This is a genomic window from Wolbachia endosymbiont (group A) of Andrena fulva (genome assembly GCF_964026815.1).
GTDB classification, from domain to species: Bacteria; Pseudomonadota; Alphaproteobacteria; order Rickettsiales; family Anaplasmataceae; genus Wolbachia; species Wolbachia pipientis.
In genome coordinates, this window is sequence record NZ_OZ034701.1 from 1,152,642 (window position 1) to 1,207,800 (window position 55,159).

Annotated in this window: 71 protein-coding genes and 4 pseudogenes (2 of these 75 only partly in view); 48 read left to right on the forward strand and 27 right to left on the reverse strand. The window is 34.3% G+C overall.

Annotated elements, in window-relative coordinates; all coding sequences use genetic code 11:
• From rplB to AAGD84_RS05895, 28 genes are all read left to right on the forward strand, one after another.
• Positions 1-123, forward strand: the end of a protein-coding gene (rplB, locus tag AAGD84_RS05760; RefSeq protein ID WP_015589143.1) for a 50S ribosomal protein L2. It extends 702 nt beyond the left edge of the window; the window shows 123 of its 825 coding nt (coding positions 703-825); the start codon falls outside the window, past its left edge; its stop codon occupies positions 121-123.
• Positions 124-126: 3 nt separating this feature from the next.
• Positions 127-411, forward strand: coding sequence for a 30S ribosomal protein S19 (gene rpsS, locus AAGD84_RS05765; RefSeq protein ID WP_006279181.1), 285 nt, complete (start codon positions 127-129; stop codon positions 409-411).
• Positions 412-416: 5 nt separating this feature from the next.
• Positions 417-764 (forward strand): 50S ribosomal protein L22, encoded by a 348-nt coding sequence (rplV, locus tag AAGD84_RS05770; protein WP_007549821.1) that lies wholly within the window; start codon positions 417-419, stop codon positions 762-764.
• 39 nt (positions 765-803) lie between these two features.
• On the forward strand, positions 804-1,418 hold the full coding sequence (gene rpsC, locus AAGD84_RS05775; RefSeq protein WP_341817942.1) for a 30S ribosomal protein S3: 615 nt from the start codon (positions 804-806) through the stop codon (positions 1,416-1,418).
• 14 nt (positions 1,419-1,432) lie between these two features.
• Positions 1,433-1,846, forward strand: a complete 414-nt coding sequence (rplP, locus tag AAGD84_RS05780; RefSeq protein WP_010962752.1) for a 50S ribosomal protein L16 — start codon at positions 1,433-1,435, stop codon at positions 1,844-1,846.
• An 11-nt stretch (positions 1,847-1,857) separates the two neighbouring features.
• The gene (gene rpmC / locus AAGD84_RS05785; RefSeq protein WP_006279350.1) at positions 1,858-2,061 is read left to right on the forward strand and encodes a 50S ribosomal protein L29; all 204 of its coding nucleotides are present in this window, start codon (positions 1,858-1,860) and stop codon (positions 2,059-2,061) included.
• Positions 2,054-2,290, forward strand: coding sequence for a 30S ribosomal protein S17 (rpsQ, locus tag AAGD84_RS05790; RefSeq protein WP_007549925.1), 237 nt, complete (start codon positions 2,054-2,056; stop codon positions 2,288-2,290). The genes rpmC and rpsQ overlap by 8 nt, the downstream gene beginning before the upstream one ends.
• A 13-nt stretch (positions 2,291-2,303) precedes the next feature.
• Positions 2,304-2,663 (forward strand): 50S ribosomal protein L14, encoded by a 360-nt coding sequence (rplN, locus tag AAGD84_RS05795; protein ID WP_006279348.1) that lies wholly within the window; start codon positions 2,304-2,306, stop codon positions 2,661-2,663.
• Complete coding sequence (rplX, locus tag AAGD84_RS05800) at positions 2,663-2,980, forward strand: 50S ribosomal protein L24 (RefSeq protein ID WP_006279347.1); 318 nt, start codon at positions 2,663-2,665, stop codon at positions 2,978-2,980. The genes rplN and rplX overlap by 1 nt, the downstream gene beginning before the upstream one ends.
• Positions 2,981-2,986: 6 nt before the next feature.
• Complete coding sequence (gene rplE, locus AAGD84_RS05805) at positions 2,987-3,520, forward strand: 50S ribosomal protein L5 (RefSeq protein WP_010962750.1); 534 nt, start codon at positions 2,987-2,989, stop codon at positions 3,518-3,520.
• Positions 3,521-3,536: 16 nt separating this feature from the next.
• Positions 3,537-3,845, forward strand: a complete 309-nt coding sequence (gene rpsN, locus AAGD84_RS05810) for a 30S ribosomal protein S14 (protein ID WP_006279345.1) — start codon at positions 3,537-3,539, stop codon at positions 3,843-3,845.
• A 21-nt stretch (positions 3,846-3,866) separates the two neighbouring features.
• Complete coding sequence (gene rpsH / locus AAGD84_RS05815) at positions 3,867-4,262, forward strand: 30S ribosomal protein S8 (protein WP_007551150.1); 396 nt, start codon at positions 3,867-3,869, stop codon at positions 4,260-4,262.
• 16 nt (positions 4,263-4,278) lie between these two features.
• Positions 4,279-4,824, forward strand: coding sequence for a 50S ribosomal protein L6 (rplF, locus tag AAGD84_RS05820; protein WP_007551152.1), 546 nt, complete (start codon positions 4,279-4,281; stop codon positions 4,822-4,824).
• A gap of 5 nt (positions 4,825-4,829) precedes the next feature.
• Complete coding sequence (gene rplR / locus AAGD84_RS05825) at positions 4,830-5,201, forward strand: 50S ribosomal protein L18 (RefSeq protein ID WP_006279867.1); 372 nt, start codon at positions 4,830-4,832, stop codon at positions 5,199-5,201.
• Positions 5,202-5,213: 12 nt separating this feature from the next.
• Complete coding sequence (rpsE, locus tag AAGD84_RS05830; protein ID WP_010962748.1) at positions 5,214-5,726, forward strand: 30S ribosomal protein S5; 513 nt, start codon at positions 5,214-5,216, stop codon at positions 5,724-5,726.
• A 3-nt stretch (positions 5,727-5,729) separates the two neighbouring features.
• Entirely contained in the window at positions 5,730-6,200 is a 471-nt protein-coding gene (rplO, locus tag AAGD84_RS05835; RefSeq protein WP_006279863.1) for a 50S ribosomal protein L15, read from the forward strand.
• Positions 6,201-6,203: 3 nt separating this feature from the next.
• Positions 6,204-7,532 (forward strand): preprotein translocase subunit SecY, encoded by a 1,329-nt coding sequence (secY, locus tag AAGD84_RS05840; RefSeq protein WP_010962747.1) that lies wholly within the window; start codon positions 6,204-6,206, stop codon positions 7,530-7,532.
• Positions 7,529-8,170, forward strand: a complete 642-nt coding sequence (locus AAGD84_RS05845) for an adenylate kinase family protein (protein ID WP_077188177.1) — start codon at positions 7,529-7,531, stop codon at positions 8,168-8,170. Before secY ends, AAGD84_RS05845 begins: the two co-directional genes overlap by 4 nt.
• A gap of 59 nt (positions 8,171-8,229) precedes the next feature.
• Entirely contained in the window at positions 8,230-8,598 is a 369-nt protein-coding gene (gene rpsM / locus AAGD84_RS05850; RefSeq protein ID WP_010962745.1) for a 30S ribosomal protein S13, read from the forward strand.
• A gap of 24 nt (positions 8,599-8,622) precedes the next feature.
• On the forward strand, positions 8,623-9,009 hold the full coding sequence (gene rpsK / locus AAGD84_RS05855) for a 30S ribosomal protein S11 (RefSeq protein ID WP_015589137.1): 387 nt from the start codon (positions 8,623-8,625) through the stop codon (positions 9,007-9,009).
• A 21-nt stretch (positions 9,010-9,030) separates the two neighbouring features.
• Positions 9,031-10,098 (forward strand): DNA-directed RNA polymerase subunit alpha, encoded by a 1,068-nt coding sequence (locus tag AAGD84_RS05860; RefSeq protein WP_341817943.1) that lies wholly within the window; start codon positions 9,031-9,033, stop codon positions 10,096-10,098.
• Between the two features lie 7 nt (positions 10,099-10,105).
• The gene (rplQ, locus tag AAGD84_RS05865) at positions 10,106-10,534 is read left to right on the forward strand and encodes a 50S ribosomal protein L17 (RefSeq protein WP_007550873.1); all 429 of its coding nucleotides are present in this window, start codon (positions 10,106-10,108) and stop codon (positions 10,532-10,534) included.
• Positions 10,535-10,557: 23 nt separating this feature from the next.
• Positions 10,558-10,908, forward strand: a complete 351-nt coding sequence (locus tag AAGD84_RS05870; RefSeq protein WP_012673177.1) for a YraN family protein — start codon at positions 10,558-10,560, stop codon at positions 10,906-10,908.
• A gap of 41 nt (positions 10,909-10,949) precedes the next feature.
• A complete protein-coding gene (atpH, locus tag AAGD84_RS05875; protein ID WP_010962742.1) occupies positions 10,950-11,510 on the forward strand; it encodes an ATP synthase F1 subunit delta in 561 nt (186 codons plus the stop codon).
• On the forward strand, positions 11,507-13,048 hold the full coding sequence (gene atpA / locus AAGD84_RS05880; protein WP_012673176.1) for a F0F1 ATP synthase subunit alpha: 1,542 nt from the start codon (positions 11,507-11,509) through the stop codon (positions 13,046-13,048). The genes atpH and atpA overlap by 4 nt, the downstream gene beginning before the upstream one ends.
• Positions 13,049-13,057: 9 nt before the next feature.
• The gene (gene greA / locus AAGD84_RS05885) at positions 13,058-13,552 is read left to right on the forward strand and encodes a transcription elongation factor GreA (RefSeq protein WP_007549342.1); all 495 of its coding nucleotides are present in this window, start codon (positions 13,058-13,060) and stop codon (positions 13,550-13,552) included.
• Between the two features lie 6 nt (positions 13,553-13,558).
• A complete protein-coding gene (ribB, locus tag AAGD84_RS05890) occupies positions 13,559-14,203 on the forward strand; it encodes a 3,4-dihydroxy-2-butanone-4-phosphate synthase (protein WP_007549343.1) in 645 nt (214 codons plus the stop codon).
• Positions 14,204-14,274: 71 nt separating this feature from the next.
• Positions 14,275-15,555, forward strand: a complete 1,281-nt coding sequence (locus tag AAGD84_RS05895; RefSeq protein WP_265038423.1) for a M48 family metalloprotease — start codon at positions 14,275-14,277, stop codon at positions 15,553-15,555.
• A gap of 27 nt (positions 15,556-15,582) precedes the next feature.
• Here the strand turns inward: AAGD84_RS05895 and AAGD84_RS05900 are convergent, their stop codons facing one another.
• Complete coding sequence (locus AAGD84_RS05900) at positions 15,583-15,912, reverse strand: TrbC/VirB2 family protein (protein ID WP_155968336.1); 330 nt, start codon at positions 15,910-15,912, stop codon at positions 15,583-15,585.
• Between the two features lie 94 nt (positions 15,913-16,006).
• Positions 16,007-16,741 (reverse strand): 3-oxoacyl-[acyl-carrier-protein] reductase, encoded by a 735-nt coding sequence (gene fabG, locus AAGD84_RS05905; RefSeq protein ID WP_265038424.1) that lies wholly within the window; start codon positions 16,739-16,741, stop codon positions 16,007-16,009.
• A gap of 266 nt (positions 16,742-17,007) precedes the next feature.
• Between fabG and AAGD84_RS05910 the strand changes: the two genes are divergently transcribed.
• The 5 genes from AAGD84_RS05910 (at position 17,008) to AAGD84_RS07570 (ending at position 19,722) form a co-directional block, all read left to right on the forward strand.
• Positions 17,008-18,528: an HlyD family type I secretion periplasmic adaptor subunit gene (locus tag AAGD84_RS05910; protein ID WP_341817944.1), complete on the forward strand. Its 1,521-nt coding sequence runs from the start codon at positions 17,008-17,010 to the stop codon at positions 18,526-18,528.
• A 142-nt stretch (positions 18,529-18,670) separates the two neighbouring features.
• A complete protein-coding gene (locus tag AAGD84_RS05915; RefSeq protein WP_264722809.1) occupies positions 18,671-18,973 on the forward strand; it encodes a transposase in 303 nt (100 codons plus the stop codon).
• A 122-nt stretch (positions 18,974-19,095) separates the two neighbouring features.
• Positions 19,096-19,404: an IS3 family transposase gene (locus AAGD84_RS05920; protein WP_264723462.1), complete on the forward strand. Its 309-nt coding sequence runs from the start codon at positions 19,096-19,098 to the stop codon at positions 19,402-19,404.
• Positions 19,404-19,565: a DDE-type integrase/transposase/recombinase gene (locus tag AAGD84_RS05925; RefSeq protein WP_341817945.1), complete on the forward strand. Its 162-nt coding sequence runs from the start codon at positions 19,404-19,406 to the stop codon at positions 19,563-19,565. The genes AAGD84_RS05920 and AAGD84_RS05925 overlap by 1 nt, the downstream gene beginning before the upstream one ends.
• Entirely contained in the window at positions 19,558-19,722 is a 165-nt protein-coding gene (locus tag AAGD84_RS07570; protein ID WP_010082072.1) for an IS3 family transposase, read from the forward strand. Before AAGD84_RS05925 ends, AAGD84_RS07570 begins: the two co-directional genes overlap by 8 nt.
• Before the next feature lie 432 nt (positions 19,723-20,154).
• Here the strand turns inward: AAGD84_RS07570 and AAGD84_RS05930 are convergent, their stop codons facing one another.
• From AAGD84_RS05930 to AAGD84_RS05950, 5 genes and pseudogenes are all read right to left on the reverse strand, one after another.
• Positions 20,155-20,466: an HNH endonuclease signature motif containing protein gene (locus tag AAGD84_RS05930; RefSeq protein WP_341817946.1), complete on the reverse strand. Its 312-nt coding sequence runs from the start codon at positions 20,464-20,466 to the stop codon at positions 20,155-20,157.
• A complete protein-coding gene (gene ltrA / locus AAGD84_RS05935) occupies positions 20,456-21,913 on the reverse strand; it encodes a group II intron reverse transcriptase/maturase (RefSeq protein WP_341817947.1) in 1,458 nt (485 codons plus the stop codon). The genes AAGD84_RS05930 and ltrA (AAGD84_RS05935) overlap by 11 nt, the downstream gene beginning before the upstream one ends.
• Positions 21,914-22,335: 422 nt before the next feature.
• Positions 22,336-22,659 (reverse strand): hypothetical protein, encoded by a 324-nt coding sequence (locus tag AAGD84_RS05940; protein WP_341817948.1) that lies wholly within the window; start codon positions 22,657-22,659, stop codon positions 22,336-22,338.
• Positions 22,656-23,514: pseudogene (locus tag AAGD84_RS05945) on the reverse strand (IS630 family transposase). The gene AAGD84_RS05940 and the pseudogene AAGD84_RS05945 overlap by 4 nt, the downstream one beginning before the upstream one ends.
• Positions 23,515-23,547: 33 nt before the next feature.
• Positions 23,548-25,035 carry an ankyrin repeat domain-containing protein gene (locus AAGD84_RS05950; RefSeq protein ID WP_341817949.1) on the reverse strand — a complete coding sequence of 496 codons (1,488 nt, stop codon included), beginning with the start codon at positions 25,033-25,035 and terminating at the stop codon, positions 23,548-23,550.
• Between the two features lie 52 nt (positions 25,036-25,087).
• On the opposite strand from AAGD84_RS05950, the gene AAGD84_RS05955 reads away from it, so the two are divergent.
• The 5 genes from AAGD84_RS05955 (at position 25,088) to AAGD84_RS05975 (ending at position 29,007) form a co-directional block, all read left to right on the forward strand.
• Entirely contained in the window at positions 25,088-25,600 is a 513-nt protein-coding gene (locus AAGD84_RS05955) for a hypothetical protein (RefSeq protein ID WP_245611107.1), read from the forward strand.
• On the forward strand, positions 25,585-26,886 hold the full coding sequence (gene ltrA, locus AAGD84_RS05960; protein ID WP_338476458.1) for a group II intron reverse transcriptase/maturase: 1,302 nt from the start codon (positions 25,585-25,587) through the stop codon (positions 26,884-26,886). Before AAGD84_RS05955 ends, ltrA (AAGD84_RS05960) begins: the two co-directional genes overlap by 16 nt.
• Positions 26,887-26,897: 11 nt before the next feature.
• Positions 26,898-27,863 (forward strand): ankyrin repeat domain-containing protein, encoded by a 966-nt coding sequence (locus tag AAGD84_RS05965; protein WP_341817950.1) that lies wholly within the window; start codon positions 26,898-26,900, stop codon positions 27,861-27,863.
• Positions 27,860-28,450: an ankyrin repeat domain-containing protein gene (locus tag AAGD84_RS05970; RefSeq protein ID WP_338481799.1), complete on the forward strand. Its 591-nt coding sequence runs from the start codon at positions 27,860-27,862 to the stop codon at positions 28,448-28,450. Before AAGD84_RS05965 ends, AAGD84_RS05970 begins: the two co-directional genes overlap by 4 nt.
• A gap of 89 nt (positions 28,451-28,539) precedes the next feature.
• Entirely contained in the window at positions 28,540-29,007 is a 468-nt protein-coding gene (locus AAGD84_RS05975) for a helix-turn-helix transcriptional regulator (protein WP_341817951.1), read from the forward strand.
• On the opposite strand, the gene AAGD84_RS05980 is transcribed toward AAGD84_RS05975, so the two are convergent.
• Positions 28,984-30,309: an IS4 family transposase gene (locus AAGD84_RS05980; RefSeq protein ID WP_341817859.1), complete on the reverse strand. Its 1,326-nt coding sequence runs from the start codon at positions 30,307-30,309 to the stop codon at positions 28,984-28,986. The genes AAGD84_RS05975 and AAGD84_RS05980 overlap by 24 nt on opposite strands.
• Before the next feature lie 87 nt (positions 30,310-30,396).
• Here AAGD84_RS05980 and AAGD84_RS05985 point away from each other — a divergent pair, with 87 nt between their 5' ends.
• Complete coding sequence (locus AAGD84_RS05985; protein WP_341817952.1) at positions 30,397-30,972, forward strand: helix-turn-helix transcriptional regulator; 576 nt, start codon at positions 30,397-30,399, stop codon at positions 30,970-30,972.
• A 60-nt stretch (positions 30,973-31,032) separates the two neighbouring features.
• Here the strand turns inward: AAGD84_RS05985 and AAGD84_RS05990 are convergent, their stop codons facing one another.
• The 3 genes from AAGD84_RS05990 to AAGD84_RS06000 all read right to left on the reverse strand — a co-directional run bounded on the left by AAGD84_RS05990 (position 31,033) and on the right by AAGD84_RS06000 (position 37,288).
• Positions 31,033-32,973: an ankyrin repeat domain-containing protein gene (locus AAGD84_RS05990; RefSeq protein ID WP_341817953.1), complete on the reverse strand. Its 1,941-nt coding sequence runs from the start codon at positions 32,971-32,973 to the stop codon at positions 31,033-31,035.
• 809 nt (positions 32,974-33,782) lie between these two features.
• Positions 33,783-35,876 (reverse strand): hypothetical protein, encoded by a 2,094-nt coding sequence (locus AAGD84_RS05995; protein WP_264328547.1) that lies wholly within the window; start codon positions 35,874-35,876, stop codon positions 33,783-33,785.
• Positions 35,877-35,884: 8 nt separating this feature from the next.
• Positions 35,885-37,288 (reverse strand): hypothetical protein, encoded by a 1,404-nt coding sequence (locus AAGD84_RS06000; protein ID WP_265017731.1) that lies wholly within the window; start codon positions 37,286-37,288, stop codon positions 35,885-35,887.
• A gap of 326 nt (positions 37,289-37,614) precedes the next feature.
• On the opposite strand from AAGD84_RS06000, the pseudogene AAGD84_RS06005 reads away from it, so the two are divergent.
• Positions 37,615-38,399 (forward strand): annotated as a pseudogene (locus AAGD84_RS06005) (IS5 family transposase).
• Between the two features lie 8 nt (positions 38,400-38,407).
• On the opposite strand, the pseudogene AAGD84_RS06010 reads toward AAGD84_RS06005, so the two are convergent.
• From AAGD84_RS06010 to AAGD84_RS06020, 3 genes and pseudogenes are all read right to left on the reverse strand, one after another.
• A pseudogene (locus AAGD84_RS06010) lies at positions 38,408-38,596 on the reverse strand (transposase); the annotation flags it as partial.
• 20 nt (positions 38,597-38,616) lie between these two features.
• Positions 38,617-39,138: a pyrimidine dimer DNA glycosylase/endonuclease V gene (locus tag AAGD84_RS06015; RefSeq protein WP_065095448.1), complete on the reverse strand. Its 522-nt coding sequence runs from the start codon at positions 39,136-39,138 to the stop codon at positions 38,617-38,619.
• A 20-nt stretch (positions 39,139-39,158) separates the two neighbouring features.
• Complete coding sequence (locus AAGD84_RS06020) at positions 39,159-40,055, reverse strand: Rpn family recombination-promoting nuclease/putative transposase (RefSeq protein WP_264328549.1); 897 nt, start codon at positions 40,053-40,055, stop codon at positions 39,159-39,161.
• A gap of 97 nt (positions 40,056-40,152) precedes the next feature.
• Between AAGD84_RS06020 and AAGD84_RS06025 the strand changes: the two genes are divergently transcribed.
• On the forward strand, positions 40,153-41,082 hold the full coding sequence (locus AAGD84_RS06025) for a helix-turn-helix domain-containing protein (RefSeq protein ID WP_065095428.1): 930 nt from the start codon (positions 40,153-40,155) through the stop codon (positions 41,080-41,082).
• Between the two features lie 49 nt (positions 41,083-41,131).
• Complete coding sequence (locus AAGD84_RS06030) at positions 41,132-42,043, forward strand: helix-turn-helix domain-containing protein (RefSeq protein WP_065095427.1); 912 nt, start codon at positions 41,132-41,134, stop codon at positions 42,041-42,043.
• A gap of 92 nt (positions 42,044-42,135) precedes the next feature.
• Here the strand turns inward: AAGD84_RS06030 and AAGD84_RS06035 are convergent, their stop codons facing one another.
• The 12 genes and pseudogenes from AAGD84_RS06035 to AAGD84_RS06090 all read right to left on the reverse strand — a co-directional run bounded on the left by AAGD84_RS06035 (position 42,136) and on the right by AAGD84_RS06090 (position 49,950).
• Positions 42,136-42,720, reverse strand: coding sequence for a hypothetical protein (locus AAGD84_RS06035; RefSeq protein WP_065095426.1), 585 nt, complete (start codon positions 42,718-42,720; stop codon positions 42,136-42,138).
• An 11-nt stretch (positions 42,721-42,731) separates the two neighbouring features.
• Complete coding sequence (locus AAGD84_RS06040) at positions 42,732-43,649, reverse strand: patatin-like phospholipase family protein (RefSeq protein ID WP_065095425.1); 918 nt, start codon at positions 43,647-43,649, stop codon at positions 42,732-42,734.
• 27 nt (positions 43,650-43,676) lie between these two features.
• Positions 43,677-43,910 carry a hypothetical protein gene (locus tag AAGD84_RS06045; RefSeq protein WP_065095424.1) on the reverse strand — a complete coding sequence of 78 codons (234 nt, stop codon included), beginning with the start codon at positions 43,908-43,910 and terminating at the stop codon, positions 43,677-43,679.
• Between the two features lie 60 nt (positions 43,911-43,970).
• Positions 43,971-44,436: pseudogene (locus AAGD84_RS06050) on the reverse strand (ankyrin repeat domain-containing protein).
• Between the two features lie 81 nt (positions 44,437-44,517).
• Entirely contained in the window at positions 44,518-45,462 is a 945-nt protein-coding gene (locus AAGD84_RS06055; protein WP_065095423.1) for a contractile injection system protein, VgrG/Pvc8 family, read from the reverse strand.
• Positions 45,463-45,672 (reverse strand): tail protein X, encoded by a 210-nt coding sequence (locus AAGD84_RS06060; RefSeq protein ID WP_065095422.1) that lies wholly within the window; start codon positions 45,670-45,672, stop codon positions 45,463-45,465.
• Positions 45,669-46,016 (reverse strand): phage tail protein, encoded by a 348-nt coding sequence (locus tag AAGD84_RS06065; RefSeq protein ID WP_065095495.1) that lies wholly within the window; start codon positions 46,014-46,016, stop codon positions 45,669-45,671. Before AAGD84_RS06065 ends, AAGD84_RS06060 begins: the two co-directional genes overlap by 4 nt.
• Complete coding sequence (locus tag AAGD84_RS06070) at positions 46,016-48,316, reverse strand: phage tail tape measure protein (RefSeq protein ID WP_065095402.1); 2,301 nt, start codon at positions 48,314-48,316, stop codon at positions 46,016-46,018. The genes AAGD84_RS06065 and AAGD84_RS06070 overlap by 1 nt, the downstream gene beginning before the upstream one ends.
• A gap of 100 nt (positions 48,317-48,416) precedes the next feature.
• Complete coding sequence (locus tag AAGD84_RS06075) at positions 48,417-48,674, reverse strand: phage tail assembly protein (RefSeq protein ID WP_065095401.1); 258 nt, start codon at positions 48,672-48,674, stop codon at positions 48,417-48,419.
• 144 nt (positions 48,675-48,818) lie between these two features.
• Positions 48,819-49,109: a type II toxin-antitoxin system RelE family toxin gene (locus AAGD84_RS06080; RefSeq protein WP_065095400.1), complete on the reverse strand. Its 291-nt coding sequence runs from the start codon at positions 49,107-49,109 to the stop codon at positions 48,819-48,821.
• Positions 49,085-49,321, reverse strand: a complete 237-nt coding sequence (locus tag AAGD84_RS06085) for a hypothetical protein (RefSeq protein ID WP_065095399.1) — start codon at positions 49,319-49,321, stop codon at positions 49,085-49,087. Before AAGD84_RS06085 ends, AAGD84_RS06080 begins: the two co-directional genes overlap by 25 nt.
• Before the next feature lie 122 nt (positions 49,322-49,443).
• On the reverse strand, positions 49,444-49,950 hold the full coding sequence (locus AAGD84_RS06090; RefSeq protein WP_065095398.1) for a phage major tail tube protein: 507 nt from the start codon (positions 49,948-49,950) through the stop codon (positions 49,444-49,446).
• A gap of 117 nt (positions 49,951-50,067) precedes the next feature.
• Between AAGD84_RS06090 and AAGD84_RS06095 the strand changes: the two genes are divergently transcribed.
• Together AAGD84_RS06095 and AAGD84_RS06100 are read left to right on the forward strand one after the other, a co-directional pair.
• A protein-coding gene (locus tag AAGD84_RS06095) for an IS630 family transposase (RefSeq protein WP_264705388.1) occupies positions 50,068-50,927 on the forward strand; the annotation gives its coding sequence in 2 pieces (ribosomal slippage) (positions 50,068-50,392 and positions 50,392-50,927; 861 coding nt in all).
• A 140-nt stretch (positions 50,928-51,067) separates the two neighbouring features.
• Entirely contained in the window at positions 51,068-52,015 is a 948-nt protein-coding gene (locus AAGD84_RS06100) for a hypothetical protein (protein ID WP_264722914.1), read from the forward strand.
• Here the strand turns inward: AAGD84_RS06100 and miaA are convergent.
• Positions 52,012-52,896 carry a tRNA (adenosine(37)-N6)-dimethylallyltransferase MiaA gene (gene miaA, locus AAGD84_RS06105; protein WP_264722915.1) on the reverse strand — a complete coding sequence of 295 codons (885 nt, stop codon included), beginning with the start codon at positions 52,894-52,896 and terminating at the stop codon, positions 52,012-52,014. The genes AAGD84_RS06100 and miaA overlap by 4 nt on opposite strands.
• Before the next feature lie 75 nt (positions 52,897-52,971).
• On the opposite strand from miaA, the gene AAGD84_RS06110 reads away from it, so the two are divergent.
• From AAGD84_RS06110 to AAGD84_RS06125, 4 genes are all read left to right on the forward strand, one after another.
• Entirely contained in the window at positions 52,972-53,442 is a 471-nt protein-coding gene (locus AAGD84_RS06110; RefSeq protein WP_010082479.1) for a hypothetical protein, read from the forward strand.
• Positions 53,443-53,560: 118 nt separating this feature from the next.
• On the forward strand, positions 53,561-54,148 hold the full coding sequence (locus AAGD84_RS06115; RefSeq protein ID WP_264722916.1) for an L-threonylcarbamoyladenylate synthase: 588 nt from the start codon (positions 53,561-53,563) through the stop codon (positions 54,146-54,148).
• Positions 54,149-54,165: 17 nt separating this feature from the next.
• Positions 54,166-54,987 (forward strand): AAA family ATPase, encoded by an 822-nt coding sequence (locus AAGD84_RS06120; protein ID WP_264722917.1) that lies wholly within the window; start codon positions 54,166-54,168, stop codon positions 54,985-54,987.
• A 73-nt stretch (positions 54,988-55,060) separates the two neighbouring features.
• Positions 55,061-55,159, forward strand: the beginning of a protein-coding gene (locus tag AAGD84_RS06125) for a hypothetical protein (RefSeq protein WP_022626354.1). It continues 696 nt past the right edge of the window; 99 of the gene's 795 nt are visible here — the first part of the coding sequence; its start codon is at positions 55,061-55,063; the stop codon falls past the right edge of the window.

Below are 55,159 nucleotides of genomic sequence, written 5' to 3' on the forward strand. Positions count from 1 at the left end.
GGGGAAGGAAAAACCTCTGGTGGTCGTCATCCTGTTACTCCTTGGGGTGTTGCAACAAAAGGAAAGAAAACTCGAAGGAGAAATAAATCTAGTGATAAGTATATAAAACAATTGAAAGGTTAGTTTATGAGTAGATCTGCATGGAAGCCTCCTTTTTGTCATCCTTCTATATTAAAGTCGGTGAATAATGCTTTAAACAAGGGGTTTGTTAACATGGCTATAAAAGTTCATTCCAGGGCTTCTGTAATTCTTCCTAATTGTTTAGGTTTAAAGTTTGCTGTTTATAATGGTAAGGATTACATTCCTGTGAATGTTAATGATCAGAATATGATAGGTCATAAGTTTGGTGAGTTTTCACCCACTCGTAAATTTACTGGGCATAGTGGTGATAAAAAGGCGACAAGAAGGTAATTGATATGAAAAACAGAGATGTAATAGTTAAAGCTGGTTCTAGGGTTTTAAAATCAACTCCTCGTAAATTGAATTTGGTTGCTGGTTTAGTACGTAATAAAAAAGTTTCTTTTGCCACTGTGCAATTAAGATTTTGTGAAAAGAAAGCTGCAGGTCTTATAAGGAAGGTATTAAATTCTGCGATTGCTAATGCTCAAAATTATGGATTGGATATCGATAATTTATATATAAAAGAAATTTTAATAGGTAAGTCTCTTACTTTGCGTAGGGTATGTCCAAAAGCTATGGGTAGAGCTAATAGAGTTAGTAAACGTTATAGTAATATAACTGTAAAATTGGGGGAAATTATATGATTCATAAAAATAGAAAATTAATAAGGAAAGTGCAAAAATATGGGAAACGTTAATCCTAAAGGATTTAGGTTAAAAATAATTAATACTTGGTCATCTATTTGGTATGCTGAGAAGGGTTATAAACAAGGGTTGCATCAAGATTTATCTATTCGCAGTTATATAAATGAATCTTTTAAGCATGCTGGTGTTTCTAAAGTAATTATAGAGCGTACGATCGATTTGGTATCTGTAATAATACATTCTTCTAGACCTGGAGTGATAATAGGTAAGAAAGGCTCGGATATTGAGAAGATAAAGCAAAAGATAGCTGAAAAAGTAAAAAATAATGTGGAAGTGAATGTAGTAGGGGTTAAAAGGTCTGAAATAGATGCAGTTTTAATATCAAACAGCATTGCACAGCAGTTAGAAAAAAGGGTTTCATTTAGAAGAGTGATGAAAAAAGCTATTCAAAGTTGTTTGAGGATGGGTGCTAGAGGTATTAAAGTAAATTGTTCTGGGCGCCTTGGCGGAGCTGAGATAGCTCGTACTGAGTGGTATAAAGAAGGCCGTTTGCCTTTGCATACTTTACGTGCTAATATAGATTATGCTTTTGCTGAAGCAAAAACTATATATGGCATCATAGGAGTTAAGGTCTGGGTTTATATTGGTAACTAATTAGGTATATTGAAATGTTTATTCCTAAAAAAAGTAAATATAAAAAAGTATTTAAAGGACGAATTAAGGGTAACACGAAAGGTGGTAGCACATTATCTTTTGGAGATTATGGTCTAAAGGCTATGGAAGCAGGTAGGATTCAATCTAAGCATATTGAAACTGCAAGGCGTGTAATATCTAGAACATTAAAACGCTCTGGTAAAGTGTGGATAAGAATTTTTCCTGATACCCCTGTTAGTAAAAAGCCGGCGGATGTGCGTATGGGTAAAGGGAAAGGTAGTGTTGAGTTTTGGGTATTTAAAGCTAAGCCCGGTAGAATGTTGTTTGAAATTAGCAGTGATGTTCCCATGCATTTAGCAAGATTGGCGCTTGAAAAGGCAACTGCTAAGCTTCCTATGAAGTGTAAATTTGTATCTAATCATAATTAAATGGAGTTGCAATGGATATAGCTGACATTGAATCGAGGTCCTCGCAAGAATTGCATGAAATTCTTGTGAATTTGAGAAAAGAGTTTGTTAATTTGGTTTTTCAAAAGAAGCTGGGCCAGTGCAACAATATTTCGCGTTTTAGCTTAATAAGAAAGAGCATAGCTCGTATTTTAACTACATTAAATAAAAGAAGAAGAGAGGAAAAGAATGCCTAAAAAGGTTTTTTGTGGTACTGTAACTAAGGCTAAGTGTGATAAGACTGTAAAGGTTTCGGTATTACAAGTGTATAAGGATGAGCTGTATAAAAAGGTTATAAAAAAATACAAGAAGTATACAGCACATGATGAGAATAATAGTTGTAAAGAAGGGGACAAGGTTTTAATACAAGAACACAAGCCTATTTCTACTACTAAAAAATGGGTTATTGTTAATAGCTCACATTGAATAGGATATTTATATGATTCAAAAAAATACATTGTTGGAAGTAGCTGATAATTCTGGCGCGCGTGCAGTGCTTTGTATTGGTTTATTGGGTGGTAGAAAGTCTGCATCTATAGGTGACACAGTTATTGTATCTACTAAATCTATTACTCCAAGAGGGAAAGTTGAGAAGGGAAAAGTATATAGAGCAGTTGTGGTGAGGGTGAAAAGCCCTATTAGAAAATCTGATGGTTCTGTAATTCGTTTTTCTAGCAATGCTGTAGTTTTGATTAACGATCAAGGTGAACCACTTGGCACTCGGGTGTTTGGTCCGGTAAAAAAGTTATCATCTGGTTCTTTTATGAAGATAATGTCATTAGCTGTTGAGGTTTTATAATGAGTGCTAAAATAAAAAGTGGTGACGACGTTATAGTTTTAACTGGTAAAGATAAGGGAAAAATTGGTAAGGTAATCAAAGTTATAGCACGTGATGCTAAAAAGAAAGTAATTGTTTCTGGAGTGAATGTGCATAAGAGACATACTAAACCAAAAGCTGGTAGTAGTGGTGGTATATTAAATAAAGAGTTAGCTATTGATATATCCAACGTTGCAACATTGGACCCTAAATATAAAACTCCAACTAGAGTGGGGTTTAAGGTTATAGACGGTAGAAAAGTGCGTTTTGCAAAAGTTTCTGGAGAAGTGATAGATTAGGTTGATATGTTTAAAGAATTGTATAAAGATAGCATAGTAAAGTCCTTGAAGGATAAGTTTAATTACGGCAATATAATGCAAGTGCCTAAACTTGTCAAGGTGTGTATCAATATGGGCGTTGGAGATGCTGCTACAGATAGTAAAGCAATAAATGAACCACTTGATAGCCTATATTTGATTGCTGGGCAGAAGCCTTTATCAACTTTTGCAAAAAAATCTATTTCTGGCTTCAAGATCAGAAAAGGTGCTACAGTAGGTTGCAAAGTAACTTTGCGTAGAGATAAAATGTATGAGTTTTTAGAAAGATTGATATATATTGCTTTGCCAAGGGAAAAAGATTTTAGAGGATTTAGTGTGAAGCAATTTGACGGTAATGGTAATTTTTCCTTTGGTATAAAGGAACATATCTCGTTTTTAGAAATAGACTATGATAAAATAAGTAAAATTAGAGGTATGGATATTAATATTATAACAAGTGCAGTTAGTGATAAGGAAGCAAAGGAATTATTACTGGCTCTTAAATTTCCTTTTTTTGATTAATTGAGAGGAGAAATATATGGCAAAAAAATCTATGATAGAAAGAAATCTTCGCAGAATAAAGTTGTGCGATCAATATAAAGAAAAAAGAGAAAAATTGAAATCTATAATAAATAATAAGAATTTGTCTATTGTAGAAAGGTTTACAGCTCAAAATAAATTAATTAAAAAATTGCCTAGAAATTCTTCTAAAACCAAAATTAGAAATAGGTGTGCTTTAACTGGGAGACCAAGAGGAGTATATAGAAAATTTGGTTTATGTAGAATTGTTTTGCGTGATTTATGTTCTTTTGGGCAAATTCCAGGAGTTACAAAGTCTAGTTGGTAAATATAATATAAGGAGTATATTGTGGCGTTATCTGATAGTATTGGTGATTTTTTAACAAGGATACGTAATGCTCAATTGGCAATGCATAGGGCAACAAGGGTACTATTTTCTAAGATGAATTCTTCTATATTGGAGATTTTAAAAGAGGAAGGGTATATCCTTGATTATGAAAAGCAAGTTGTAGATAATTTACCTTCTTTCATTGTAAAATTGAAGTATTATGAGAAGTCACCTGTAATTAGTGACATAGTTAGGGTGTCAAAGCCTGGTTGTCGTCGTTATTCTAAGTATAAGGACATTTCTAAAGCATATAATGGTCTTGGTATTTTTATTATATCGACACCCAAAGGAGTGATGACTGATTATAATGCACATAAGTTAAAGGTTGGTGGAGAAGTTTTGTGTCGTGTGTTTTAAATAATAGGAGAAATTCATGTCTCGTATAGGTGCTGCTCCTATCAATATTCCTGCTGGTGTTTCAGTTGAATATAATAATGGTAGTATGTTAATAAAGAGTGCTAAGGCTGAAAAGGAAGTTAGCTTGATCAGGGATGTTGTGTGTCAGATTATTGATAATCAGCTATTGCTTTCTGTTGATCAAGATAAAGATAATTATGATAAAATAAAGCCTATGTGGGGCACTTATAGGAGTAATATTAATAATATCATTAACGGCATGGTTGATGGTTTTTCTGTTAATCTTGAGATTAACGGTGTGGGATATAAGGCAGAGTGTGATGGTAAGTATTTGACTTTATATCTTGGTTATAGCCATAATGTTAAATATAAAGTGCCTAAAGATGTTGAGATTAAGTGCATAAAGCCAACTCACTTAGTAGTTAGTGGTATGGATAAGCAGAAGGTCTATATGGTGGCGTCTGATATATGCAAAATTAGAAAATATGATCCTTATAAAGGTAAGGGTGTTGTAATAAAAGGCAAATTTATGCTGCGTAAGGTTGTAAGTAAAAAGAAGTAATAAAAATGAAAAGATCGTATAATTTTTTAAGTAATTCTGAAAAAAGGAAGTTACGTAATAGAGCGAAGCTTGACAAGAGCGCTGAACGTTTACGTATATCCATATTTAAATCTAATAGGCATTTTTATGTCCAGTTAATTAATGATGTAAAAGGAATAACTCTCACTTCAGCTTCTACTTTGGATGCTAAAATTAAGGATGTATGTAAAGGGAAAGTCAACGCTGAAACTATAAAACAGGTTTCTTCTTTAATGGTTGAGCGTCTGTCTGGCATGAAATTAGAGCAGCAGCTTACGTTTGATCGTGGAGCGTATAAATACACAGGATTAGTTTCTCAATTTGCTGAGGCTTTAAGAAGTTCTGGATTTGAATTTTAGAAGGTTTTGAATATGGCTATAAAGAATTTACAAAATAATAATGATTTATCAGAGCTTTTAGTTTCGGTACGAAGAGTGACAACGGTTACCAAAGGTGGTAGAAGATTTTCATTTTCAATTTTGGTTGTTGTTGGCGATGAGAAGGGTAGGGTAGGGTGTGGAATAGGTAAGCACGCAGAAGTTGCTGAAGCAAGAGTCAAAGCTGTAAATGCTGCAAAGAAATCAATGATTAGAGTGTACTTGCGTGAAGGTAGAACTTTGCATCATGATATTAAAGCTAAATTTTGTTCTGGTGAGATAGTTTTAAGAACCGCAAGAGCCGGAACAGGTATTATTGCTGGTGGAGCGATTAGATCAGTTTTTGAGGTGTTAGGTATAAAGGATGTGGTAGCTAAATCCACTAGATCAAATAATCCTCATAACGTTATATGTGCGGTGTTTAAGGCTTTTGATAGTATGTTATCTCCTCGTCAGGTAGCAAGCAAAAGAGGCAAAAAGATTAGCGAGATAGTTGGAAACAGGTAAAGTATGAATAATGCTGTAAAATTAAACTCTATATTTACTAAATTATCTAAGAAAAAGAAGCCTAAGTTGCTGGGTAGAGGTATCGGTTGTGGTAAAGGTAAAACATCCGGTAGAGGGCATAAAGGGCAGAAGGCTAGAAGTGGAGTTTCTATAAATGGTTTTGAGGGTGGACAACAGTCTATATATACTCGTTTGCCTAAAAGAGGTTTTAAGCCTATACGTAGGAGCATATACTCTATAATTAATGTTGGCGATATACAGCGCTTAATGGAAGCTAAAAAAATAGTGAAAGACTCTGTTATAGATAAGGAGAGGCTGTATAAATTAGGTTTTATAAAGTCTATTAAGGATAAAATTAAACTTCTTAATAAAGGTAAGTTGAGCGAAAAATTTGTGTTTCATGTTGATTTTGCGTCAGAAGCTGCAAAAAAATCTGTAGCTTCAGTTGGTGGTAGTGTGGAAATACTATCGTAAGTCATGGGCAATAAATCAGCATTTAATAGCTTGGATCCTACGTTGTTATATAAAGGCGATTTATTAAAGCGTATATTTTTTACGCTAATAGCTTTAATTTGCTATCGCTTGGGTACTTATGTGCCTATTCCTGGAATTAATCTTGATGTAATTAATGATATATTTCCCAAAGATGGCTCAGGCGTTTTTGGAGTATTTAATTTATTTTCTGGTGGTGCATTGGCTAGAATGACAATTCTAGCATTGAACGTTATGCCATATATAATGGCTTCTATCATTATTCAGTTACTTTCTTCTGCGATTAAAGGAATGAAGGAAGTTAAGAATGATGGAGAGTCAGGCCGTAGAAAGATGAATTCTTATATACGCTATCTGACCATAGTAATTTGTGTATTTCAATCAATTCCAATTTTGGTTGGATTGGAAGGGATGAATAGGGAAGGGGTATTGGTTGTAATCGAACCTGGTGTTATGTTTCGTACAATAGGTGTTTTCAGCCTTTTAGGTGGAACTATGCTTTTAATATGGCTTGGTGAACGAATCAGCGCTAGCGGTATAGGCAATGGTATCTCATTAATCATTTTCACGGGTATAATATCAGAGTTACACAGCGCTTTGTCATCTTTGTTAACGTTAAATAAAAACGGTAGCGTATCGTTATTTATTATCCTTTTTGTTTTGGTATTGTTTTTTTTGCTGCTACTCTTAGTCATTTTTGTAGAGTCTTCTTATAGAAAGGTTATTGTTCAACATCCTAAAAAGCAATTTAAAAGATTACATAATGACGATTTTACTTATATTCCATTGAAGATTAATTTATCTGGTGTAGTACCAACCATTTTTGCTAATGCAATTTTATTGACACCTATTTCAATTGCAAATTTCTATAAGGGGCACGCTTTTTCTGATTTTATTTTGAATTACTTTATGGCAAATAAAGTAGTATATATTGTAGCCTATTTGGTGCTGATAGTATTTTTTAATTTTTTCTATACCAATTTTATATTTAATCCAGAGGAAAACGCAGATTTTCTTAAAAAAAATGGTGGTTTTATACCTGGTAGAAGGCCTGGGAAACATACTTCTGATTACCTTCAAGATATAGTTTTTAAGTTGACATTCATTGGCTCTGCGTATTTGGTAGTCATATGTACTGTACCTGAAGTTATGAGATATTATTATGATATACCATTTATTTTTGGTGGGACGAGCTTACTGATTATAGTGAACGTTATTACTGATACTATTATGCAAATACAATCTTATATTTTTTCAAATAGGTACGACAACTGGATAAAGAAATATGAGTCTAAAACGAGGAAAGTAAGATGATCATTACGATTTTTGGTCCTCCAGGTTCTGGTAAAGGTACTCAGTCAAGCTTGTTAATAGCAAAATATAATTTAAAATTAATTTCAGTAGGGGATTTATTAAGGAATATTATATCTAGCAGTAGTGAGTTAGGTAAAAAAATAAAGGGTACCGTGGAATCTGGTAATTTAATTCAAGATGAAATTATATGTGGATTATTACGTGACCAGATTGCATTAGTGGATGATAATTGCTTATTAGATGGTTTTCCGAGAAATTTAAACCAGGCTCATTTTTTGACTCAAGTTTTGCAAGAAAAATATAATAGGGATGTTGACATTGTAGTTGAGCTGCAGCTTGACGATAATATTGCAATCGATAGGTTAAAAAATCGTCTCGCGTGTTTGGACTGTAAAAGCATATATAGTGTATCTTCTTTTAAGAGTACTACTTGTGCTAAATGTAAAAGTACGAGGTTAGAGAAAAGAATTGATGATGCTGATATGTCTGCAATTAATAAGAGAATAAGTGAATATCACCTTCAAATGAAAGGTTTACGCGAGTATTATAAAGGCAAATTATTAACAATTGACGCTAATTTGAGTGTTGATGAGGTAACGCAAGAGATTGAAAGTAAAATTTCTTGTAATTTGGTTTGACTCTGAGTTGTTTTATGGTATAAATTAAGAGTTGTTATTAATAAAGTATCGAGGTACCAGTGGCACGTATTGCAGGCATAAATATTCCAGTGAGGAAATGTGTTCCTTTTGCATTAACTTATATATATGGTATAGGTATTGCTACTGCGAATGTAATTTGTCACGCTTGCGAAGTTGATAAGCGCAAACGTGTTTCAGAATTACGAGATGAAGATATAGAAAAGATCAGCGGTTTCATTAGACAAAATTATGTTATAGAAGGTGAGCTCAGAAAAGAAGTGGCTATGAACATAAAATCTTTAGTGGAAATGGGATGCTATAGAGGGGTGAGACATAGAAAAGGTTTACCTGTGAGAGGGCAAAGGACTCATACTAATGCTAAGACTCGTAAAGGTAGATCTCGGTTGCCTATTGCTGGGAAAAAATAAAATTTATTATTATTGTGAGTTTTAATGAAAAAAGTCAAAACGGTTAGTAAGAGTAAGAAGGAGTTTATTACTGGTGTTGTCCATATTCGTGCAACTTTTAATAATACTTTTGTAAATGTAACTGATGTTCATGGTAATACGCTATGTCAAACTTCTGTGGGTGCATGTGGTTTTTCAGGTTCGAGAAAATCCACACCTTATGCTGCAGGTAAGGCTGCGGAGTCTGCTGCGAAGAACGCAATGGAGAGATTTGGTATGAAGGTTGTCTCTGTAATAATTCGCGGTCCTGGCTTTGGTACCGAAGCTGCGGTTAAAGCACTTCAGAGCTGTGGGTTGACTGTGACTTCAATTGCAGATAAAACCGCAATTCCTCATAATGGGTGCAGGTTAAGAAAAAAAAGAAGAGTATAGGATATTTGAAAAGGTTGTTTTATGTATTATAATAATGATGTTTCTCTCTGTAGCAATTTAGATAAATTGATTAAACCTAGTTCAGTTAAGGTAATATCAGATGATTCAAGTGAAAAAAGTGATATAGTGCTAGAACCGTTGGAAAGTGGTTTTGCTTTAACATTAGGTAATGCATTAAGACGTGTAATGTTATCTTCTCTTAAAGGTAGTGCTGTTTATGGAATAAAAATTGAAGGTGTAACTCATGAGTTCACTTCAATTCAAGGGGTGAGAGAAGACGTAACTGATATAGTATTAAATATGGGTATGTTGAGGTGTAAATTAAATGGTGCTTCTAATAAATACTTAAATTTAAACGCTAAAGGGCCTTGCCAGGTATTAGCTGGGATGATAGAAACTGATGATCAATGCTCTATTGTTAATAAGGATTTATTAATATGTACGCTGGGGCAAAATGTAGAGCTTAACATGACCATATATGTGGCTAGCGGAAAAGGTTATCTTCCTGTAATTAAGTATAAAGAAAACGAACTTTTGAAGCTTATGAGTGAACAGGATTTAATTGGTTTTATTCCAGTTAATGCTTTGTATAGCCCTGTCAACAGGGTTTCGTACAGGGTAGAGAACAGTCGTGTTGGCCAAGTGACTGATAAGGATAAGCTGATATTGTCAATTGAAACTGATGGTACAATTTCTCCGAGTCAAGCTGTTGACTCTGCTGCAAGAATATTACAGGAGCAACTTCAGCCCTTTATTAGTTCTGATGTAAGTTATAAAAAATCGCAGGTTTCTTCGTCTAGTGGTGCTAAAGATTTGGGTTATGACCCTGTCTTATTGCGTAAGGTAGATGAAATGGAATTATCTGTCAGGTCTCATAACTGTCTGAAAAACGAAAACATCACTTATATAGGTGATCTTGTGCAAAAGACAGAAGGTGAAATGTTAAGAACTGCTAATTTTGGCAGAAAGTCTTTGAATGAGATTAAGGCAATTTTGACTAATTTTGGCTTGTCTTTGGGTATGAATGTGCTAAACTGGCCACCTAAGGATATAGATGAGTTGGCTAAACAATATACTGATGAAGATTAGGTGATATATGAAACATGGAATAAAAAAACGTAAACTATCTCGTTGTACTGAACATAGATTATCGACGTTAAAGAATCTATCTATCTCATTAATTAACCATGAGCAGATTGTAACTACTTTACCAAAAGCTAAGGAACTTCGTCCATATGTCGAAAAGTTTATTACAATTGCTAAGAATAAGAATACTTTACATGGTAGAAGACTTTTGCTTTCACGCCTTCATAATAGTAAGTTAGCAGTTGATAAGTTATTAAACGTCTTAGCCAGCCGTTATCAAGATCGTAAAGGTGGGTATTCTAGAATAATAAAATTTAGCACTCGAAAGGGTGATTGCGCTTCAATGGCAGTGATAGAACTGGTTGATAGGGATATTGCAGCAAGAGGTAAGGTTTATAGTAAAAATAAAGAAGGAGGCAAAGTAGTTACACAAAGTTAATTGTTATCATAGTTGTTCTTCTTGTGGTAAGTAGGTTACGCTACTTTGTAGGTTACTTTGGCGAGTTATTAGTTTTAGTATATTTAAAACTGAAATGGTATAATGTTATAAAACGCCGTTACCGTTGTAAGTTCGGTGAAATTGACTTAATTGTATCTAAAAAAAAGGAGCTGATTTTTATAGAAGTTAAAACAAGTTTACTTGGAAAAGAAATACCGATATCTCATCTTCAATGTCAGTCTATTATAAATTCTTCTAAGTATTTCTTAAGTAAAAACCTTAGTTTTTTAGATTATTCAGTCAGATATGATTTATATTTTCTTTCCTTAAAGAGAAGACCTGTTTATATAAAAAATGCTTGGATTGAAGAATGAAAGATTTGTAGCTGAATTAATTTAGATTTACTGGATTTAATATGAAAAAGACCCAATACAATAATTTAGTTTCATCTTACGCTAGAGTGCTATTTCATGTCTCAGGAAGCAGGTTAGGTATTATAAGGAAAGAAGTAGAATTTTTGTTGGCTTTTTTTAAGGATCAACGTGATGTTTTTGTGTACCTATCTCATCCTATGATTTCTTTTGCACACAAAAAAGAAGTGATGCTTTCTATAAATGAGCACTTGAGTGAGAATTTAGTAAAATTTATTATGGTTATATTTGCAAATAAACGCTCTAGTTTATTGATCCTTATATTAGAAAAATTCTTAAGTCTTGCAAGAGAAAATGAAAATGAATTCGAAATTACTATAAAGTCAGCAGAAACTTTAAAGGAATCTGATATAAAAATAATTACTGAATCTTTGAGCTTTCTTGGTAAAATAATAAAAGTAAGCAATGTGGTTGACCCTTCTATACTAGGTGGCTTCGTAGTTAGGTATGGTTTTAATTTGATCGATGCTTCGCTAAAAAGTTACTTGGATAGGTTAGTTGACTTAAGTAAAATGGAAATATTAAAAGTAAGGAATTTTGTATGAAGAACAGTATGAATGTTTCTGAGATAGCAAGTATAATAAGAGAAAAGGTTGAGACGTTTGATAATCCTATAAAGCGGGAAAATATAGGTGAAGTAATTTCAGTAACAGATGGTATCGCATTGGTTTATGGGCTGGAAAAAGCAAAATTCGGTGAAAAGGTATTTTTTGCAAGTGGTGTAGAAGGAATAGTTCTCGATTTAGATCATGATACGGCTGGAATAGTTGTGCTTGGTAATGACCGTGATGTGAAAGAAGGGGACGTTGTAAAATGTAGTGGTGATGTTGTGCAGGTGCCTGTAGGGCATGAATTGTTAGGGAGAGTTGTAAATGCGTTGGGCCATCCTATGGACGACGGTGGGGAAATTAGAGCCAAAAACAGAATGGATATAGAATCTAAAGCGCCAGGCATTATTGATCGTAAGTCTGTGCATGAGCCACTGCAAACAGGAATTAAAATTATAGATTTGCTAATTCCAATAGGTAGAGGGCAGCGTGAATTAATTATTGGTGATAGACAAATTGGTAAAACTACTATTGCGCTTGATACTATTATCAATCAGAAGAAGATTAACGATGAGGTAAACGAAAATCAAAAAGTTTACTGTGTTTATGTTGCTATTGGGCAAAAAATTTCAACAGTAGCAAAAGTGGTAAATAAGCTGAAAGAAAGCGGAGCATTAGAGTATACAACTGTAGTTGTGGCTAGTGCATCTGACTGCGCGCCTATGCAATTTTTAGCACCTTATGCTGGTTGCACTATTGGGGAATTTTTCCGTGACAATGGAATGCATTGTTTGATTATATATGATGATTTATCTAAGCATGCTGTGGCATATAGGCAGATGTCTTTATTGCTCAGACGTCCTCCTGGTCGTGAAGCTTACCCTGGAGATATATTCTATGTACATTCTCGCTTGCTTGAAAGAGCTGCTAAAATGTCTGATAAAAAAGGGCAGGGTTCTTTAACTGCTTTGCCAATTGTCGAAACTCAAGCTGGTGATGTATCTGCATATGTGCCAACAAATGTTATTTCAATTACCGATGGGCAGATCTTTCTTGAGTCTGAATTATTTTATAAAGGATTTCGACCTGCAGTAAATATAGGTTTGTCAGTTTCACGGGTTGGTTCTGCTGCACAACTAAAGTCTGTGAAGAAAGTTGCTGGTTCTATAAAGCTAAGCTTAGCTCAGTATAGAGAATTAGAAGATTTTGCAAAATTTGGTTCTGATCTTGATGCTAGTGTTCAATTATCCTTGAATAAGGGTAAATATCTTGTCGAGTTATTAAAGCAAAAACAACATTTACCTATGTCAATAGAAGAGCAAGTAGTGCTGATGTATATTTTTTCTAACCTATATAATCAGTTAAGTAAAATACAAATAAGTTACATTAATAAATTTGAACATGATCTTATTAATTATTTTCATACTGTACACCCTGGGGTTTTAAAAAAGTTGTCAAATGACATGAGTGATGATATAAAAGGTGATATTTTTAACATTGTGAGTAATTTCGTTACTCAATTTAATTGCGTTTAGGTGGTGATTATGGCTTCATCCATTATTAATAAATTTCCTATGACGAGGGAAGGTTTTGAGAATATGCAAGCCGAACTTGAAAAATTAAAGGAAGAAAAACCTTCTGTGATACAGGCTATTTCTGATGCTCGTGATCAAGGTGATTTGTCTGAAAACGCAGAGTATCATGCAGCACGGGAAAGGTTAGGTTTTATTGAAGGCCGTATAATGGAGATAGAAAGTAAGCTCTCACATGCGGAAGTAATAGAAGTAAAAAATTTGTCTGGTGATTCAGTAATGTTTGGTGCAACTGTGACATTAAGCATGTTAAGTGATAATAACGGTGAAGTGGAATATGTTTATAAGGTTGTAGGCGAATATGAAGCTGATGTTTCAAAGCAGTTAATATCTACTAGTTCACCACTTGGGAGTGCCTTAATCGGCAAAAAAGTCGGTGAATATGTGGAAGTGACAGTGCCAAATGGAGAGAAATTGTATAAAATAGTTAAGATTGAATTTAAGTAAATTATTATGGTACAGGCCACTTATGCTTCAATGAGTCTACCAGGTATTTCTTCTGTGGAAGATGTATTAGAGGATGCTCGTTCCGGTAAATTATTCATTTTAGTTGATGATGAAAATAGAGAAAATGAAGGCGATTTGATTGTCTTAGCTGAGAAAATAAAGCCGGAACATATGGCTTTTATGGTTAGGTACGGTACAGGGGTTGTTTGCTTAGCAATGACTAAATTTCACATGAAAAGGTTGGGCCTTAATTTCATGGAAAAGAAAAATATTGGTGAAAATCATACCGCATTTACTACATCAATTGATGCACGTTATGGCATTACAACCGGTGTTTCAGCAGAGGATAGAACGAAAACTATACATGCTGCTATCAACAAGGATGGTACTCAGGATGACATCATAACTCCAGGTCATGTTTTTCCTGTAATTGCACATAAAGGTGGGGTGGCACAACGTGCTGGTCATACTGAAGCGAGTGTTGAAATGGCGAAGTTAGTAGGGTTTGATCATTCAGCAGTTATTTGTGAATTAGTGAATGATGATGGCTCTATGATGCGCTTACCTCAGTTACTTAAATTTGCTGAACAACATAAAATTAAGTTAACTACCATCGACAAACTTATCAGTTACGTTAAAAATTTAAACTAGCGTTTATAAATTTGTATAATTTAAGTGTTAAAATATAGAATTTCTATAAATTATACAAGCACAGAATTTTCATGTTTAGAGTTGCTAAGTTTTTGACCTTATTGTTCTTTTTTGCATATTGTAATAATGCTTACTCTATTAACATTATTAGAGATAGTGAAGTGGAAGCAATAGTGAAAGAGCTAGCGCAACCTTTATTTTCTGCTGCGGATATTGATCATGAGCAAATAAAAGTTTTTATAATTAATGACAATTCGATTAATGCTTTTGTAATTAACAATAACAGTATTTTCATTCATTTAGGACTTTTACAATATTCGGCTAAACCTTATGTCCTGCTTGGTATATTAGCACATGAGATTGCTCACATATCTGCTGGTCATATATTGCAAATGAGTAGTGCTATGGGTTATTTTCAATCGATAGCAATGATTAGTTATATGGTAGGATTAGTTTCTAGTATTATCATTAACCCTCAGGTTGCTGGTGCAATTTTGCTTAGTGGTGTAGCGTTTAGTTCAAGGCTATTTTTTAACTATTCTCAAGAGCAAGAAAGTGTAGCAGATAGCTATGCTTTAAGGTATCTTGATGAATCTGGCTATGATAATTCAGGTATGAAAGAGATTTTTGATTATTTTAAAAGTATTGAGCATGAGAACACCGAGGAATATTTCCGCACTCACCCACTTAGTGAGAAACGTATATTTGCTGTACAAAATTATAAGGTTAAAAACAACGTAAAACCAATTTTTGCGGATAAGTTACTAAAGTTTGAGCGTGTGGTTGCCAAGCTAGACTCTTTCTTTGCTCCTATTCATGTGTTATCTAATAAATATGAAAATAATTCTGAGTATGTAAATGCTATAGTTTGCTATAGGCAAGGAAAGATAGAAGAGGCTATTGCTAAAATGAATTCATTGATTCAAGAGTCACGCAATGACCCATACCTATATGAATTAAAAGCAGAAATGCTATACAAAGCTGGAAACTTAAGTGAAGCAATAAAAATGTATGAAGAATTGCTTAGGTATTTATCTGAGAAAAACAGTTATTTAGTGAAACTTGCATTATCTCATACTTTATTATTACACGGTGATGCAAAAAAGGCGATTTTTTACCTGGAGCAGATTTTGAATGTAGAACCAAATAACGCTTTTGTCTGGAAATATTTAAGCATTGCATATAAATGTGACGCTGATACGGCAATGCATTATTTTGCTTTGACAAAAAAGGCTTGTATTGAAGGTAATTCAAAGCAATTTATGAAATACGCTGAGTTAGCTGTTAAAACTCTACCAAAGAATAGCCCTTACTTGTTGCAAATTGAAGATATGAAGCGGTTTAATGGATAACAAAAAAGCATTTCTGCACTTTTTGGATTATTTTTGTCCACACTTTTCCAACATAGTTTTTGCTTCATCGCTTACGTTGGGCATAATTTTCGTTATGATAGTTTTAGCGCCAAAAAATACACCACAGAACATGCCAAGAGCAAAGAGGGCTGGCCACGGCATCCTGCCAAATATTGCAAGCAAAGCTGCACCAATTATTACTACCGTCATAAGTGGACCGCCTATCCCCCAAACATAACCAATAATATTGCATATTACTTTAGTTGTGTCATCCATATCAGGGTCAGCTGCATAACCTGAGAAAGAGAAAAGCAATACTACGCAAAAAACACTAAAAAATTCCATTATAGAGCTCATTTTTTTGCCTCTAAGTAATAAATTAACGTAAACCTAAACCTACACATTTTTTATTTTAAAGTAAAAATTATAATTTGTCCATACATAAGTGTTGCTACATAAATAACCCACCATTAATATTGAGCACATGCCCTGTTATATATTTTGCTTCATCACTTGCTAAAAACAAGACCCCTGCTGCTATTTCTTCCCCTGTTCCCATTCTTTTCATTGGAATATTATCTAATATTTTTCCCTTTTGTCCTTCATTTAAAACTTCAGTCATTTTAGTATCTATAAATCCAGGAGCAATACAATTTACTGTTATATTACGACTTGCAACTTCTTTTGCTATAGATTTGCTCATAGCTATTATTCCAGCTTTAGACGCTGCATAATTTGCTTGCCCGGCGTTTCCTGTCAGCCCTATTATTGAGGAAATATTTATAATTCTTCCCCAATTATTCTTAATTAGTTTCCTGCATGCTTCTCTACTCAGCTTAAATGTAGAACTCAAGTTAATATCAATTACTTTTTGCCATGTTTCATCTGTCATTCTCAATAATAAACTGTCTTGCGTAATGCCCGCGTTGCATACAAGCCCGTCAAAGCCTTCCATCAACTCACTTGCTCTGTTTACTAGTTGATTTACTTCCTCAGCATTTGATAAATCACAAGGGAGTACATGCATGTTTTTTTCATATTGTTTAGCAACTTCTCCGAGCACTTCTTTTTTTGTGCCAGAAATACATAAAGTTGCTCCGGCTTTGTGCATAATTTTTACAATTGCTTGCCCTATTCCGCCTGATGCGCCAGTGATCAGGAACTTTCTGCTTTCCAATCCAAACATAATAACTTTATATTATCTTAATTCCTAACAGAATATTGACTGGTTGGCAATAGATTTCTTACATAATATAAGTAACTCAGATATTCACAAAATAAAGAAAAAGTTATAATAAGGTTAAACGTCAAAAAATTTTAAAAACATAGTTGATGCAGGAATTGTTACTAAATAGTTTATTCTGGTGCTCTACAGTCTAAATGGAATGCTTAAATTATAGATTCTTTGTTTTTGTGTGTTATCTTGAGTTAACACAAATTCACAGTAGTATTATGATCAGTAAGTTAAAAAAGCTTAGCACTGGATTTTCTTTGACAGGCTTGATTGGCCATAGTGATAATATAAATATGCAAGGAGCAAAAAATAAAAAGAAGAAGTACCCAAAGTTTTTGGATAAGACGTTCGCATTGATTGATGCAGTGATAAATTTTATTTTAAAACGCGAAAGTAATAACGTAAATGAAGTTCTGAGAGTAACATGGGGACCACTATTTTTTGGTCTGGTAGTAATACTTATCTTTTTTGGGATAGGTGGTATTTGGTCGGCTATAGCTCCAATTGACGGTGCGGTGCATGCAAGTGGAGAAGTTATTGTATCTTCAAATAGAAAAATAGTTCAACACTTGGGCGGAGGAATAATAAGCAAAATTTTAGTAAAAGAGGGTCAAGCAGTTAAAAAAGATGAGCCTCTAGTTTTGTTGAGTGATGTTAACGAGAAGGCGAATTTAAGTATCATCAAAGAGAAGCTCTTATCATTTTTAGCAACAGAAGCAAGGCTTCTTGCAATCAGAGTAGATTTGGACACGCTCGAGTTTCCTGATGAGGTTAAAAAATTATCTCACGATGAACTTGTAAATAAAGCGATAAAGAATCAAGTAAAGTTGTTCAACTCTCAGAGAAAGAGCATATTGGGAAAAATAGACATACTGCAACAACGTATAAAGCAGTTAAATGATGAATTAGCGGGGCTAAACTTTCAACTAAATGCAGCTCATAAGCAATATGACTTGATAACTGAGGAGTTGGAAACAAAAAGACAATTACTTGATAGTGGCCATATAAGCAAACCACACATTTTAGCTTTAGAAAAGCAGTTTGCTGAAATTGAAGGCAGAGTTGGACATTACCGTTCTGCAATATCTCAAGTGCAGCAAAAAATTGGAGAGAACGAATTAGAAATTATAAACGTGAGAAATGATTCTCAAGAAAGAGCAAACGCTGAACTTAAGGAAGTTAGTACGTCTATTGCAGACTTGAAAGAGAGACTGATGGTTGCTGAAGATTCATTAGCACGTACAATAATTAAATCGCCTCAAGATGGGATAGTCACAGATATAAGATACCATACTGAAGGTGGTGTTATACAATCTGGAGTTCCGATCATGAGCGTAGTGCCATCGGATGATGACCTAATAATAGATGCTAAAATTCAGACCAGAAACATAGAAGAGATACTGTCAGCACAAAAGAAAGATAGCAACATAGTCTCTATTGATGGGCTAGAAGGGCTAAAGGTTAAAGTTCGTTTAAGTGCTTACAGTGCACGTCGTTTAAGTTTAATTAATGGTATAGTAAGCAATATTTCTCCCGATGCCCTTGATGATCCAAGGCTAGGGCGTTATTATTCAGTACGTGTAGTGATACCAAAACCAGAGCTTGCTCAGTTTAAAAACGTATACCTATACCCTGGTATGCCAGCAGAAGTGTACATAGTTACTCAATCTCGTACTCTTTTATCATTCTTGTTTACGCCTATAATTGCAACAGTCGATAGGTCTTTTATAGAAAGGTAGCTCACTCGTTAAAGTAGTAGTGAAAGTGCCGTAATAAAATTTAGGTACATAATTAGACAATAGGCTTCTTGACCTTACCCAGAAAAAGTGGAGAGAAAGAAAGGAGTTTTTTCGGGTAAAATAAAATTTTGGAGGATTAGAAATGGCAAGAGAATATACGGCAGAATTCAAATTGGAAGCTGTTAAGCTGGCAAATGAACAAAGAAAGGCAGGTCAAACAATTACAAAAATAGCAAAGGATTTAGGAATAAAGGGTGGTTTATTAGGAAAATGGATAAAGAAACACAACGAAAAAAAGTCGGCAGCAGATGCATTTCCAGGTAGAGGTAACATGGCTCCTTACGACAAAGAGAGGTTTGATTTACAAAACAAGAGTAACAAGGGAAAGAGACATTTTAAAAAAAGCCCTGGCCAGTCAAAAAGAGTAAAATATTTTTTTATATAGTAACTGCTATAAAGTACAGGAATTATGTAGGATTTTCTGCTAGTGGCTACTATAAGTGGACCACAAGAAAAATAAGCAGTAGAGAATCAGCAAATAAAGAGCTACTCGAAGCTATTCAAAAAATATATCAAGTTTCTAAATGTAGATATGGAGCTCCTAAAATTCATGCTGAATTGAAGGCTTTGGGTAAAAGTTGCAATTTGAAAACGGTGCAAAGTATTATGCAGAAAAATGACATCAGGGCTATACTGAAAAGAAAGTTTAAAATTAAAAAACAACAAACAGATAATAGAGCTGTAGCTCCCAATATACTAGATCAAAACTTTATTGTTGATCAACCAAATAAAGTATGGGATTACTTACATCAAAACCAAGGAGGGATGGCTATATTTGGCAACAATAATCGATCTATATTCACGCATGGTAGTTAATGAGCAGTTCAATAAATAAACAATTGGTTATGGACTCTTTATTAATGGCCGTTAACAAGCGTAAACCTGCCAAAAATCTACTATTACATAGTGATCAAGGTTCACAATATACTGCGCAAGGGTATCAATATCTCTTAGCTGTAAAGAATATAGATGAGTAATAAAGGCTGTTGTTACGACAATTCTGTTGCAGAAAGCTTCTTTAGCTCATTGAAAAGAGAAATACTTATTGATACTTCACAACACTCTGCTCAACAAACTAGAACTGCAATATTTGAATACATAGAAATTTTTTATAACAAACAACGTCACTATTAACTATTGCATTCCAGAACAATTTGATGCATCATTCTTTTTGTAAAAAACATTCCAAACTTTCTCTCCACTTTTTCTGGGTAAGGTCAATACCTTTAAGCCCAACACCAAGCTCGAGAAAGTAGAAAGTGTGGAGCAGCCTATTCAGTCTTCTTTGAATCTAACATGAAAGGCTATGCTCAAAAAACTATAAGCGTCCAAGTAATTTTTTAAATAAGATAACTCCTTTAGAATATCTCTTAAGCTATTAACTTAACATCACCATAGGATTTAAAACATTCCCCAAAAAATGTTAAAGCTATTTTAGTAAAATACTCAAAACTTGACCCTAAGCAACTTTGAGTTCATGCTCCTGGTACTCTTGCTTTACCTTCCTGCATAATCGCTTTTGGAGGAAATATATTACTGGATGAAGAGTTATCTAAGTGAGGAAAGTCACCTCTCCCCACTCGACTTCGAAACCGGACTTGTGACTTTCACCACATCCGGCTTCTCTCTAACTTGGTGTTTGTCATACACACTCCTATGTAAATAATCATGGCAATGCCCGTGCAATAAAGACAAATTTCCTATGGTATTATTGTTCCTATTTTTGTCTTGATGATGCACTTCAATTATGTCCTCTGACCTAAAATATAGCTGACAATAATTACATTTACCCTGTTGCATCTTCAGTAATTTTATCACTCTTAGTGACTTATCTGGTACTCTACGACTGCTCCAATATATCCAGTCTCTATTTTCCATTACTTGTCATAAACCTCCAATTATCATTCTTATACCTTTTAAAGTATTTCCTCTTTATCCAGTATTTGCCTTTATTTGTATGTTTACGTACTGCCCATTTCCATAGTTTTCTAAACATAACGCTATCTAGTAACTCGAAGACTTTCCTTGAAATCACTGAAGTATAATATTGACACCATCCTCTAATAAGTGGATTTAGGTTTTTTATAATAGCTTCTTGTGGTGCTCCACACATTTCTTTAAGTTTGTACTTAGCGGTTAATGTATATCGTTTTATAGAGTTGCGGCTCGGTTTTATTAGTAACTTGTATGTTTTCTTACCTTGTTTTACTGTATGCTGTCGTATTGTAAATCCAAGAAAATCAAAGCCTGGTTTTTTTTCCTTTAGAGGATTCAATGAATGAGAAATTTTTGTCTTTGATGACTTTAATTCTAATCCAATGGTTTTTAACCATTCTTTAATTAAAATCTCTGCCTTAAGCACAATTTGCTTACTTTCATGAAATACCACAAAGTCATCGGCATAAGTAATTATGCTGAGTGATCTTTTTGCCTTTTCTCTACATGATCTACCAAGTTTTTCTTTTCTATAGCTTCTTATCTGATCTGCCATTGTTTCTTTTAAATAGCTTTCTAAACCATTTAGAGCGATACAGGCGAGCAATGGAGAAATTGTTCCTCCTTGGATAGTACCACTTTCAGTTGGTTTATATATTCTATTTTCCATAACATCTGCTTTCAACCATCCTCTTAATATTTTCTTTAACGTTGGTGTGGTATTGAGCTTTTCAAGTAGTTTATTATGGTTAATATTGTCAAAGCACCCAGATATATCAGCATCTAAGATGAATGCTGTCTTTCGACTCAACGCTTGAAATATTGCTTCAATGGCGTCATGACATGATCTACCAGGTCTAAAACCATAAGTGTTTGGCTCAAATTTTGCCTCCCACTCAGGTTCTAAAGCCATTTTTACAAGTGTTTGTTTTGCTCGACACGATATAGTGGGTATCCCCAATGGGCGTTTCTCATTCTTTCCAGGTTTTGAAATCCAAATGCGTCTTGATGGCTTTGCTTTCTCCCTTATATCTAAGGAGTTTGCCAATTGCAATCTTTCTTTTTGACTAAGGTTAGCTTTTCCATCAATACCTGCAGTTTTTTTCCCTCTGTTGTCCTGAGTTACCCTTCTAACTGCTATCGTTCTTGCACTTGTTGATTTGAGTAATAATCTCTGAAGATTGTGCATCTTTTTGATATCATTACATTGTGAAGCTCGGTAAATTCGTTTTTGTAGCTTAAACGAAAATTTCTCTAGCTTGCGCCAAGGAATTTCATTCCATTCATACCTAACATTTTGTTGGCTCATAACATATTCACTACTATTTACAACTTTACCTTCCAAATTACAGTGTCCACGTCTGCATATCCTAGACATTACCCTAGGCATTAGCTTCTTAAACAATCCCTCCACACAGAGACTTGCGGTTGGCTACCTGCTTGTTACTCTTATAAAGATTAACAAGAGCTTCCATGTGGTTACTCCGTTCCATGAAACCATTTCGTGTTGGATTTAGGTTCTTACTTTTTGCCGAGAGATCGGAAACATCTTGATTAAACGTGAGCATTTTAATCATCCATTCTCTGTACCTTTTGGTTTATGCGTATCAACCTTTTTTTTCGCATATTTGCAATGACGACAATTCAAACATAAGTTTCTTTCGTAACCATATCTAACTCTTCTCGAGAGGATTTATTATAAGGTTTAATATTACTCCCTTTTAGTTCATGCTTGCACCCTAGAAAATTGCCAATTTCCTAAAATGTGAACTATGATTTCAACCAGATGTTATGGTGGATGGAATTTAACCATCATGATTTCATGACATCGGATCGCACACTCACTATATCACCACACTTTAAACCTTTTACCGCTGCTTTGACTCCTTCTGAGACTTTTTTAGATAGACTAATTGTTTCAAAAGATTGACAAAGTTTTCCAGACCTTTCAAAATATCCCTGTTTAATAGCATCGTAGACCCAATATCCACCAAGCGAGCAATTCTCACCTAATTCTTCTTTACAATTTTTGAACTTTTCCAGTATTTCCTTTTTGTTACTAACTTCTACTATTATTTTATCTTGCTTGTCAGGGTACAAATTATAGCATTTCTCATAATAGTCCGAACAGGTCATAGGAAGGCAGAATCAACAGCACGACGAAAGGATTCGAATAGAGGAATTTTTTCCTGGCTCTGTTTTTTATAGCAAACCAATGATGCTCAATTTTGTTGAAATCTGGAGAATAAGGCGGCAGATACAAAATTTCTGCACCAACCCCTTTAGCAAGCTCGATAATCTTATCAGACTTATGAAAAGTAGCATTGTCAAGAATGACAGTCTGTCCAGGTTCCAAGATCGGTGTCAAAAATTGCTCAAACCATCCATTAAAAACATCCATATTACAGTGGCCTTCAAAGGTTAACGGAACAACTATCTTTCTTCCACTTAAGGCTGCAACCATACTGATTCGTTGAGTTTTCTTTCCAGATTTTAAGGCATAAAACCGCTGTCCTTTCTGGCAATATCCGTAGGGGTAGTCTTCGGTGTTATCAATGCCAGACTCATCTATATACACTAAGTTTTTAGGTTCTTTTGTCGCTATAATTTTCAAAAATTCAGCACGTTTTTCTTCGTTTCTTTCCTTGTATCCATATGTCTTTTTTTGCGCGTAAATCCAATTTTTTTAAGGGCTCGATAGATCGTTTGGATACTAACGTTGTTCCAAAGTTTAGCCATTTCCGATAGAGTCTTTCCTCCGTGTTCTCTGGCAAATTTGGCAAAGGTATCCCAGTCGGTAATTTTGTGATTGTAACCCCCATTTCCAAGTTTTTTTGATTGAAAGTCTCCTGTTTCTTTTCTTCTTTGCTGCCACTCCCATAAAGTAGTTCGTCCAATCTTAAATCTTGCTGCCACTGTTTCTCTGCTTTCTCCTTCGTCTAGCGCTTCCATTGCTTTTTTTCTTAAATCATAACTATATGCTGCTGGCATTCAACCTCCTTATCATCATCTACCCTTATCCTATCACATCCGGACTTTTATGGAAAGAGCTATAACTTCTAATTCTCCTAAACTAGTAGAGAAAGTTAACACTATATTACTATTGTCTGCAAGATTAGTGTAATGCCTTATGCCATTTTCCGTTATAATTTCTACCTCACTTTTACCGATCTTTACTATATCTCTTCCGTATTCTATTTTTCCTTGAGTTAACCCTAAGCTCCTTGCCCCATCTGTTATCTTTGCGACATCTATTATGCTATCCTCTGAATACTCTAAGTAGAAAGTAGAGTTGTCCATTTTTGCATCTTTTAACTTACCATTAGTTGCACCTCTAACAACTTCCATAAACTTGAGAGTAAGATTTGCACAACTTCCATGAGCTTTTATCATATTAGTTTCATGATCTTCAAATTCTAATTCCAGTGTATTGAGCACATACATACTATCTACAACATACCACACCGCTCCTTTTGATACTAATTTACATATTATATCACTAGCAACCTTGGAGTTCTTTTCTAATTCACTAATCTCTTTTATTCTTTTCATCACACAATCCATAAAGTTATACTTATCTTCATACATCTTTCCATATAGCTTTCCTTGATGAGGAAAATTAAACCTTATTCCAGACTTTATAGCTTCGTTTACAACTTGTTCTAATTGATTCATGTTTTGCGCTTTACCTACTTCATCTAAAAACACTTCTAACTTTGCCTGCTGGCCTAGTATTAAATTATCCCATAGAGTCCTAGGTTTAAGCAGATGCTTTTCACTATCTAACCCTTTGAAATCTTTTATTCCTGCTGCCAGCAACAATCTTTCTGCTTCTTTACAACAAGTTTCATCACTATGAAAAACATCTCTGATATATTGAAAGATTCGTAACTTCCCTTTATTGTTATGAAGGCTTAAAACCCTCTTTAAGTCTTGAGTACCCTTGCGTTCATTCAAAAACTTTTCTAATACAGTAAGACCTTTACTTAGAGAAGAAGGGTTATCTTTGTCAACACCACCAAGAATACAGTCTAATTCTTGCTGCAACCTTTCGTGATCCTCAGTTAAAAGATAACCTTCAGCATAGTAGTTACAATTATCAATTGCTATGTCTAGTGGGGTCTTTCCTTGTTTATCACATATATCAGATCTAGCTCCACTGTCCAGAAGTGAAGAGATGAGATCATTGTAATCAGTGCTTGCAATACAATGTAAGGGTGTTTTTCCTTCATTATCCTGCTCATTAAGATTAGTTCCTTTTTCCATAAGAGAAGCTATACTATTAGGTCCAGTAGCATAATGCAAGGGTGTCTTTCCTCTATCATCCTTTACATTAGGGTTAGCTCCTGCCTTCAAAAGTAAAGCTACAGAATCGTCATATTCTTTTTCTACCCCAGCTATACTTGATATTATGTGTAATACTGTTAATTTAGATTCTCCTCTTCTAAGATTAAGGACTTTTTCTAGATCTTGATTATCTCCATTGTCTTGTAAAAAATTTCTAAGTCTCACAATATAACCATGTTCATTATCATCACCTTCATCACTAAAAGACAGGTATGCTTTGGTGCGCCAAGAAGTGCTTGGAGAACAGTTGGTGAAAATCCAACACAAACAAAGTCTAGCCAACAGTTTGGAACAGACCACTATGTTGCATGAGGTAACGAGTGTAATAGAGCTAGTGGGATGGACAATGCAGGGCACAACGGAAGTGAAGGAGTGGAGTCCCGAAATACCTGAAGACATAGAGGTCGACATGTTCATGGCCATGGAAGACAGCATGAAGGATAACGTAAAGGCAAGTTATCACTCACTCTATCGGGATCTGAGACCGTGCCATGTATTGAAATGGACTTCAAGTGAACTTGGGAGATCCCATGCATTCCTATTAAGGTACGTTGGAACAAGTCAACAAAGGCAAGAACTAGCGGAAGATGCAGGGGAAGTCGGACTGATTGATAGTACTCAGAATGTGGGAAAGCCACGTACAAGGGGAAGCGATCAGCAATATAGTAACTGGAATAGGGATTGCTATGCCAATACAACGGAGGTAGGAATAACATGCGATATAAACTAAACCAGATAGCAGTAAGAGCAAAGCAAGATAAGCGACTAAAATTCACATCGTTAGTCCATCTGATAAATACAGAGAATCTTGCGAGATGTTATAAAGAACTGAAGCGTAACAAGGCTTGTGGAGTAGACCAGATAACAGTGGAATCATACGGAGAAAATCTGAATGAGAAACTCGAAGTGCTAGTAGAAAGTATGAAGAGGAAGCAATATCAACCACAACCAGTAAAGAGGGTATATATACCGAAAGCTGGAAGTAAAGAGAAACGCGGACTCGGAATACCATCGACCGAGGATAAATTAGTACAGATTATGCTGAAGAAGATATTAGAAAATATTTACGAGGCAAACTTTCTGGACAGCTCATATGGATTTCGACCAGGAAGAAACTGTCATCAAGCGGTAAATGCACTAGATAAAGCAGTTATGTACAAGCCAATAAACTACATTGTAGAAGTGGATATCAAGAAGTTCTACGATAATATACAGCATAAATGGCTAATGAGGTGTCTAAGGGAACGAATAACTGACCCAAATTTGCTGTGGTTAGTAAAGCGGTTTCTCAAGGCAGGGATAGTCGAAGCTGGAAATTATGAAGCAACAAAACAAGGTACACCACAAGGCGGTATAGTAAGTCCTGTATTAGCAAATATATACTTACATTATGTGTTGGATTTATGGATAGAAAAGAAATTTAAACCAAGATCCAGAGGATATATACAAGTAATAAGGTTTTGCGATGATTTTGTGGTTTGTTGCGAAAGTAAGGTAGACGCGGAAGAATTTCTGGAATTACTGAAACAAAGGCTAAATAAATTTGGGTTGGAAGTATCTGAAAACAAGACCAGAGTAGTAAAGTTTGGCAAGAGGGAGTGGCAACGAGCGATAAGAGAGAAACGAAGGACGGAAAGTTTCAATTTTCTGGGGTTTACGCACTATGGTGCAAAAAGTCGTCGTGGTAGATTAATGATGGGACATAAAACCTCTAAGTTAAATCTAGCCAGAAAACTAAAAGAAATCAAGGAGTGGTTGAAAATAGTCCGCGGAAGTATTCGACTTAAAGATTGGTGGCAAGTACTGAAGGCTAAATTAACAGGACACTATAACTACTTTGGTATTAGCGGAAATTATTGGTGTTTGAAACAATTTTACACATCAGTAAGAAAGCTAGCATTTAAATGGATAAATCGGCGTAGTCAGAAAAAGAGTATGACCTGGGAACAGTTTGTACACTACGTAGAAGTAAATCCATTACCAAAGCCAAAAATACATTTTTCTTTATATGCATAAGAGGGACGACTGTGAAAACTAATATTGATGAGCCGTGTGCGGGAAATCTGCAAGCACGGTTCTTTAGGGGGAGTTGTAGTAATAAAACTCAAACGAGAGGAGTAAAGCTACAGCTTCTACCGAACACAAAAAAATATGTTGAAAAAAAGGATAATGTTAAAGAAACGTCTGATCAAAGTACAAAATATCTAAATGGCAAACCCATAGATACTAGTATTGCAGGCAAAACACCTTTACATTTAGCTGCTGAAAAAGGTAATTTGTATCTAACCGCACGTCTTCTTCTAAGTGAAGGAGCTGACTTAAATGCTCAAGATGAAGAGGGTTGGACTCCTTTGCATTATGCTGCCTATTCAGGAAACATTGGTGTAGTAAAACTTCTAGTAGATAAAGGTGCTGATCTTAGTATTACTGATTATCACCACAAAGAAGGTACACCTATGTTTTATGCGTTTCAAAATGGTCATACTGATATGTGTAATATCATAGAAAAGTACTTAGTAGATAAGGATGCTAATTTTAGGGATGATACACCTTTGCATTTAGCTGTGGAAGAAGGTAATCTTGAGACAGTTAAATATCTTATAGAAAAAGGTGCTGGTATTAATGCTGTTAATAGGTATGGATATACTCCTTTGCGTATTGCTGCTTATAAAGGTAGCACAGATATAGCTGTATATCTTGTAGAGAAAGGGGCTAATGTTAGTGATAACATTCTACATAAAGCAAGTAACTTAGATATAGTAAGACATTTTATAGCAAAAGGAGCTAATATTAATGCTACTAAAGAAAATGGTGAAACATTTCTGCATATAGCTGCTATAGACGGTAAGTTAGAAATAGTTCAATATCTAGTGGAAGAGAAAAACTTCAACATAAATGCAGCAAACATAAAGGGTAATACTGTTCTGCATCACGCTGCTCATGGTGATTGTGAGAAAACAGCTAGATATCTAGTAGAAAAGGAGCAAATATGAAAGCAACTAATAGACATGGGATAACACCCTTGCATATAGCTGCTTTTTGTGGGTACTCATATGTGGTAGAAAATCTTATAGAAGATGGTGCCGACAAGAATGCCATTAGTAGCAATGGTTGTACGCTAGCACATTATGCAGCTATAGGCGATGAGTCTGGTATGTCATGTGTCCTTGAATATCTAGTAGAAGAAGAAGGAGTAAATTTTAATGTCACTGATAATCTAGGTAGTACACCACTACATTGGGCAGCTTATTGGCGTAATAGTGAAGTAGTAGAGTATCTTGTGGAGAAGCAAAACGTGGATATAAATGTAACTGACAATGAGGGCAGAACACCTCTACATTGGGCTGCTTACCACGCCAAAATTGATTTAGTAAAATACTTCATAGAGAGAGGAGCTGAAATCAAGGCCACTAAGAAATATGGGAATACACCATTACATTATGCCCTTAATGGTCGATGGAATAAGGATTATTTAGAGGTAGTTAAATACATATCAGGAACAAGAAAATTAACTATTCCCAAAAATGTTGAAAACGTTGAAAAGGACAGCTTGGACATCATCAAATATGATTTTTACTGAAGTCTTACTCTCTTACGGTAGTGCAAGGTAGCTTTAATAAAATCTTAGATTAAAGAGTATATATGTGTCTCAAGGTATATTAAAGAGACATGACTACTGACACAAAGTTAACAGACTACGAAGTAGGGAAAAAATTAAAATATGAGAGGGAAAAGCAAAGACGTACTCAGGCAGGTCTAGGAAGTAAAGTCGGAGTATTAGAGAAGCAAATGTCCAGATATGAGCGAGGGGAAAATCCGATTTCAATCATTATATTCTGTATGATAGTAGTGGAACTAATGATTGATATGGCAAAACTACTGCCTGAATCGACGGCGGCAGAGAAAGGTGAGGTAGAAAAAACATTAAATCTAGTTAGAGAATGTAAAAAATTTAGGAATCAGGAATTATGTAAGATAGCCTCTGCATTAAATAAATCTATCCAGATGGGAGAAGAAGAGGGTAGAGAAGCAGGAAAGATTAAAGTAGCAAAGAATCTACTTAAAGCGGGTATTTCTGTTGATGTCATCCTCCAAACAACCATACGCGTCAAGTTAAGAGATTGTGAGCAAATTTAGAGAGGTTAAAGTGGATACTCTAGCCCTTCTACGTTTGTCTTTTAATGAAAATCGCGACCAAGTTATAGTGAGTTTTTTAAGAAATACTTTTAAACTATTAATCTTGGTTAATACTAAAAATAACTCTCTAACCCGTCTTTTTAGCTCAATAAATGCCTTTGTTAAGCTAAGTTCTGTATTCTTTTTCACTTCTGTGCAACCAACTATGCCGTGAAATATAAGAATTGCGCACAATTTAGCATATAGTTCACATAATACTCTGCATGGCTTTCCTTTTAGCTTATCAAGTCTGATATGGCTTTTATACAATTTAAATAATAACTCAATTTGCCACCTTACTCTGTAAATCGTTAATACTTGCTCAGCACTAATTTTATTTTCTGGAACATTAGTTATAAATATTGACCAGTTCAACAATTTTTGATTTCTTTTAGAGGATGTATATCCCTGCGATCTTGCTAATCTATTAGCTTTCCTTCTTCTGGCTATAGACTGTTCTTCAGTTAGTTTCTGACATATAATTCTTACTCTAATTTTTGCTTCTTTTCCTAACAATACCTCGTTTTCTAAAAATAACTTATCCTCTAAACATTCTAATAACTCCATTTTTTGATTTGTTTCTACATCATATACGTTGGTATCGGATTTATAACGACTTATGAAATAAGCTCCTATTTCATTGATTTGTTTAAAAGAACTTGGCACAAAATAACCGAGATCAGATATTAGCAAATCATTGCTTGATATATTACTTAAATGTTTCCTATATCCCTGGTCTGATCTTATTCCCTCCGTTAAATTAAGTTGGTCTATTATCTGATTCATGTAATCGAAAACTAATTGTAACTTTATTCCAGACTTAGTATTGCTTTCATAGCCACTGTAGCTAGTACCATAACCTTTATACATCTCTTCCATACTGTTAGGTAGAGTAATATAGCTACTGTCCAATAATTTAACACTATTAAATTGCTGTAAGATTTTGCAATCAACTTGCAAGATATTTTTAAAGAGAACCACAGATTCATTATACATCCTTTTCATAAATTCCACTGCTTCTTCAGTAAATCTAAAATCCAAACCTTGTTTTGTTATATCTATCGAGTCCTCGTTTAGTAATTGACACATTGTTTCTACGCTACAATTATCAACTCCTATATTACCCAAGACCATGGCTTTTACGAATGATGAACCTTTTAGCTTTCTCTTTCTTTTTATAAACCTTGTTGTAATTGAGATTTTCTCTGCTTTTTCATTAAAAAATTCTTTGAGCTTTTTTGATAAGCAAGTTATTTTATTCATTGGTTCTCTCACTAAAAGTATATCTGGGAGAACTTATACCTTATTATTCTATCTCTTTCATACCTTTATTTCCTTAACTTGACGCGTATGCTCCAAACAACAGGCTTGTCTAAAGATGAACTTGAGAAACATAATAAAACAGAGATAGTTAATTTTATAGCCTATAAAACAGGGGAAAATATGAAAGACTGGAGGCTAGCAAGAGGACGTTCTCAGGAGGATTTAGGAAATGAAGTCGGTTTAACAGGTGGTCAAATACGACGCTATGAGCAAGGAACCCATATCATGACAATAAGAAAACTACTTAACATGGCAGGTAAATTGTCAACGCACGCTAAAACTCTACTACCGAAAATTAGTGAACTAATAGAAAAAGGCAATGTTGAAATTGAAAGAAGTAATGAGGATAGAGAAGGAGAAAATGGAGTATTAGATTTAGTGAGAGAGTATAATAAAATTGAAGATGAAGAAATACGTGATAAATTTTATTCATTAATTATGTCAGTATCTAAAAGAATACAGATTGATAAAGAAAAGGGTAAAAAAATAGGAGAAACAGAAGTGGCAAAGAATCTACTTGAAGTAGGTGTTTCTACCAATGTAATATGCCAAGCGACTGGCCTACACAATCTTGAAGCTAGTGGAATGCTTGAAGGACCATAAGCGTCAAGATAATTTCTTTAGAACATCTCTTAAGCCATTAACCTGATAGCACCACCCATTTTACCCCATAGCACGGCTTGTTGTTTGTTCTGAGTTTGAGGCTCTGCTTATTCTTTCACACCAACTCCCTTTTTTCTGTCCATTAGATTGACTCATTGCTTCAGAACGCATCAATTTTCCAGACCTGACAAAAAACCCTTGTTCTATGGCTTGATTAACTGGTAACCCGCCAAGTAAGCAATTCTTGCCTATTTTTTCGTTACAATTTTTTAATCGCTCCAGCAGACCTTGATTGTTCACCTCTACCCTTATTAGGTCTTTATTTCGCATATCAGGATATAATCTAACCTCTAATTCTCCCTCACTAATATAGAAAGTTAATACTATATCACTATTATCCGCAAGGTCTGTGTAATTCCTTATACCATTTTCCGTTATAATTTCTACTTCACTTTTACCGATCTTTATTATATCTCTTCCGTATTCTATTTCTCCTTGAACTAACCCTAAATCCCTTGTCTTATCTGTTATCTTTGCAATGTCTATTTTACTACCTTGAAAATATTCTAAGTAAAAAACAGAGTTGTCTATTCTTGCATCTTTCAACTCGCTACTGGTTGCACTTTTTGCGGCTTCAATAAACTTGTGAGCATTTCTAATATAATCTGCATATGCCTTTTTCATGTTAGTTCTATGCTCTGTAAATTCTGATATCACCGTGTTAATCATATTAACATCAACTGTATTACCAAAAACTGCTCCTTTTGATACTAATTGACATATTATACTACTAGCAACTTTAGGATTCTTTTCTAACTCACTGATCTTTTTTATCACATAATCGGTAAAAGTGTACTCATTACCTAAAAAGAAATCTTGTGAAGAAGAATAATTTAAACGTATACCAGACTTTATAGCATCATTTACAATCTCTTCAAGCTCAACCATGTTTTTAGCTTGAAATACCTTATCAGAAAACTCACGTAACTTTTCCTTTTGACTTGAAGTTAATTTAACAAGTAAGGTACTGGCTTGTCCTTTCTTTTGCTTAGGGCGATTGATATTTATACTAGAACCTAATGCTCCTGCTTCTAGAACCATCTTTTTTAACTGTTTCACAGAATTTTCATCTTCAGGGTCCCAAGAAAGATCTTCAATATGTAAAAGTACTTTCATTCCTTGCCAAATATTTAGCACCACTTTTAGGTCTGAATCTCCTTCATACTTACTTAAAAAGTCCTTTAAATTTTTAATGCAGTCTGAATTGAGCACAAGTAAGTCATACAATTCTTTGGTCAACTTTTTCTGTTTATCAGTTAGAAATAATTCTTCCATATGATAGCAGGGCCTATTATTATTAGTTGCTATTTGTTGTGGCGTTTTGCCCTTTCTATTTGTTATGTTAGGGTTAGCTCCTTTCAAGAGGAGAGAGTTTGCATTATCATAATGACCCCTGGCAGTAGCAAGGTATAATGGAGTTTTGCCCTTATTATTTTGCATGTTAGGATCTGCACCTGCATCTAAAAGTAGATCTATAGCTCGATTTCCTAGGGAGCGGTATTCATCAATCTTTCCCCCTGCAACTGCATGTAGTACTATTGACTTAGATTCTCCTCTTTTGAGGTTAAGAATTACTTTTAAATCTTTATTATTTTTATTGTCATGTAAAAACTTTTCAAGAGGTTCAGTATTATCAAATGAGCTATAGTAAGAAGTTAAACATTTTAGGGTATTAAGTAACTCTTTATTTAATTTTTTTTGACTTGGAGTAAGATCATACTCAGAAGCAAACCAAGTACAAATCTGTTCTCTCATTCCAACTTTACTATCCATTAAAGATGGTAGCTCATTATAATTCCTAACTAATGGTAAATCCCCTGAGTACAACATATCATTCATCAGTTCATTTAATAAATGCTCTTTAGATGATAGATATTCTATAATGGATTCATATTCAATATCATATAGTTCTGATTCTACCATCCCAGTAAATCTACCCATACTCACCCCCTTTAAACATGATATATTATATACGATACATAACGTTAAGTCAATAACTTTTTTAAAAAATATTTTAGTGAAAGTACCATGCTAGTTAGTGTTATAAAGAATTGAATTATTGACTTTCTCAAAAAACATAAAAAACATCGTATATTTTTGAGAACACGTTACGTAAAAATAGGATTGCAAAAATAGAAGTTTGAAGTCTTTGCAACAAAATTAGGCAAAACAGTTCATATGTGGATTTAGCGAAAGCAAGCTAATATAGCTAATTTTAGCGTATAGTAAAGTTACTATATTAAAAAGTTCACACGTATCATTTGGTAGTCCAACTCATCCCAAAAAAACTTCTTCTCACGTTCCTTGATTTTAACCACTGGAAATAGTTGTTTTATTTAAATTTTTAGTAAAATATATTACTAGATTAATATTAATTCATTTGATATGAGAAAGAAAAATTGAGGCAAGTCTATAGTAAAAATAGATACCTGTTCAATTTTTCATCTTTTTGCATAAAGTACTAAAAACTAGACAAATTATATTATATTTAACCTATCTTAGCCTTACAACTTTGCCTATGTGACCACTTTCTACCAAGTTGCTAATAGATACTAAATTAGGCAAATCTTTTTTGTCAGTAAATTTATTTGACCTGATAAGGCTGGCTTTAGCTTAAGAAGATATAAAATAAGCCCTATTCTTCAAGAATCTTATTTTTCTCCCTTCAACCTTACCTACACTCTCTGGACTTAATATGTATGTTTCACTATAAGCACATCCAAACCCTGAGCACTTCCATTGGTAAAAGATCATCTATAAAACTGTCCTAAGTTATCTCTTACGTTAAGAACATCCCTAACCGATATTAGAGTATCTGGTCCTCGCGCACCGTTATTGAATACAGCATATGATAAAACCATTTGATCTCCATCAGTAATACGTTCGCATCCTCCACATTGTGTATATCGTTGTAATTGTCGATTCGCTTCTGCACTTTTTTGTCGTATCTGCCCTGCAGTTCTAGCAAATTTTAGCTCTATCCCAATTGGATGAGTATCATCTCTTTCCACAAATCTTGACAACACTAGATCTATTCTTCCCCCTCTTTCTAATTGAAACTCAATAATTACTCTAGCAGGATTGCCAAGAGTATAAAATAACCCATGTAATACAGCTTGAAATTCAGCTTCACTCGTTACCAATGCTTGCCTTAACGGAAACAACACATTAGAAATTTCCTGAAATAATTCCGTATGCCTATTGACATCTTGCCAGCCGGTATTCATCATTACACTTGCAGCTCTGTGTACTTGTCCAACACCACCTATTCGTAAAAGATCACCTTGGAAATGCCCAAGATAATTTCTTGAATAATCATCAGGTGACTGAAATGGTGTTAAAATAACGTTTACTTGAGGATTATCATCAATCATTTCACACAATACTTCACGCACTCTAGCACCTTGCCAATGTGGACGTAATAGATCTAAGGCCATTACTGGAAATTGGTGACGCAATATTTGACGGATGTTAAGCACAACTAGTGAGTTAATACTTAGTGCAAACAGAACCATGGTCAAAGCTCTCTCTCGAACATTTATTCTTGCAATTCTTTGTCCTTGCTGGCCTAGCATTCTATCATCATTATGGTAATTGAATAGATATTTTGTTACTCTTACCAAATCTCTCCCTATCCGAGCAGTACCTTTTTCAAATGCAATACTTGCAAACGCAAACCTAGATGTGTAGGAAAATGGGCTAGAACCAGGTACTGCACGTGTGCAAGAGGCTGGATATAATAAATAGTTTTCTACATCTCTTGCAACCTCTCTCTCAGTAGGATTAAGTAATCTTTTTATCAAAGAAGGTTCTTGCTCTAAAAAGTGTTCTGCATCAAGCTGCAGACGTTGAGCATTATGGTTAAAGTTTAGCCCTACACAAACAGCATTTCTTGACGAAGTATGAGCAGATACAGATGAAATGGGACAGTTTCTAACATAACCCCTAGCTTGTTCCAACGCTTGTCCAGCGTGTTCTTGACCTGCTTTGAGCTCAATTATAATGGGAACTGAATTATTTAATTTTTCCTGACCACGCACAAGCAAAGTAATATCTGCATATCCTCTTCCTATAAGTAATTCTAGGTAGATATCAGCCATAGCGCGGTACCTAAAATTTACTAAAAATCCGGATAAAAAACCATGATCGTCAGACTCACTATCAAAATTCAATTCTTGGCGATATGCATCGTAGACATTGACGATGTATTGTAAAATTCTTCTAATGTCTCTTCTTACTTCTTGACTGTTATTATTTGCTAACCCATTTGCTCGATCTAATAAGTTGCCTTGCTGCATGATTGGAGCAATTTCTCTAAAATTATCGATGGGAGATGCATGATTTCCATTAAAATCTCTTCCTTGAGGAAAAAATACACACTCTTCTCCCCGCTGAAATATTTTATATTCTTCCCAAGCCAGATCTTCCTGTAAGTGCTGTAGCTGATTTTCTTCTATCCATAGCCTTTCTTCTTCACTGAATCTTGATCCAGGACTGTTCTCATTATCAGCAATAGTGTAGCATCTTACTATTCTCATGCCATCTTCATCTACGTCATTAGTTAGAACAGCAATTTTTAGATTTCCTTTCCCATTATCATAATTATCAAAACGAAAGTAAATTCTTTCACCATTTGCAATATCAGGGTCAAAATCTATAATACCAGAATCAAATGCAGTAGCAAACATACCGAAGAAGAATGCAGGAAAAAAACGACTCCTACCAACCGAGTGTAAAAAAGATGGACACTGGTCTAAAAAAAGTCCAACTTTTCTATTTAGCTCATCACAATCTCCATTTAACAAATCTTGAATTAATTCAGTATCTTCATCATTATTTCGCATAAACACTCCTAATTATAACTACGACTAGCCACACCACTAACACCAGCACTTTCTAACACGGTCTGTGGATCACTGAAACCACTACCTTCAGGAGACAAATGCACAGACTTCCCTAGCTGAGAAAATAACCCCTCTGCTAACTTGCTATAGTCGATGCCATCTTTCATACCTGACACATAAACCGTTTTTAGATCATTAGTGATACCATCTTTAAATAATTTAAAATCCTTATCTGAACAAAAATCTTTGACAAATTGCAAAATTTCCAGTATTTCACGCTTCTTTACAACGTTACTACTGCTATTATCACGTTGCCAATCAACAATTAACCCTGCAAGCACATCTGTTATCGGATCTATGTTCTTGGAAAATTTAACCACAGCTTTTTTATGCTCATCAAAAAGATCGCATTTCCAAAGATTCACAATAATCATTCTTGCCTTAATTTGAATATCTATTTCAGGATCTTCTAACATCAAATTTGAAAGCGAGGAAAGGAGAAACGCGTAACCACAATGTGAAAGTATTTTCTTCTCCTCAGACACTAAAACTTTTTCCTGAGACAAGTGCTTTACTACATATTGAACTGTATCAACGAACCCGCACTGTATTAATGTGTTAAGAGGTTGATACATAACTCCTTTGCCTTTATTTGATAACTCAAGTAATAATTTATGCTTTATTGGATCAGTGATTATTTCATGCAGAAGAAAATCTAAAACGGTAGCAACATTATGGTTAGCTTGAATAGCAGATAAATTAGCAACAGCTTTAACCATCAGGTTATCAATCTTTTCCTTTCCTTCCTGATTTATACGACGATAGAAGTATTCTACTCCTTCACTCCACTTGAATTCCACAGCTTTATTAAAACCCTCTACTGCATTATCATGCTTTTTAAATTCTCCAGATTTTTTATCAATCCAAAAGCTAAGTACAGGATCTTCACTATTCATAGCATTTAACAATTCATTTCTGACATATTTGCGGTTGTTAGTTGCAGGCCTGCCATTATCATCTACTTCTTCGGAAGAGAAGCCACTTTTGTAAGACTCAAGTTGCTTCTGAAATAGTGGATGAATTTTATCTGTCATACAGTACCTACAAGCCATATTGTATCTGCAAAGTGGATTCTTTACTTCATCTATTTCTTCTTCAGTTAACATTCTTCCTAGAGTAGCAGTGTTTAACCTTGCACTTGACCAACAATTCTCATCACGAAATACGTTATATAAGAACTGTAATTCATCATCTTTTAGATATTCTACCTCTCTAGTGTAGGTTTTTACCCATTTTTCAATAGCTAAACGCCTTCCGGCAGCAATATTAGAATCTGGATGTTTAATGATATTCTGCAATTTCTTAAGTATTGTAGCATGGCGATCTGTCCATCTTGGCATTGTATCCTCCATATAGAAATATTTACTGCATTATGCAAAAGTTAGAATCAAATAGCAACACTAAAATTATCAAGGACAAGAAAAATTTTATGAAAAATATTTTTTATATTTAAATATCATCTATTTTGCGCTTAACTGATGCGTAGAATTAGTGAGAAAATCAAATAGGCCATAGCGAGAATAGCGGAAGAGTTAGATGTAGGCTTTAATATATTAGACTAATGGATAAAGAAGTATAATAAGTTGAAAAGAGCTCTAAGGGAGTTACAGTACTTAGAACCTGTACATGATCTCAAGAAAGGAATAAACTAAGAGATAATGTATATAAGTTAGGATATATGAGGAGTTTATACCCAAGTGATATAAGTCGGGAAAGATTTGAGATTATGTTACCAGATCTAGAGTCCTGTAGAAAAAAAACAAAACCAAGAAAACTTGATTTGTATGATGTATTTTGTGGAGTGTTATACGTTCTGAAAAGTGGTTGTCAGTGGAGAATGCTACCAAAAGAGTTTCCAAAATGGCGCAATTGTTACGACTATTTTAAGAAGTGGAGTGAAAAACCAGATGCAGATAAAGAAAGTGTTCTGGAGCTGGTGTTAAAAAAAAATAGTTGGCGTGGTCCGACAAAACAATGGTCGGAAAGAAAAAACCAGCTTCTGCATAATTGATGCACAGAGTGTAAAAAATGCAGATACTGCTGAAGAAAAAGGCTATGATGCAGGCAAAAAGATTTCAGGAATAAAACGCCATATTGAAGTAGATACGCAAGCATGCAATTTATATAACAACAGCAGAGATAACTGACCGTAGCAGTGCTGTGAGAATGGTCGAAAATGCAAAAGAAAACCTCTCGGGAGTTAAAAATGTACTGGTTGATGCAGGCTATACTGGAGAGAATTTTGCAACTCAAATAAAAACGATTATTGGTGCAACCGTTGAAGTGATAAAAAGAAATGAATTACATTCCTTTGTTGTATTGCCCAAAAGATGGGTTGTGGAGCGATCTTTTGCTTGGTTAGAAAAATGTAGAAGATTGTGGAAAAATTGTGAGCGAAAACTCAATACTAGCCTACAAATGGTCGTTCTGGCTTTCACTGCCTTACTTCTGAAAAGATTATGAACAGGCTCTTAGGCTTTTTCCTTAGGTTTTGAAATTTCAGCTTTAGGAAGACCGGTAGACTCAGCTATTAATTCAACAGATACACCTGCTTTAAGTAGGTTTTTTGCAACTTCAATTTCTCTTTCTTTTCTACCTTGCTCTTCCCCAATTTGGATGCCTTCCTCCCTGCCTTTTTCATGGCCGATTTGGATAGCTTCTCTATTTATGACTGATCAGACTATAGCATTCTGTCTAGCAACCAATCTGGTGCTTCTCTGCCTTTTTCCCACTTGGCAAACTTCATCTTTTCTTTTAAGTAATACTCTCTATAGGCTTCTATTGGATTACTACATTTATATCGATCAGGTAACGCTTGTGTAAAAGCTTGTATATCAGCTGATTGAAAAATTAGCAAATCCTTATTATTATCACACCAATCTATAACTTCTTCAGATTTATGCGTTCTTTTATATCGCCAGGTGTACTCTTTACATAATTCTTTTCCATATCCTATCAACCAATTAAAGTTTCCTTTTGAGTGTCTAGCCCATAGAGAACAAGGGTGGTTTTTGTGAGTAAGTTTATATGGAACTTCTATATTTTGGTTTGTGATACTGACAAAAGGATTTGGCGCTTTTAATGCGATTGAAAAAACACTACTAAGTAATTGAGCAGTTTCTAATGGCATTTTCACTATGTGCTTATCGCATAACATTCGTGCTGCAATTACTGGGTTTTCATCTAGTACAAAGATGTTCATCTAGGTGTCAAAAGATAAAATCAGATTAAGTCTTTGACTTCGTTAACTGTAAGACCAGTAGTTTGAGCTATAATATCAATAGAAACACCTGCTTTTAGTAGATTCTTTGCGACCTCAATTTTCTCTGCTTTTCTGCCTTTTTCATGTCCGATAAGGATGCCTTCTTCTCTACCTTTTTCAGTAGCATCATCAAGTTTTTGAGCGAGGACAGCCTGTTCATCACGAATACGCTTGATTTCTTGTTCATAGGCAATGAATTCTTTTTCTGACCAGTTAAATCTATTTAATTCTTCATACGCTCTTTTAATTATTAGATCACTTCCTATTATTCTCTCTAGCTCTTCTTCACTAGTTTCATCTGCATATCTAAAGAAGTAGACCCATTTTTCAACTATACTTGAAAGCTGATCTTCTTTGGTTTTTGGAAATTTAGGCAACTCAATAAATATAAAATAAAAATCTTTAAGATCGTGTTCATTAGTGTCTTCATCGCGAATAGTGTGCTTTGATTTATACTCAGACTTATCAGGAAATAAAATACAATCTGCTATAGCAATAAAGATAATTTCCTTAAGGTCATGATATTGATCGCCTTTGTCAGCCTGTCTTGAATAGGCTTTAGCAGCATAGTATTGAGCACGTTTTTCAAAGCCCTTAGTTTTAGCGACCTGCATTTCGACTATGACTTGCAGCCCATTTTCATCCCTACAAAGAACATCAACAATGCTTTGTTTTTTAGAAGCAATATCAGGGTCTTGAATAGTACTTAAAAACTCTATATCCTGTATTGCACTTTTGCCAGTGAAGCCAAGAATATCATTAAGAAAGTGAATAAGGATATCTTTATTTTTTTCAGTGCCAAAGATGCGCTTGAACGATATATCATTTTTTGGATCGAGAAACTTCGAAAGAGCCATGACGGGTTAACCTAGAAAACATTAATAATTATACACAATTTTGAAGAAATGTTCAACAATTTTGATTTATGTTAACCTGTATAATATTTATTTCTGTATGGCAAAGCATACTACTACTATCTCTCTAAGATACCAAATAGCACAAAAAGTAAGAAACTGGAGGTTAAAGCGAGGATATACTCAAAGAGATTTAGCGGGAAAAATCGGAGTAACGTATCAAATAGTACTACAATATGAAAAAGGAACACGAAAAATTTCAATTGGGAAGTTATACGCTATGGCAGAGGTATTATCAATTAATATTAAGGATCTTATTCCTGTATCAAATGAAAAAATCTGTTTTGAAGATGAGGGAGAGGAAATATTAGATTTAGTAAGGAAATATAAAAAGATTAATGATCAAGAGTTACGTAGGATGTTTTGTTTATTAACCAAATTTGTTCAAGTTAGTGAGAAAAGTAGTAGAAAATCGGAAAAAATAAAAATTGCAAATGGTCTGGTTAAAGCAGGAATTTCTGTTGATATTGTTTCACAAGCAATTGGCCTCTCTGCTGATGAATGTATTGAAGAAAAAACAGGTTCTATCTACTACAAAATAGGAAAGAAGATAAAAGAATGGAGGCTAGTGAGAGAGTATACTCAAAAAGATTTAGCAGAGAAAATGAATACAACACGTCATGAAATAAGCAACTATGAACAAGGAAGGACTGCTGTTCCACTTGATAAATTATATGAAATGGCAGAAGCGTTATCGATTAATATTACAGATCTACTAATAGAGAAAGATGAAGGTAGTACAGTGGAAAATGAGCTGCTTGATTTGATTAAAGAATACAAAGAAATTGAGAGCCAAGAACTACGTAATGCACTAATAAAATCTCTGTTTGAGGGAATACGTATTTGTGAGGAGAAAGTGAGAGAGATAGAAAGGATTAAAGTTGCAAAGGATCTAGTAAAAGGGGGAATTTCTATTGATATTATTTTGCAAGCGGTAGGTTTATCTATTGATATGGTTTTAGATGGATAGCTCGTAAAAAAATTATAGCAATAAAGTTTTTTCTTAAATGGAGGTATATATGTTTATTTCTGCAAGTAATGTTAGTCCTATAAGCTACAAAATAGGGCAAAAAATAGAAGAGTGTAGATTAATGCAAAGGTGTACTCAAGCAGAGTTGGCAAGTAAGATCGGGCTAGCATATCAAGAAGTAAACAGCTATGAACAGGGATATATCGTTATTCCAATTGAAGTACTATATATAATAGCAAGAGTATTATCAGTTGATGCTGTAGATCTATTACCTAAACCAATAACAGTAAGAGAGCATGAAGATGAAGACGAAGAAATACTCTATCTAACAAAAATATACGAGAGTCAAAAGTTAGGCAAAATAGTACCTTCATTAGTCAGGTTTGTTCATATTAGCGAAAAAATTAATCAGGAAGAAGCAAAGTTGGAAATAGCAAAAAATCTAGTAAAAGAAGGAGTTTCAGTTGACATAATTTCCCAAGCAACCGGCTTATCTATTTACGAGTATAATGATACAGAACAAGAAATTTACACTGATTCTATATATTACAGAATAGGGCAAAGAATAAGAGAATGGAGATTGATAAGAAGATATACTCAAAAAGATTTGGCGGATAAAATTGATTTAACGCTCAAGGAAATACACGAATATGAAAAAGGATATACTGCCATCTCATTTGATAAATTATATGAAATAGCAAGAGCATTATCAGTGAATATTAAAGTTCTACTGCCTAAAACAAGAGAAAGCAAAAAGCTATTGAGTTTAATGGATGAGTACAGAGAACAAGAATCATTAGATGCATTAGTCAAATCTCTATCTGAAGATATGAAAAGCGGCAAGGAAAAAGTTAAAAAAGCAGAGAAAATCAAGATTGCAAAAGATCTAGTTAAGGCAGGTATTGCGATTGAGATTATTGTGCGAGCAAGTGGTCTAACTGTTGATGAGTTGAGTGAGTGATGAAGTAACAACTTGAATTCTGGATTAAAAACAGAGGTACTCAGAAATAATATATTAAGATATAAGCAAAAGTAATTGTTTATTTAATAAATCTATTTACCATCTCTGAAAATTTGCTTAGATTTCGCTTGTTCAACAGATACCTCTTCTAGTTTTTCTGGCTCATCTTCGGATCTTACTGCTAATTTGCGTTGTTTGATAACTTTCTTTAACGTCTTCACAGCTATAAAATTAATACTGAAAACACATGCAGAAGTTACCGCTAATGCTGGCAAGGGAGCTAAACTGAATGTTGGTAAAATTGCCACGATTGTAGCAGATGTTAGTAAAAATGCTAGTCTTTTGCTCCCGATTATCTTGTTTTTCTTGGACTTTATGGGGTTTAGGCTTTTTATTTTCCCTTTTAGCTTTTTGAAGCCTTTTTTGAATATGTTACCCTTTTTCAGCTCTTTTTCTACGGGTTTTATTTTAAAGCTTTTTATTTTTTCTTTTATTCCTTTTTTATCTTTTTTTACTTTAGAGGTCTTCTCCATCAACTTTAGAGGTTGCTCATGTAGCGGTTTTGGCTTATCGTTTGAAGTTTTAGCTTCTTGGCCCTTAGTATGTTTTTCGGACGAAACTATGTTTTTTAAACCTTTCTTTGCTTTGTGGTATAATTTTTTTAGTTTGCTTGGCATTTTTATGTAAATTAAGATACGATATCGCAAAATTTATCGATTACTTTTTGATTACCTTCTATCATTGCATTTGCCTCCTGCTGAAGAGATTTGATATTTTTTGATGTAATATTATCCATGTCAGGTGATGCTATTTTTAGTTGCGATTGTATGCGTATATATTTATCAGCTATAACTTGATTAAGTTGATAGTTTACTGCATCTAAACTTGAAGAAAACATCACATTCAGTAGTGGCTTGATCCATCCTATTTTTCCAAATCTCCTTGAATTAGCTATGCTTCTATCTGTTCTACCAGTACCTAGTGATAACAGTATAATCTCATCATTTGGAAACAATTTCTTACCACTTGCATATGCACAAGCCGCAGGATTATTGGCAAACACCCCGCCATCCACTAATACTCTATCTATCTGGTCAATTTTTAGATGTTTTGGTATGAAATAAGTAGGTGCAGCCGTTGCAGCTCTGAGTGCATCTTTCAGCTTAATAGTACCTTCTTTCCAGCTTTTAAAGAAAAATGGGCAATTATTCTGAATGTCGTAACTGGTAAGCAGTACATTATTTAAAGTGTTTTGTAGAGTATCATCACCAAAATATTTGTCCAATACAAATTCAATATTTTTATATGGGTATTGTGCACAGTTAAACCAAGATAATATTGATCGCCTAAAAAATGAAGACTTGAAAATATATGGTCCATACTTTTGGTAAAGCTCAACTAAATCATTGGCTGAATATTGAGGGTTTCCTTGTTTATCTTTTTTACATAATCCTGCTACAACAATTCCACCGGTTGAGGTCCCTGCCATAAGATCAAAGATTTCTGCTACCTTTTTTCTTGATCTTTTTTCTATTTCTGCTAGTATTATGGCTGGTATTATTCCTCTTATGCCTCCGCCGTCAACGGATAAAATATATTTAGTCATTGTGAAATGAAAATTTAGATAAAGATGTTAAGATTTAATTTTCCCGCTTAAGACTTGTAATTTAAACTCATCAAGTTCCTCAGAAAGATTTTTTACCCGTTCTTCCAGACGATATACCGTAACGGTCAATCCGTTGTTCTGCTCTATAAATTTATCATGAATGTGAACCCGTAAATCCAGCTTGGCAAGCCACCAAATTGTTGCTATGGTCTGTATTACCATCGTTACTATTACTGTGATTGGAATCTTTTGATTCTGCATGTTTCTCCTAACTGTGTAATAAAAAACTTTCAACTACTTCTCGTTTCCAGTTACGAAATATTACCGATCAGACTCGTGTTTCTTTTCAGCATTATAGAGCAAGTGTATAATTTCATCGTATGGTTTATCTTTATTATGCCGCGATCTTAGTACAGCTACATCTCTTGGGTTTTTTCCATCTGTGTCTCTAATGTTAGGGTTTGCGCCTTTTTCTAACAAAAATTTAATTATCTCTAGGTTACCTTTGTATGAAGCTGCATGTAATGCTGTCCATCTTTCATATTTTTCTGTGTTTATATCAACTCCTTTTTCTATTAAAAATTTAACAATCTCCAAACATCCTGCACCAGATGCATAATGTAATGCTGTTAATTCGGGAATCTGTGTATTAATATCTAATAGATTATTTGCTGAAAATTTTACAGTCTCTAAGTTACAATTTTCAGATGCAATCCGCAGTATTGTTTTATAATTGTCTGTCGCTTTTGCTTTCGTATAGCAATAGGTAATATACTACTGTTGCTATAAACCACCAAAAGTGTAGCTTATTTCTTGCTCATGTTTAACACTTTTCTTAACATTGAATATTTATTTTACTGATTTTCGTTTAACATTTACTGATAGATGCTGATAATGCAGTGCGATAACCTGAACCATCTAACAAATGTTCTGCTCTGTCAATTATCCATTCACCGTCTATATCTTGATGAAATTCTAATAAGCTAAGTTTCGCCTCTGCAAATAGTTCTGGATTACCAGGCATAGTGATATCCAACACTGCATTATTTCGCTTGAGTTGTTTAATTTTAGCATTTGCTGCACTTAGTGCTGATTCTGCATTCGAATAAAGCGTTTGTATAATATAACTTGGACTACCAGAGCCAACTGTTTCTGATATAGTTGCACCTTTTTCATAGCTATGCCATTTTGCAATCACTGAGTTGTACCTGCTTACGGTAAAATGCACTTTCCAATTTATCGTGTCTTGAGGTCTAATAGCTGTTGTTCCTAAAGCTTTTCCAGTTGCCGATTTTGCTTTGCCTTTTGGAATAAAAAGTATATATCCGCCAGCTAGCTTTGCCATTGCTTCACGCTCTGTTGCGATCTTTGTTAACAGACTTATATCACTTTCTTCTATTTGGTTAATATGTGGAATCAACACACTTGCAAATTCTTCTGCAACTCTGCATCCATATCCGTGCTTTTCTGCTATTTCCTTAACCAAGTTACCCAGAGTAATTTGATGCCATTCTTTTGATACTTTCTCCTTTAATGATAGTCTTAAATTTGTTGCATGAGCCTTTATTAGTAAGGTTTTAGGTGGACTCTGCACCGTAATTTCATTAACTGTATATATACCCATAGGTACTACTCCAGTTTCTCTGTAACCCAGAGCGATATTTAATTCATTCGGAACATTTAAGTTTTCATCTCTGTAATCAACATGTACTTCAACTATATCATCTATAGTTCCAGATTCATCGGTAAGGCGTAACGATATAACTCTATCTCTAATTGATTCACATTTATCTATTACAAAATCTGGCTGCATTTATTCCCACACCTTTAATTTTGACTTTTGTACTGTTTTCTGAATAGCAGAAAGCTTTATCTTTAATCCTGCTGGCAAAAAGCTTCCATATTCTGCCAAACCTAAGTTCTCTGCTAGTGCTAATTCCACTACTCCATCCGTAAATCCGTAATGTTTCCAGCAAATCAGATCTAGCATTTCTCCTTCTTTGGTTAAGTAATATATAGTCATCTATAGCTCTTCAAACTCAAACTAAACTCAACTTTTCTTGGTAGTCCATTAGGTAAAAAATACATCTGCTTTTCTTCTAACCTAGTAATTACAAATTGTCCTAAAATATTACCTAAACTATCTACTAAAACATGTGGTTTTTCAGCTTCTTTCATATTCTTTAGTTGATTTAGCCCGTTGAGATTATGCAGATGAATCGTTCCTTCTAAATCTATATTTTCTATATCTTGGCCGATATTTTGTAATAGTGGCGTATTTTCAATACACTCAATCGTGCTCCAACGATTTTCTCTGTTATACTTTAAACTTGTAGGAGCAAATTTATACGGACCAAGAGATAACATCAATAAAATGTCTCTACCGTATCAAATAAAACATCACGTGACTTTTCTCTTATCCTTTTTATTACTTCATCTGCAAGGCTACGGATATCTTGATTTGGCTCTGCTTTAATGCTGATAGTGTAATTATTAGTGATGTTCTGAGTTTTATTTTGTTCTTTATTTTCAAATTTACTCCTTGCAAAGTCAGCAAGTATCTTATCGTTTTCTGTGGACTTTTTCTCCTCAATAAGGCTTTTGCTTCTAAAGCTATTCTGATTTCTATTGGAAAATTCTTTAATTATACTGTTACCTAGCAAAGGATTTCCACTATTGAGAATATTACTCTTTAGGGGAGTATGTACTGCTTTTATTTCAGTAACAATACTTTTTCTTTTTTCAAATTCTTTCAGTGGACTATTTTCAGCAAATATGCTACTAACTGTATCTCCTATCCATGAAAAAGCTTTCCCTATAGGTTTAATGAGTGATTTCCAAAAGCTAGAGAAAAAGTCTTTTACCTTTTGCCAGTTAGTGATAACAAGAGCTGCACCAGTGATAAGACTTGCTATTAAAAGTCCAACTGGGTTACTCATTACAGCGAGCGTTACTGCTCTTAGTCCTGTTATTACTGCAGGAAAAACTGTAGCTGATAAAAATGAAAATGTTGCAATTATTTTTGTCCTTAAACCGAGAACTGTACTTGCTAAAAAAGTAAATCCATAACCTAAGCCCACTACTAAGATTTTCAAACTTATTAAAGCTGCTATAGTTCCCATGATTGCTGTAGTTAAGGTTGGATATTTTTCTGCAAATAAAGCTATGCTCCTAGTTTTTTCTTGTAAAAATTCGGCTATAGATTTTAAAGTAGGCAGCATTACTGAACCCAGATTCATACCAACTTCAGCTATTGAATTTCGAAGAAGTCGTAATTTATTGGCTGTAGTGTCTGCACGATTTTTAAATTCTTTTTGCAGAGAGCTTCCATACTTTTCTGTATTAGCCAATAACTTTATTGCATCTTCGTATTTATTAAAACTTCCAGCTAATAATGCAATATCATCTTGATATTCCTGACCGAAAAGTTTCATAAGGACTGTAGAACGTTCCTGGTTATCCATTTTCTTTAGAGTTTGAAAAAAGTAGAGTAACGCTTCTTCGCCGTTTTCGCTTATTCTTTGTACTATTTCTTCTGCAGTTATTCCCATTTGCTCTAATGCTGCTTTAAAATCCCCTCCTTGTTCTTCAGCAGTCTGAAGTTTACTAAGTAGAGCATTTATAGCAGTTGCAGCTTTTTCAGGTGTTTTACCTAAGCTAATGAAAGCATTTGCTAAACTACTTGTTTTCTCGATATCCAAACCAAACTGCTTTGCAGTACCACCAACTATTGCTAGAGCTTCAACCATATCTCTTGCTTTAGCAGCAGTGTTATCTGATAAGTGGTTGATCACATTACCAACATGTTCCATTCTACTAACATCAATTCCATAAACGTTAGAGAGTTTAGCTATAGAATCACCTGCTTGCTCTGCAGACATATCAAATGCTGTAGACATTTTTGCCACTGTTTCTGTAAACATAAAAAGATCTTCTTTCTTGATACCAAGTTGACCACCGCTTGCAGCTATTTGTGCCAGTTCTGCCGCTGATAATGGTATAGTATGTGACATCTCTTTCAACTTCTTGGCAAATTTAGTTGCTTCATCCGTTCCTTTTTTAAAATCTACCACTTTTGTAACATCAGCCATAGCACTTTCAAAGTCAATCGCAACTTTAACTGGAGCTGCAAGCGTTAGCCCTAGTCCAATAGTCTCTATAATTTGTAACTTAAAATGTGCTTTACTTGCTAAAACATTTTGGTGACTACGTATTGCAGATCCAAGCTTACCATACTTACCTTTTAGTACTTCAATAGAAGAACCAAGTTTATATTGATCACTTACTAATGACTTAATATTTCTTCCACTTTTCCTTACTTCTTCATTGAATGAATGCAAGGCATCTCTCTTTCTTAAGTATGCCTCTTTTGCTTTTGTTGCAGAAAACTTAGCTTTATCAAACTCAGCTTTTAAAGTTTTGCTCGGTTTCTCTATCGCTTTCATTTGTTTAGCTAAAGATTTTACTTGATCTTCAAAGCCCTTCCATGATCTCCTGCTAGTCAAAACATCACTACCCAACTGCTTAAACTTTGATACTGATTTTAAAGATGAATCAAGCTTTCTTATATTCTCACCAAGACGAGTAAGTTGACTACTACTTCCCTTTATTACAGTACTGAAACTGCCATCCAAGATTGCTCCGATTTTTATAGATAACGTTGACATTTCGCTGCTTCATTCCATAGGATAAATTCATTAATTTCCATTTCAAGTAAAGGCTCAATTCCACTACCAATAATAGAACTAAGCGTGATTACTTCTGACCTCAAGTCTTTTGGATAATTGGTGAAAAAAAATCTTTTAATACTTCTTGCACTTTCACATAGTCTGCAATATCTAACTCTTCAATCGCTTCTTTTGCAACTAATGTCAGATTGGCAGTCAAAGTTACTTCCTTACTCAGATCACTACCATTAAGTCTCTCAATAGCTAGATAATCTCTAACTTTTGGACGTCTAATGGTAAGTTCTGAGACAGAAATACCATCAACTGTTATTGGGTTATTAAGTGTTATAGCTTGCATATTTCTCCTTAAAAAGTTAATTAAATAAAAGTCTGCTTGGCTTTTACATAACTAATTTTTTTATTATGATTGTGGTTCTATTACGCTTGTGCTTTATTGAAGTCCATTTTTCTAAATTTTTTCAATAAAAAAGTTAAAATATATTTAATGTCTACGCAGTATCTTTCTAGCCTTCTCGTAAATTGTATCTCTATGTCCTATTGTAACTATGGTTACTTCATATTTTGCAGTGTTGACATGATATATAGTACGGTAATCACCAACCCTTAGTCTTCTGCATCCCTTAAGACTATGGTGTAGCACTTCACCAAGATTAATAGGATCAACTGTAAGCCGCTCTTTTATTGCACTTATAACCCTTGATCTTACTGTTTTCGGAAGACTTGGGAGATCTCTTTCGAGAGCACTGTCTAGGAAGATAATAGTGTATCCCAATCTACGTCCTCACTTTTAGTCTTTTTTGCACCTTCAATATCATACTCATCAGCAACTGCAGATAATAAAATGTCCTCCTCTTCAAGCTCAATTGCTTCCCTGATTAACCTTTCTGCCAGTTCTTGAGCAGGCTGCTTAGTGAGCTTGGCCAGTTCAGCAAGATGCTGTGAAGTTTCTTTGCTAAGAGCTACATTAGTTCCAAGATTTGCCATATACTTTACTAAAATCCACCACTATGATTATTTTATAATGTTTTTCTAAACTTTTCAATAAAAAAAGCGTTCAAAATATATGCTTTATATTTTAGCATTTTTGTTTAATTTTATCAACCATATCAAATCCCTAAAACCGTTTGTAGAAAGGCCATCTGATCAACACCATTTATCTTTCTAATCATATTTTCAGCATCGATTTCTATTAATTCATTACCACCGATAGTAAGTTTATAGTAATGGGCAGCTACAGTGCATTTGAGAGTTGCTTTTTCAGCAGGTTTCCAGTTACCAAAGTCAAATTCTTTAAAAATGCCTCTTAAATTGATTATTACTGCTTCAATATCATTACTTCCACTACCTTGCATTCCACCTCTGAGCGTCAAAGATACCGAATTTCCATTTATCAACCCAAATAGCCGAAAGAGCTCTGTATCGTATTCAGAAAAAGTAAAGTCTGCTTCTAATTTCTCCATGCCCATGTCAATATTTATTGGAATATCCATACCACCAGCTCTATATTCATCTGTTTTTATGGTAAGTTTTGGCAAGGTTATTTCATCTATTTTTCCTGCATAACCCCGGCCATCAACAAATACGTTAAAATTTCTCAGTATTTTCGGTAACACTTTACTTTCTCCTAACTTATTACACTATTATTTACAAGATGAGACCTGAATATTATAGCTCTTTCCATAAAAGTCCGGATGTGATAGGATAAGGGTAGATGATGATAAGGAGGTTGAATGCCAGCAGCATATAGTTATGATTTAAGAAAAAAAGCAATGGAAGCGCTAGACGAAGGAGAAAGCAGAGAAACAGTGGCAGCAAGATTTAAGATTGGACGAACTACTTTATGGGAGTGGCAGCAAAGAAGAAAAGAAACAGGAGACTTTCAATCAAAAAAACTTGGAAATGGGGGTTACAATCACAAAATTACCGACTGGGATACCTTTGCCAAATTTGCCAGAGAACACGGAGGAAAGACTCTATCGGAAATGGCTAAACTTTGGAACAACGTTAGTATCCAAACGATCTATCGAGCCCTTAAAAAAATTGGATTTACGCGCAAAAAAAGACATATGGATACAAGGAAAGAAACGAAGAAAAACGTGCTGAATTTTTGAAAATTATAGCGACAAAAGAACCTAAAAACTTAGTGTATATAGATGAGTCTGGCATTGATAACACCGAAGACTACCCCTACGGATATTGCCAGAAAGGACAGCGGTTTTATGCCTTAAAATCTGGAAAGAAAACTCAACGAATCAGTATGGTTGCAGCCTTAAGTGGAAGAAAGATAGTTGTTCCGTTAACCTTTGAAGGCCACTGTAATATGGATGTTTTTAATGGATGGTTTGAGCAATTTTTGACACCGATCTTGGAACCTGGACAGACTGTCATTCTTGACAATGCTACTTTTCATAAGTCTGATAAGATTATCGAGCTTGCTAAAGGGGTTGGTGCAGAAATTTTGTATCTGCCGCCTTATTCTCCAGATTTCAACAAAATTGAGCATCATTGGTTTGCTATAAAAAACAGAGCCAGGAAAAACATTCCTCTATTCGAATCCTTTCGTCGTGCTGTTGATTCTGCCTTCCTATGACCTGTTCGGACTATTATGAGAAATGCTATACCCCTAACTATATTTGCTGTCATAGAACTTGCGTTTATATAAAGTATTTTATTGACTTATTAATCATTTTCATGTATTATTATACAGTAGTCTATATTGAGGTACTAATAATGAGTAGCCCTATATCAGAAGAAAAGGAAAATCCAATAGTTACACTAAGAGCTCAAGCAGAAAAGTTTGATTTTAGTAAGTTAAGAGCTGATGAAAAGGATATCTCAGCGAACTCTGGTAAACAGATGTATGAGGATTTTGACAGAATGAATTTTGTTATTAACAAGAAAAATATAGACACAATTTTGATTAAAGCACTAATAAATAGAGATAAAGAAGAATTTGACAAATTTTGGGAAAAGTATTGCGAAGGTCTGAAGGTTTCTAATGATAAAGAAACTGATCGGTATAAAGAGGAAGTTGAAAAATTCTACAATATAGGTAAAGGATATACTAACCTATTACCGAAAGAAGAAGATGAAAATAAGAGTTATCGTGCGTTTGCAAAAGAAGTTTTTAAGGAAATATTTAAATATGCTGAAGCTCAAGTTCCAAGTGATTCTATTTTGGAAGAACTGGTTATCAATTGTAATCAAGCAGGGTACGTAGGTGCATTATACGCTGAAGATAAACCTCTTTTTCATGTAGCTATGGCATATGAGTTAGTTTTCGGTTCTAGTCATACAACACATATTAATTGTAGTGATCCAAGTCATGCAACAATCAGAATTGAAGAAAAAATTGCAGTTTGCACTTTAGCAAAATCAGAAGAAGAATTATGTAAATTGGATAGCTCGCTAGAATTCACACTTAAGTCTCAAGGTGATAAAAATGTAACATATGAAGATGGTAAATTGTCACTTACTGTTCCTAAGAGACTGAAGGACTATAATATAGGTGATAAAAACTTGTTTGACGTTATAAAAGAGTGTTTTCAGAAATTTTGCGAGAGGCTTGGATTTTTTAAAATAAAAATAGAGCATGGTTTAGGCAATCCACTAGAAGTAAGCGACCATCTGGAAAATATGGAACCCCCTATTCATAGTAATGAGCACGGCCTGAATTAAAATATCTTGAGCTTGTTTGCACAATCAATCACTTCAGCATTTAGAAATTGGTTTTTAAACCAGGTATACTGACGTTTCGCGTAGTGTCTTGTGTTTGTTTGAGCAATTTGTATCGCTTCGTCTAAAGTAATCTCACCTTTCAAGTACTTTATAATTTCTGGCACTCCGTGTGCTTTCATAGCTGGCAAATGTGGGGCTAGGTTCATGCTAAGTAGCTTTTTTACTTCATCAATTGCTCCATTTTCAATCATTGTAATGAAACGAGAATTTATTTTTCGGTATACATCTTCACGTTTAGGCAGAATTGTATATATCTTAAAATTATTGAATAAAGGAGGCTGTCTATTCTCTTGCCATACAAAAATTGACTTGCCAGTTTCAGTGATAACTTCAAGTGCCCTTGAAAGGCGGTGCGAGTCATTCATGAACACTTTACCTTGAATCCTTGGATCTTTGCTTAGCGCTAATTTGTAAAACTCCTCTTTACTTAAATTTTTCCTTAATTCGCTTACATTTTTCCTCACTTCCTGACTTATTTGTGGCATTGATGATAAGCCTTTGATTAAACTGCTAATATAGAGCCCACTTCCTCCAGTGATGATAGGTATTTGAGCATTTTCTAATGCGTGATTAACTTCTTTTTCTAAATCCTCTAACCATAGACCCACGGAATAATTTTCTTTTGCTGAAACATAACCATATAGTTTATAAAATTCTTCTTGCTTTGGCGGTTGAGCAGTAATTATGGGAATTTCTTCATATACCTGCTTTGAATCACAATTTATTATACTAATATTTCCATATTTTTCTATCAGGTTATCGCATAATTCTGATTTACCTGAGGCCGTAATTCCTGTAATAATTACTATATTATTTTTCATTTATATTAATTTAATTAACATATGATAAAGTGTAGTAAAAGTTTGGATTCTACAATCTAAAGTTTGGAGATTTTTATGGCAGAAAACAACGACAATAATTCATTTACTAAGCGTTTCACAAACAGGACTCCTGGCGGTACAGGGGAAGGTTTTTCCAGTAAGTATTCGTCTCAAAACACCAAAGAACGGGCATTAGGGGAAAAAGGAAAAATTTCTGAATTAGCAGGCAAAAAAACCGAATCCAAGGAAGCTTTTTCTGAAAGTGGCGGCATAAAAAGTAAAAGCAGAACTGTCAATGAAAGATCTTTTGCTGATGCAACAAAAAGAAGTAGGTCAGATCTTATATACTTAGTCCGTGGTAAAGATCGTGGAAAATCAGCGTGGCATTATGTATTAGTTGATAAAGAGAAAAGAGAAATGTTTCTAGCAAAAAGCAGAACTGGCTCTATAGATGTTGCAGACTATGGAGAGATTTTGTATTCAGGATGGGGAGAGGATCCACCACAGGCAATAATTGATAAAGTCAATGAAGAGTTTGGGTTGTAGCAAATCTGCATAACAAATGGTAAGCTGCGTTGCATTACGTTTACAAAAACTAGCAGTTACTATATAAGATACAGTGCAACAAAACTGATCTAGTTGTTATGAATAAGTTTTTAGCTATATGGTATCTAAAATAATAAATGCAATACAGAACAATTTATTAGTGTGTTTTCCAACAGAAACAGTGTATGCTCTTGCTTGTAATGTACTAGATAATGAATCTATAGGAAAAATATATCAGATAAAGAAACGCTCTCAAAATAAACCACTGTCTATATTTGTTAGTGATATTTACAATTTGACAAAAATAGCAAAGGTAAAGGAAAGATATATTGATTTAATAAACCACTTTTCTCCTGGACCAATTACCTATATTTTACCACTTAAAAACAACAACATATTGCCAAACGAATTCTTTAAAGATAGTATAGGTATCAGAATTCCTGAGCATCCTATTGCAATTTCAATACTAAACAAACTGAAAGTTCCAATAGTTGCAACTAGTACAAATATTTCAGGAAAAGAAAGTGTATGTAAGGCAAACGATATACCACAATCCATTAAGCAACATTTATCTGTAGTGATTGAAGATGACGAACTAGTTTCTGGTATAGAATCTACTATTATTGACTTAACCGAAGATAAGATTAAGGTTTTAAGGGAAGGTGCAATTTCATTACAAACAGTAAACAACGCATTTTCAAACTAAAATCTATAGGAGAAAGAATGAAAAAAGTAATAGGCCACAACCAAGCCAAAAAAAAAATAATGAACAACTTATCTGTTCAGTCTTGGCTGATCTGTGGTAAAAAAGGTATAGGAAAAGCAACACTTGCAAAATCCTTCTCCAATTGGTTACTCATAAAAAACTATAATGAAGTAGCATTGGACTTACACATTGTTGAAGGTGATACTATCGGAATAGAAAAAGTCAGAGAAATGAAAAACTTTCTACACTTAAGTCCCATTCAATCAGAACACAAAATAGCTATAATAGATAGCTTAGAGGCAATGACTAATAACGCTAAAAACGCAATATTGAAAATATTAGAAGAGCCGCCAAAAAATTCTAAGATATTTATAATTAGCCATAAGCCATATGATATACAACCCACTATCTTGTGTAGGTGCTTTCAGCTAAATTTACTCCCATTAACTTATGATGAAACAAAGCAAGTTGCTTCATCTCAATGTAAATTTGATAATCAAACGTTTGACGAAATGATTACTTTATTTCCTGGAATGCCAGGAATGATAATAAATACAATAAGTAGTGATGCTTATGAAGCATACAAATGCTTTTATAAATTTCTTCATGATTTAAAGAATCCCAATATGATTAATAAAGTAATTAATAGCGAAATCGAACTAGAACTAGCATCATATATAATTCAGGCCTTCATTTTAGAAAGCATAAAGAGAGAGGTAAATGGTGTTGAAATTCTGCTAAGTCAGTGGAAAAAAATAGATGAACTTTTCGTTGCCGCAAAGCAACTCCACTTAGATAAAAAGCATGTTTTAGCTAATGTAGTTAATATCATGACATAAGTTTACAAAGTATAATACTTTTAACATAAATTCATGATAAAATTCTGTTAATTTAATACTCGAAGTATATAATTTGACTGATAATAAATTAACTGTATGGCAATCAATAGAAGTTTTGACGAAAGCCATATTGAACATGCAGAAAAAATTAAGCTTAATTAAGAATATAGCT

Coding starts and splice junctions, on each gene's coding strand:
- rpsS (WP_006279181.1), top strand. CDS start 127: ATGAGTAGATCTGCATGGAAGCCTCCTTTTTGTCATCCTTCTATATTA.
- rplV (WP_007549821.1), top strand. CDS start 417: ATGAAAAACAGAGATGTAATAGTTAAAGCTGGTTCTAGGGTTTTAAAA.
- rpsC (WP_341817942.1), top strand. CDS start 804: ATGGGAAACGTTAATCCTAAAGGATTTAGGTTAAAAATAATTAATACT.
- rplP (WP_010962752.1), top strand. CDS start 1,433: ATGTTTATTCCTAAAAAAAGTAAATATAAAAAAGTATTTAAAGGACGA.
- rpmC (WP_006279350.1), top strand. CDS start 1,858: ATGGATATAGCTGACATTGAATCGAGGTCCTCGCAAGAATTGCATGAA.
- rpsQ (WP_007549925.1), top strand. CDS start 2,054: ATGCCTAAAAAGGTTTTTTGTGGTACTGTAACTAAGGCTAAGTGTGAT.
- rplN (WP_006279348.1), top strand. CDS start 2,304: ATGATTCAAAAAAATACATTGTTGGAAGTAGCTGATAATTCTGGCGCG.
- rplX (WP_006279347.1), top strand. CDS start 2,663: ATGAGTGCTAAAATAAAAAGTGGTGACGACGTTATAGTTTTAACTGGT.
- rplE (WP_010962750.1), top strand. CDS start 2,987: ATGTTTAAAGAATTGTATAAAGATAGCATAGTAAAGTCCTTGAAGGAT.
- rpsN (WP_006279345.1), top strand. CDS start 3,537: ATGGCAAAAAAATCTATGATAGAAAGAAATCTTCGCAGAATAAAGTTG.
- rplF (WP_007551152.1), top strand. CDS start 4,279: ATGTCTCGTATAGGTGCTGCTCCTATCAATATTCCTGCTGGTGTTTCA.
- rplR (WP_006279867.1), top strand. CDS start 4,830: ATGAAAAGATCGTATAATTTTTTAAGTAATTCTGAAAAAAGGAAGTTA.
- rpsE (WP_010962748.1), top strand. CDS start 5,214: ATGGCTATAAAGAATTTACAAAATAATAATGATTTATCAGAGCTTTTA.
- rplO (WP_006279863.1), top strand. CDS start 5,730: ATGAATAATGCTGTAAAATTAAACTCTATATTTACTAAATTATCTAAG.
- secY (WP_010962747.1), top strand. CDS start 6,204: ATGGGCAATAAATCAGCATTTAATAGCTTGGATCCTACGTTGTTATAT.
- AAGD84_RS05845 (WP_077188177.1), top strand. CDS start 7,529: ATGATCATTACGATTTTTGGTCCTCCAGGTTCTGGTAAAGGTACTCAG.
- rpsK (WP_015589137.1), top strand. CDS start 8,623: ATGAAAAAAGTCAAAACGGTTAGTAAGAGTAAGAAGGAGTTTATTACT.
- AAGD84_RS05860 (WP_341817943.1), top strand. CDS start 9,031: ATGTATTATAATAATGATGTTTCTCTCTGTAGCAATTTAGATAAATTG.
- rplQ (WP_007550873.1), top strand. CDS start 10,106: ATGAAACATGGAATAAAAAAACGTAAACTATCTCGTTGTACTGAACAT.
- atpH (WP_010962742.1), top strand. CDS start 10,950: ATGAAAAAGACCCAATACAATAATTTAGTTTCATCTTACGCTAGAGTG.
- atpA (WP_012673176.1), top strand. CDS start 11,507: ATGAAGAACAGTATGAATGTTTCTGAGATAGCAAGTATAATAAGAGAA.
- greA (WP_007549342.1), top strand. CDS start 13,058: ATGGCTTCATCCATTATTAATAAATTTCCTATGACGAGGGAAGGTTTT.
- ribB (WP_007549343.1), top strand. CDS start 13,559: ATGGTACAGGCCACTTATGCTTCAATGAGTCTACCAGGTATTTCTTCT.
- AAGD84_RS05895 (WP_265038423.1), top strand. CDS start 14,275: ATGTTTAGAGTTGCTAAGTTTTTGACCTTATTGTTCTTTTTTGCATAT.
- AAGD84_RS05900 (WP_155968336.1), bottom strand. CDS start 15,912: ATGAGCTCTATAATGGAATTTTTTAGTGTTTTTTGCGTAGTATTGCTT.
- fabG (WP_265038424.1), bottom strand. CDS start 16,741: ATGTTTGGATTGGAAAGCAGAAAGTTCCTGATCACTGGCGCATCAGGC.
- AAGD84_RS05910 (WP_341817944.1), top strand. CDS start 17,008: ATGATCAGTAAGTTAAAAAAGCTTAGCACTGGATTTTCTTTGACAGGC.
- AAGD84_RS05915 (WP_264722809.1), top strand. CDS start 18,671: ATGGCAAGAGAATATACGGCAGAATTCAAATTGGAAGCTGTTAAGCTG.
- AAGD84_RS05925 (WP_341817945.1), top strand. CDS start 19,404: ATGAGCAGTTCAATAAATAAACAATTGGTTATGGACTCTTTATTAATG.
- AAGD84_RS07570 (WP_010082072.1), top strand. CDS start 19,558: ATGAGTAATAAAGGCTGTTGTTACGACAATTCTGTTGCAGAAAGCTTC.
- AAGD84_RS05930 (WP_341817946.1), bottom strand. CDS start 20,466: ATGGAAAATAGAGACTGGATATATTGGAGCAGTCGTAGAGTACCAGAT.
- ltrA (WP_341817947.1), bottom strand. CDS start 21,913: ATGCCTAGGGTAATGTCTAGGATATGCAGACGTGGACACTGTAATTTG.
- AAGD84_RS05940 (WP_341817948.1), bottom strand. CDS start 22,659: ATGACCTGTTCGGACTATTATGAGAAATGCTATAATTTGTACCCTGAC.
- ltrA (WP_338476458.1), top strand. CDS start 25,585: ATGCGATATAAACTAAACCAGATAGCAGTAAGAGCAAAGCAAGATAAG.
- AAGD84_RS05970 (WP_338481799.1), top strand. CDS start 27,860: ATGAAAGCAACTAATAGACATGGGATAACACCCTTGCATATAGCTGCT.
- AAGD84_RS05975 (WP_341817951.1), top strand. CDS start 28,540: ATGACTACTGACACAAAGTTAACAGACTACGAAGTAGGGAAAAAATTA.
- AAGD84_RS05980 (WP_341817859.1), bottom strand. CDS start 30,309: ATGAATAAAATAACTTGCTTATCAAAAAAGCTCAAAGAATTTTTTAAT.
- AAGD84_RS05985 (WP_341817952.1), top strand. CDS start 30,397: ATGCTCCAAACAACAGGCTTGTCTAAAGATGAACTTGAGAAACATAAT.
- AAGD84_RS05990 (WP_341817953.1), bottom strand. CDS start 32,973: ATGGGTAGATTTACTGGGATGGTAGAATCAGAACTATATGATATTGAA.
- AAGD84_RS05995 (WP_264328547.1), bottom strand. CDS start 35,876: ATGCGAAATAATGATGAAGATACTGAATTAATTCAAGATTTGTTAAAT.
- AAGD84_RS06000 (WP_265017731.1), bottom strand. CDS start 37,288: ATGGAGGATACAATGCCAAGATGGACAGATCGCCATGCTACAATACTT.
- AAGD84_RS06015 (WP_065095448.1), bottom strand. CDS start 39,138: ATGAACATCTTTGTACTAGATGAAAACCCAGTAATTGCAGCACGAATG.
- AAGD84_RS06020 (WP_264328549.1), bottom strand. CDS start 40,055: ATGGCTCTTTCGAAGTTTCTCGATCCAAAAAATGATATATCGTTCAAG.
- AAGD84_RS06025 (WP_065095428.1), top strand. CDS start 40,153: ATGGCAAAGCATACTACTACTATCTCTCTAAGATACCAAATAGCACAA.
- AAGD84_RS06030 (WP_065095427.1), top strand. CDS start 41,132: ATGTTTATTTCTGCAAGTAATGTTAGTCCTATAAGCTACAAAATAGGG.
- AAGD84_RS06035 (WP_065095426.1), bottom strand. CDS start 42,720: ATGCCAAGCAAACTAAAAAAATTATACCACAAAGCAAAGAAAGGTTTA.
- AAGD84_RS06040 (WP_065095425.1), bottom strand. CDS start 43,649: ATGACTAAATATATTTTATCCGTTGACGGCGGAGGCATAAGAGGAATA.
- AAGD84_RS06045 (WP_065095424.1), bottom strand. CDS start 43,910: ATGCAGAATCAAAAGATTCCAATCACAGTAATAGTAACGATGGTAATA.
- AAGD84_RS06055 (WP_065095423.1), bottom strand. CDS start 45,462: ATGCAGCCAGATTTTGTAATAGATAAATGTGAATCAATTAGAGATAGA.
- AAGD84_RS06060 (WP_065095422.1), bottom strand. CDS start 45,672: ATGACTATATATTACTTAACCAAAGAAGGAGAAATGCTAGATCTGATT.
- AAGD84_RS06065 (WP_065095495.1), bottom strand. CDS start 46,016: ATGTTATCTCTTGGTCCGTATAAATTTGCTCCTACAAGTTTAAAGTAT.
- AAGD84_RS06070 (WP_065095402.1), bottom strand. CDS start 48,316: ATGTCAACGTTATCTATAAAAATCGGAGCAATCTTGGATGGCAGTTTC.
- AAGD84_RS06075 (WP_065095401.1), bottom strand. CDS start 48,674: ATGCAAGCTATAACACTTAATAACCCAATAACAGTTGATGGTATTTCT.
- AAGD84_RS06085 (WP_065095399.1), bottom strand. CDS start 49,321: ATGGCAAATCTTGGAACTAATGTAGCTCTTAGCAAAGAAACTTCACAG.
- AAGD84_RS06100 (WP_264722914.1), top strand. CDS start 51,068: ATGAGTAGCCCTATATCAGAAGAAAAGGAAAATCCAATAGTTACACTA.
- miaA (WP_264722915.1), bottom strand. CDS start 52,896: ATGAAAAATAATATAGTAATTATTACAGGAATTACGGCCTCAGGTAAA.
- AAGD84_RS06110 (WP_010082479.1), top strand. CDS start 52,972: ATGGCAGAAAACAACGACAATAATTCATTTACTAAGCGTTTCACAAAC.
- AAGD84_RS06115 (WP_264722916.1), top strand. CDS start 53,561: ATGGTATCTAAAATAATAAATGCAATACAGAACAATTTATTAGTGTGT.
- AAGD84_RS06120 (WP_264722917.1), top strand. CDS start 54,166: ATGAAAAAAGTAATAGGCCACAACCAAGCCAAAAAAAAAATAATGAAC.